This is a genomic window from Rhodococcus sp. H29-C3, assembly GCF_030063405.1.
Lineage (GTDB): Bacteria > Actinomycetota > Actinomycetes > Mycobacteriales > Mycobacteriaceae > Rhodococcoides.
This window is the reverse complement of sequence record NZ_JASITC010000012.1, coordinates 1-57,671: the sequence shown is the minus strand read 5'-3', so window position 1 is coordinate 57,671 and position 57,671 is coordinate 1. Positions and strand designations below refer to the sequence as shown.

49 protein-coding genes and 1 pseudogene (1 of these 50 running past the window's edge) are annotated in these 57,671 nt (G+C 59.5%); 18 read left to right on the top strand and 32 right to left on the bottom strand.

The annotated features are described in order from the left end of the window. Positions 1 to 3,918, bottom strand: the start of a protein-coding gene (locus QMK32_RS20435; RefSeq protein ID WP_283477088.1) for a non-ribosomal peptide synthetase. 5,967 nt of this gene lie to the left of the window's left edge; 3,918 of the gene's 9,885 nt are visible here — the first part of the coding sequence; its start codon is at positions 3,916 to 3,918; its stop codon lies beyond the left edge, outside the window. A gap of 255 nt (positions 3,919 to 4,173) precedes the next feature. Then, the gene (locus tag QMK32_RS20430) at positions 4,174 to 4,758 is read right to left on the bottom strand and encodes a sugar transferase (RefSeq protein ID WP_283477087.1); all 585 of its coding nucleotides are present in this window, start codon (positions 4,756 to 4,758) and stop codon (positions 4,174 to 4,176) included. A 280-nt stretch (positions 4,759 to 5,038) separates the two neighbouring features. On the opposite strand from QMK32_RS20430, the gene QMK32_RS20425 reads away from it, so the two are divergent. Next, positions 5,039 to 6,811, top strand: a complete 1,773-nt coding sequence (locus QMK32_RS20425; RefSeq protein ID WP_283477086.1) for a DUF4012 domain-containing protein — start codon at positions 5,039 to 5,041, stop codon at positions 6,809 to 6,811. 89 nt (positions 6,812 to 6,900) lie between these two features. Here QMK32_RS20425 and QMK32_RS20420 read toward each other — a convergent pair whose 3' ends face one another. After that, on the bottom strand, positions 6,901 to 7,950 hold the full coding sequence (locus QMK32_RS20420) for a TIGR03857 family LLM class F420-dependent oxidoreductase (protein ID WP_283477085.1): 1,050 nt from the start codon (positions 7,948 to 7,950) through the stop codon (positions 6,901 to 6,903). A 317-nt stretch (positions 7,951 to 8,267) separates the two neighbouring features. Here QMK32_RS20420 and QMK32_RS20415 point away from each other — a divergent pair, with 317 nt between their 5' ends. The 4 genes from QMK32_RS20415 to QMK32_RS20400 all read left to right on the top strand — a co-directional run bounded on the left by QMK32_RS20415 (position 8,268) and on the right by QMK32_RS20400 (position 12,402). Beyond that, positions 8,268 to 9,362 (top strand): phosphotransferase family protein, encoded by a 1,095-nt coding sequence (locus QMK32_RS20415; protein ID WP_283477084.1) that lies wholly within the window; start codon positions 8,268 to 8,270, stop codon positions 9,360 to 9,362. Positions 9,363 to 9,449: 87 nt separating this feature from the next. Beyond that, entirely contained in the window at positions 9,450 to 10,778 is a 1,329-nt protein-coding gene (locus QMK32_RS20410; RefSeq protein ID WP_283477083.1) for a flavin-containing monooxygenase, read from the top strand. Then, complete coding sequence (locus QMK32_RS20405) at positions 10,775 to 11,398, top strand: TetR/AcrR family transcriptional regulator (protein ID WP_283477082.1); 624 nt, start codon at positions 10,775 to 10,777, stop codon at positions 11,396 to 11,398. Before QMK32_RS20410 ends, QMK32_RS20405 begins: the two co-directional genes overlap by 4 nt. Positions 11,399 to 11,448: 50 nt before the next feature. Further along, on the top strand, positions 11,449 to 12,402 hold the full coding sequence (locus QMK32_RS20400; protein WP_283477081.1) for an alpha/beta hydrolase: 954 nt from the start codon (positions 11,449 to 11,451) through the stop codon (positions 12,400 to 12,402). Positions 12,403 to 12,442: 40 nt separating this feature from the next. On the opposite strand, the gene QMK32_RS20395 is transcribed toward QMK32_RS20400, so the two are convergent. The 4 genes from QMK32_RS20395 to QMK32_RS20380 form a co-directional block, all read right to left on the bottom strand. Beyond that, positions 12,443 to 13,336 (bottom strand): SDR family NAD(P)-dependent oxidoreductase, encoded by an 894-nt coding sequence (locus tag QMK32_RS20395; protein ID WP_283477080.1) that lies wholly within the window; start codon positions 13,334 to 13,336, stop codon positions 12,443 to 12,445. Further along, positions 13,333 to 14,082 carry an SDR family NAD(P)-dependent oxidoreductase gene (locus QMK32_RS20390; protein WP_283477079.1) on the bottom strand — a complete coding sequence of 250 codons (750 nt, stop codon included), beginning with the start codon at positions 14,080 to 14,082 and terminating at the stop codon, positions 13,333 to 13,335. The genes QMK32_RS20395 and QMK32_RS20390 overlap by 4 nt, the downstream gene beginning before the upstream one ends. A 221-nt stretch (positions 14,083 to 14,303) precedes the next feature. Next, the gene (locus QMK32_RS20385; protein ID WP_283477151.1) at positions 14,304 to 15,452 is read right to left on the bottom strand and encodes an acetyl-CoA C-acetyltransferase; all 1,149 of its coding nucleotides are present in this window, start codon (positions 15,450 to 15,452) and stop codon (positions 14,304 to 14,306) included. Positions 15,453 to 15,558: 106 nt separating this feature from the next. Beyond that, positions 15,559 to 16,935: an MFS transporter gene (locus QMK32_RS20380; protein ID WP_283477150.1), complete on the bottom strand. Its 1,377-nt coding sequence runs from the start codon at positions 16,933 to 16,935 to the stop codon at positions 15,559 to 15,561. Between the two features lie 666 nt (positions 16,936 to 17,601). On the opposite strand from QMK32_RS20380, the gene QMK32_RS20375 reads away from it, so the two are divergent. Together QMK32_RS20375 and QMK32_RS20370 are read left to right on the top strand one after the other, a co-directional pair. Then, a complete protein-coding gene (locus tag QMK32_RS20375; RefSeq protein ID WP_283477078.1) occupies positions 17,602 to 18,234 on the top strand; it encodes a TetR/AcrR family transcriptional regulator in 633 nt (210 codons plus the stop codon). Positions 18,235 to 18,308: 74 nt separating this feature from the next. Beyond that, a complete protein-coding gene (locus tag QMK32_RS20370) occupies positions 18,309 to 19,166 on the top strand; it encodes a phytanoyl-CoA dioxygenase family protein (protein WP_283477149.1) in 858 nt (285 codons plus the stop codon). Positions 19,167 to 19,188: 22 nt separating this feature from the next. Here the strand turns inward: QMK32_RS20370 and QMK32_RS20365 are convergent, their stop codons facing one another. From QMK32_RS20365 to QMK32_RS20345, 5 genes are read right to left on the bottom strand one after another with little or no spacing between them, the layout of a single operon-like run. Continuing rightward, positions 19,189 to 20,796 (bottom strand): ABC transporter substrate-binding protein, encoded by a 1,608-nt coding sequence (locus QMK32_RS20365; protein WP_283477076.1) that lies wholly within the window; start codon positions 20,794 to 20,796, stop codon positions 19,189 to 19,191. A 56-nt stretch (positions 20,797 to 20,852) separates the two neighbouring features. Continuing rightward, on the bottom strand, positions 20,853 to 22,205 hold the full coding sequence (locus QMK32_RS20360) for a DUF1254 domain-containing protein (RefSeq protein ID WP_283477075.1): 1,353 nt from the start codon (positions 22,203 to 22,205) through the stop codon (positions 20,853 to 20,855). Between the two features lie 56 nt (positions 22,206 to 22,261). After that, a complete protein-coding gene (locus tag QMK32_RS20355) occupies positions 22,262 to 23,638 on the bottom strand; it encodes an aldehyde dehydrogenase family protein (protein ID WP_283477073.1) in 1,377 nt (458 codons plus the stop codon). Then, positions 23,635 to 24,444, bottom strand: a complete 810-nt coding sequence (locus tag QMK32_RS20350) for an SDR family oxidoreductase (protein WP_283477071.1) — start codon at positions 24,442 to 24,444, stop codon at positions 23,635 to 23,637. Before QMK32_RS20350 ends, QMK32_RS20355 begins: the two co-directional genes overlap by 4 nt. Then, positions 24,441 to 25,679, bottom strand: a complete 1,239-nt coding sequence (locus QMK32_RS20345) for a cytochrome P450 (RefSeq protein ID WP_283477069.1) — start codon at positions 25,677 to 25,679, stop codon at positions 24,441 to 24,443. Before QMK32_RS20345 ends, QMK32_RS20350 begins: the two co-directional genes overlap by 4 nt. A 136-nt stretch (positions 25,680 to 25,815) precedes the next feature. Between QMK32_RS20345 and QMK32_RS20340 the strand changes: the two genes are divergently transcribed. From QMK32_RS20340 to QMK32_RS20330, 3 genes are all read left to right on the top strand, one after another. Further along, positions 25,816 to 26,502 carry a TetR/AcrR family transcriptional regulator gene (locus QMK32_RS20340; protein WP_283477067.1) on the top strand — a complete coding sequence of 229 codons (687 nt, stop codon included), beginning with the start codon at positions 25,816 to 25,818 and terminating at the stop codon, positions 26,500 to 26,502. Positions 26,503 to 26,843: 341 nt separating this feature from the next. Further along, the gene (locus QMK32_RS20335) at positions 26,844 to 27,035 is read left to right on the top strand and encodes a hypothetical protein (RefSeq protein ID WP_283477065.1); all 192 of its coding nucleotides are present in this window, start codon (positions 26,844 to 26,846) and stop codon (positions 27,033 to 27,035) included. A 143-nt stretch (positions 27,036 to 27,178) separates the two neighbouring features. Next, on the top strand, positions 27,179 to 27,382 hold the full coding sequence (locus QMK32_RS20330; protein ID WP_136170151.1) for a hypothetical protein: 204 nt from the start codon (positions 27,179 to 27,181) through the stop codon (positions 27,380 to 27,382). A gap of 83 nt (positions 27,383 to 27,465) precedes the next feature. Here QMK32_RS20330 and QMK32_RS20325 read toward each other — a convergent pair whose 3' ends face one another. Together QMK32_RS20325 and QMK32_RS20320 are read right to left on the bottom strand one after the other, a co-directional pair. After that, positions 27,466 to 28,326, bottom strand: coding sequence for an ArsR/SmtB family transcription factor (locus tag QMK32_RS20325; RefSeq protein WP_283477064.1), 861 nt, complete (start codon positions 28,324 to 28,326; stop codon positions 27,466 to 27,468). 66 nt (positions 28,327 to 28,392) lie between these two features. Continuing rightward, positions 28,393 to 29,046: a hypothetical protein gene (locus QMK32_RS20320; protein WP_283477063.1), complete on the bottom strand. Its 654-nt coding sequence runs from the start codon at positions 29,044 to 29,046 to the stop codon at positions 28,393 to 28,395. A 121-nt stretch (positions 29,047 to 29,167) separates the two neighbouring features. Here QMK32_RS20320 and QMK32_RS20315 point away from each other — a divergent pair, with 121 nt between their 5' ends. Further along, positions 29,168 to 29,479: an ankyrin repeat domain-containing protein gene (locus QMK32_RS20315; protein ID WP_283477062.1), complete on the top strand. Its 312-nt coding sequence runs from the start codon at positions 29,168 to 29,170 to the stop codon at positions 29,477 to 29,479. Positions 29,480 to 29,727: 248 nt separating this feature from the next. Here the strand turns inward: QMK32_RS20315 and QMK32_RS20310 are convergent, their stop codons facing one another. The 3 genes from QMK32_RS20310 to gmd all read right to left on the bottom strand — a co-directional run bounded on the left by QMK32_RS20310 (position 29,728) and on the right by gmd (position 32,905). After that, entirely contained in the window at positions 29,728 to 30,465 is a 738-nt protein-coding gene (locus tag QMK32_RS20310) for an SGNH/GDSL hydrolase family protein (RefSeq protein ID WP_283477061.1), read from the bottom strand. Between the two features lie 443 nt (positions 30,466 to 30,908). Beyond that, positions 30,909 to 31,880, bottom strand: a complete 972-nt coding sequence (locus QMK32_RS20305; protein ID WP_283477148.1) for a GDP-L-fucose synthase family protein — start codon at positions 31,878 to 31,880, stop codon at positions 30,909 to 30,911. A gap of 2 nt (positions 31,881 to 31,882) precedes the next feature. Beyond that, a complete protein-coding gene (gmd, locus tag QMK32_RS20300; RefSeq protein WP_283477060.1) occupies positions 31,883 to 32,905 on the bottom strand; it encodes a GDP-mannose 4,6-dehydratase in 1,023 nt (340 codons plus the stop codon). Positions 32,906 to 33,148: 243 nt separating this feature from the next. Between gmd and QMK32_RS20295 the strand changes: the two genes are divergently transcribed. Next, positions 33,149 to 33,961, top strand: coding sequence for a WecB/TagA/CpsF family glycosyltransferase (locus QMK32_RS20295; protein ID WP_349307586.1), 813 nt, complete (start codon positions 33,149 to 33,151; stop codon positions 33,959 to 33,961). 38 nt (positions 33,962 to 33,999) lie between these two features. On the opposite strand, the gene QMK32_RS20290 is transcribed toward QMK32_RS20295, so the two are convergent. From QMK32_RS20290 to QMK32_RS20260, 7 genes are all read right to left on the bottom strand, one after another. Beyond that, a complete protein-coding gene (locus QMK32_RS20290) occupies positions 34,000 to 35,277 on the bottom strand; it encodes a polysaccharide pyruvyl transferase family protein (RefSeq protein ID WP_283477059.1) in 1,278 nt (425 codons plus the stop codon). A gap of 63 nt (positions 35,278 to 35,340) precedes the next feature. Beyond that, complete coding sequence (locus tag QMK32_RS20285) at positions 35,341 to 36,828, bottom strand: oligosaccharide flippase family protein (RefSeq protein WP_283477057.1); 1,488 nt, start codon at positions 36,826 to 36,828, stop codon at positions 35,341 to 35,343. A gap of 58 nt (positions 36,829 to 36,886) precedes the next feature. Then, entirely contained in the window at positions 36,887 to 38,050 is a 1,164-nt protein-coding gene (locus QMK32_RS20280; protein ID WP_283477056.1) for a glycosyltransferase family 4 protein, read from the bottom strand. A gap of 235 nt (positions 38,051 to 38,285) precedes the next feature. After that, positions 38,286 to 39,068, bottom strand: a complete 783-nt coding sequence (locus QMK32_RS20275) for a glycosyltransferase family 4 protein (protein WP_283477055.1) — start codon at positions 39,066 to 39,068, stop codon at positions 38,286 to 38,288. Positions 39,069 to 39,358: 290 nt separating this feature from the next. After that, positions 39,359 to 40,459: an O-antigen ligase family protein gene (locus QMK32_RS20270; RefSeq protein WP_283477054.1), complete on the bottom strand. Its 1,101-nt coding sequence runs from the start codon at positions 40,457 to 40,459 to the stop codon at positions 39,359 to 39,361. Between the two features lie 363 nt (positions 40,460 to 40,822). Continuing rightward, complete coding sequence (locus QMK32_RS20265; protein WP_283477053.1) at positions 40,823 to 42,328, bottom strand: sugar transferase; 1,506 nt, start codon at positions 42,326 to 42,328, stop codon at positions 40,823 to 40,825. A 612-nt stretch (positions 42,329 to 42,940) separates the two neighbouring features. Next, complete coding sequence (locus QMK32_RS20260; RefSeq protein WP_283477052.1) at positions 42,941 to 44,260, bottom strand: UDP-glucose dehydrogenase family protein; 1,320 nt, start codon at positions 44,258 to 44,260, stop codon at positions 42,941 to 42,943. A 1,238-nt stretch (positions 44,261 to 45,498) separates the two neighbouring features. On the opposite strand from QMK32_RS20260, the gene QMK32_RS20255 reads away from it, so the two are divergent. After that, the gene (locus tag QMK32_RS20255) at positions 45,499 to 45,786 is read left to right on the top strand and encodes a hypothetical protein (protein WP_283477050.1); all 288 of its coding nucleotides are present in this window, start codon (positions 45,499 to 45,501) and stop codon (positions 45,784 to 45,786) included. A gap of 254 nt (positions 45,787 to 46,040) precedes the next feature. On the opposite strand, the gene QMK32_RS20250 is transcribed toward QMK32_RS20255, so the two are convergent. The 3 genes from QMK32_RS20250 to QMK32_RS20240 all read right to left on the bottom strand — a co-directional run bounded on the left by QMK32_RS20250 (position 46,041) and on the right by QMK32_RS20240 (position 48,914). Next, complete coding sequence (locus QMK32_RS20250; protein ID WP_283477048.1) at positions 46,041 to 46,601, bottom strand: hypothetical protein; 561 nt, start codon at positions 46,599 to 46,601, stop codon at positions 46,041 to 46,043. Continuing rightward, positions 46,555 to 47,385 carry a hypothetical protein gene (locus QMK32_RS20245; protein ID WP_283477047.1) on the bottom strand — a complete coding sequence of 277 codons (831 nt, stop codon included), beginning with the start codon at positions 47,383 to 47,385 and terminating at the stop codon, positions 46,555 to 46,557. The genes QMK32_RS20250 and QMK32_RS20245 overlap by 47 nt, the downstream gene beginning before the upstream one ends. Before the next feature lie 137 nt (positions 47,386 to 47,522). Beyond that, positions 47,523 to 48,914: an EAL domain-containing protein gene (locus tag QMK32_RS20240; RefSeq protein ID WP_283477045.1), complete on the bottom strand. Its 1,392-nt coding sequence runs from the start codon at positions 48,912 to 48,914 to the stop codon at positions 47,523 to 47,525. A 747-nt stretch (positions 48,915 to 49,661) separates the two neighbouring features. On the opposite strand from QMK32_RS20240, the gene QMK32_RS20235 reads away from it, so the two are divergent. After that, complete coding sequence (locus QMK32_RS20235) at positions 49,662 to 51,014, top strand: ice-binding family protein (RefSeq protein WP_283477044.1); 1,353 nt, start codon at positions 49,662 to 49,664, stop codon at positions 51,012 to 51,014. A gap of 62 nt (positions 51,015 to 51,076) precedes the next feature. Continuing rightward, positions 51,077 to 51,736: a class F sortase gene (locus tag QMK32_RS20230; RefSeq protein WP_283477043.1), complete on the top strand. Its 660-nt coding sequence runs from the start codon at positions 51,077 to 51,079 to the stop codon at positions 51,734 to 51,736. A gap of 137 nt (positions 51,737 to 51,873) precedes the next feature. Here QMK32_RS20230 and QMK32_RS20225 read toward each other — a convergent pair whose 3' ends face one another. Continuing rightward, entirely contained in the window at positions 51,874 to 52,290 is a 417-nt protein-coding gene (locus QMK32_RS20225; RefSeq protein ID WP_283477042.1) for a DUF1707 SHOCT-like domain-containing protein, read from the bottom strand. Positions 52,291 to 52,361: 71 nt separating this feature from the next. Between QMK32_RS20225 and QMK32_RS20220 the strand changes: the two genes are divergently transcribed. After that, a complete protein-coding gene (locus QMK32_RS20220; protein WP_283477040.1) occupies positions 52,362 to 52,982 on the top strand; it encodes a TetR/AcrR family transcriptional regulator in 621 nt (206 codons plus the stop codon). Between the two features lie 14 nt (positions 52,983 to 52,996). Here QMK32_RS20220 and QMK32_RS20215 read toward each other — a convergent pair whose 3' ends face one another. Genes QMK32_RS20215 through QMK32_RS20205 form a run of 3 tightly spaced genes read right to left on the bottom strand, consistent with a single transcriptional unit; the run spans position 52,997 to position 54,968 of the window. Beyond that, positions 52,997 to 53,509, bottom strand: coding sequence for a cysteine hydrolase family protein (locus QMK32_RS20215; RefSeq protein WP_283477039.1), 513 nt, complete (start codon positions 53,507 to 53,509; stop codon positions 52,997 to 52,999). A gap of 1 nt (position 53,510) precedes the next feature. Then, positions 53,511 to 54,503: an aldo/keto reductase gene (locus QMK32_RS20210; RefSeq protein ID WP_283477038.1), complete on the bottom strand. Its 993-nt coding sequence runs from the start codon at positions 54,501 to 54,503 to the stop codon at positions 53,511 to 53,513. A 12-nt stretch (positions 54,504 to 54,515) separates the two neighbouring features. Further along, entirely contained in the window at positions 54,516 to 54,968 is a 453-nt protein-coding gene (locus tag QMK32_RS20205; RefSeq protein WP_283477036.1) for a MerR family transcriptional regulator, read from the bottom strand. Between the two features lie 607 nt (positions 54,969 to 55,575). Here QMK32_RS20205 and QMK32_RS20200 point away from each other — a divergent pair. Beyond that, on the top strand, positions 55,576 to 56,154 hold the full coding sequence (locus QMK32_RS20200) for a hypothetical protein (protein WP_283477034.1): 579 nt from the start codon (positions 55,576 to 55,578) through the stop codon (positions 56,152 to 56,154). A gap of 146 nt (positions 56,155 to 56,300) precedes the next feature. Here the strand turns inward: QMK32_RS20200 and QMK32_RS20195 are convergent, their stop codons facing one another. After that, positions 56,301 to 56,489, bottom strand: coding sequence for a hypothetical protein (locus QMK32_RS20195; RefSeq protein WP_283477033.1), 189 nt, complete (start codon positions 56,487 to 56,489; stop codon positions 56,301 to 56,303). Between the two features lie 535 nt (positions 56,490 to 57,024). Here QMK32_RS20195 and QMK32_RS20190 point away from each other — a divergent pair. After that, positions 57,025 to 57,540, top strand: a pseudogene (locus QMK32_RS20190) (transposase); the annotation flags it as partial. Positions 57,541 to 57,671 lie beyond the last annotated feature (131 nt).

Sequence of the window (57,671 nt, the reverse complement as noted above, 5' to 3'; positions counted from 1 at the left end):
CGAGGGTGAACCCAGGACGGTACGGTCGCAATCGCTGAAGCGACTCAGAGTCAGTGCAAGTGCGGCATGGACGACCATGAACGTCGTCGCATTCTCACCGAGCGCGAGAGAACGAATCTGTGCGTGCACTTCGGTGCCGATGGAGAGGGGGACGCCTGCTGTCTGCATCGACTGCGCGGCCGGGCGCGGGCGATCGGTCGGCAGTTCCGCACTGGGCCGATCCAGCGCATCGAGTGCGATTGTCCAATAACGCAATTGATCCTCGGCGGCGGAGTCGACCACAGCTCTGTTCCACACCGCGTACTGGCTGTACTGGGCTTGCAGGCGTGACCACGTGGGAGCATGCCCGGCGGAGCGTGCGGCGTAGGCGACGGTGAAATCGCGGACGAGAGGATCGATCGACCACCCGTCGACCGAGATGTGATGCATGACGATGACGACCACCGTCGCCTCGGACAAACCCTCATGCGAGGAGACGGCGAGCAGCGACGCGCGGATGGGGACCTCGGCAGCGACGTCGAAACCCTTCGATGCCAGCTCGGCGATCGCGCCGTCGAGTTCGCCGGGTCCTACTTCGCTGGTGAGAATCTCGGGCAGAACTCCGGCTGTGGGCAGCACTACCTGGCGTGGGCCGTTGCCGTCGTCGGGGAAGTAGGTGCGCAGCGACTCGTGCCGTTCGAGCACGTCCCGCAGTGCAGCGACGACGAGGCTCGAGTCTCCACCCGAAGGCAACCGCACGGCCACCGGCATGTTGTATGCGGGCGATGCCGAATCGAACTGGTTGAGGAACCACATGCGCTGCTGCGAGTACGACAGCGACACCCGCTCGGGGAGCACGGTGTCGAGCAGATCGAGCGAATCCCGCTGATCGACAGCCGAATCGATGGCAACCGCGATCGCAGCGACCGTCGGGGCGTCGAACAGGACGGGCAGCGTGACCGCGGAGCCGAGCCTGGCCACCACTCGCGTCGCGCTCAGCGAATCGCCACCGAGCTCGAAGAACGAGTGCGTGCGGCCGACGATCGGTACGTCCAGCACCTCGGCGAACACGGCGGTGACAGCACGTTCGGTATCGGTCTGCGGGGCAACGTATTCGGTGACCGTGGTCGGCGCCGGGTCGGGTAGTGCCCGGCGGTCGAGCTTGCCGCTCACCGAGAGGGGTAGCGCATCGAGTTCGACGATGCGGTCCGGAACCATCCACGCCGGAAGCACGCCGCGCAGGTGCGCACTCAAGTCTGCGGTCTCACCGACGACGTACGCGACGAGGTGGTCGTCACGAACGTCGACGGCAACGGCGTCGACACCCGCCAGTTGCAGTGCTACCGATTCGATTTCCCCGAGTTCGACCCGTCGGCCGTGTAGCTGGAGCTGCTGATCGGCGCGGCCCAGGTAGTCGAGTGACGTGCCGAAGATCGACCATCGCACCAGATCGCCTGTGCGATAGAGCCTTCGACCGGGCGCAGCCGGATCTGCTACGAAACGGCTCGCGGTGACGCCGGGTTGCCCGTCGTATCCGCGCGCGAGAGAGTCACCACCGAGATAGAGTTCGCCGATTCCGCCGTACGGGACGGGCCGCAACCGGTTGTCGAGTACGAGCGCGCGGACGCCGGGAAGCGGGCCACCGATGGTGATCCGTTTTCCGACGCCCATGGGTGCGGAAAGCGTGGCGAGGACGGTTGCCTCGGTCGGGCCGTAAGCGTCGAGCATGTCGGGGCCGGCGTCGGCGAACCGGTCGCGGAGTGCGGGCGGGCATACTTCACCGCCCACGTCGAATACCTCGAGGCCTTTGACGTCCAGCGGTTCGAGCGTCGCGAGGACGGTCGGGGAGGTAATGAGGTGCGTGATGCGTTCCTCGGCCAGGAGGTCGGCGAGCGCGGGGCCCGCGTACACGTCGGCGGGCGCGATGACGAGCGTGGCACCGGCAGCGAACGCCGCCAGGATTTCCTGGATGGACGCATCGAACACCGGTGAGGCCAGGTGCAGTACCCGCGAGTCCGATGAGACCGAGTACCGATCCACGACCGCTGATGCCAGCTGCGCGAGCCCGCGGTGACCGACGCTGACGGCCTTGGGCTTTCCGGTCGAACCGGAGGTGTGGATGGCGTACACCTCGTTGTCGAGGTGAACCCGTCGAGCTTGAAAGGGTAGGGGTTCGGCGTCGAGAAGGTCTTCGATGGCCAGCCACTCGACTGTGTCGGGGAGCGTGCCGAGCAGTGCGCGTTCGGTGATGCCGACCCGCACTCCGGTGCTACTGAGCATGGAGGTCAACCGGTCGGTCGGATCGTGCGGATCGACGGGCACGAACGATGCGCCCGCTACCGATACGGACCACAGGGCCAGCACGGAGTGCATCGAGCGGTCCAGCGCGATCGCGATCCGAGTCTCTGGCGAGGCAAGGAAAGGCGCAAGCTGACCCGCGATATGGCGTGCACGAGAGACGAATTCGACGCCCGCGAGTTCCTGCCCGGCGCAGCGGACAACGGCAGAGTCCCGCAGCAACTCGGGCAGCAGAGCAGGTGGTGGACCCTGCGAATCCACCGCGAGCAGAGCTTCCTCTTCGGCGGGCGAGAGCACTTTCAGGTCCGCGAGCGGCAACCCGTCCGGTGCCGCGAGAACGGTACGCAGCAGACCGAGGAACCGCTGATGGTGCGTGCTCAGTTCCTCGGTGCTGTAGATCGCGGGGTTACCGAGGAAGTCGACGCGGGTACTGGCGCCGGCGACCCCCGGGTAAACATTGACCATCATGTCGTCGATCGGACCGCTGGAGAGCACACGGTATTCGCCGATGACGTCGCCGAGCCGAATTGTGCTGTCGTACATCATGATGTTCACGGTCGGGCCGAAAGCTCCGCGGCCGGCGGAGGTACTGCCCTCGAACCCGCCGTCGGTTTCACGCTGCATGTCCTCGACGCGGAACCGCTGATGCCGCAGCGCACCGGTGAGCTCGACCTGGATGCGACGCAGTAGTTCCTCGATGGTGACGTCCGGGTCGACACCGATCCGCAGCGGCACGATATTGGACATCATTCCGGAGGAGTCACGCAGTTTGGTGGTCGCACGGCCCGAGACGGGGAGGCTGAGCATGACGTCGTCGGTGCCGGTCATCCGCGCGAGGTACAGCGCGAACGTCGCGAGCACGACGGGGACGTCGGAGGAGTTGTAGCGCTGGGCCAGCGCGGCCATTGCGTCGGTGAGCTCGTCGTCGAGCACTGCGCCGACGCTGATCGATACGGCACTGGGCACCGCCGCACCGGAATGCGGGGTGCCGGCAAGACGTGGCGCATCGGCGTGACCGTCGAGTCGGCCGACCCAGTATTCGCGGTCGGCTTCATAGCGCGTGGAACCGACGTAGGCGGTTTCGTAGTCGTAGATCGCCCGGACACCGACGGCGCGGGTCTTGGGTACGTCGGCGCCGGTCAGCAGGGCCGTGTATGCCGCGGCGGTGCGCTCCTGAACCGAAATTGCACCCAAGCCGTCCATGACGACGTGGTGAGCTCGGCTGTACCAGAAGTAGTGTGCTTCGCCGACCTGCATGATCTCCGAGGCGATCAGTTGATCGCGGACCAAGTCGACGGGCTTTCTGTATTGCTCGTCCATGTAGTGGTGGGCGTAGCCGACGGGGTCGCTCTCGTCACGAAGGTCGCGATAGATCATCGCGTAGGGAACGTTGAGGTCGAACCACTGGTATGGCTGGCCGTCGTTCTCACCCAAACGCACGCCAGGCGATTCGAGCTCGCGGCACGCGATGTCGGTTGCCCGGATCAACGTGGCGGGGTCGATCTCGCCACGGATCTCGACGAACTGCGCGATGGTGAACGGAACTCCCGGCGCCAGCTTCTGCGCGAAGTAGATGTTGAGCTGAGCGGGCGACAGCGGGAACCAGTCGATCCCGCTGGGGGCACCTTCCACTGACGACACTTCTGCTACCCCTCCTCACGGTCCTCTGCGCCGGCGGCACAATCTTCACTCCGGAAGAACGTTGCGGAAGCAACGTCGATCAGTAGCGCCCAATTACAAACTAGTGGACCGGAGGTATTTGCTCCACTTATCCAATGCGACTTCCGAGATATTAACCGTTGTGGACGCAGTGCATTTCGGCGAAAACTAGGTGACTCGTATTGAAAAGCGCCATTCCGCTTGTTTCTGGTTACTTCCCTGAATATTTTCAGCCATTCAGGGGCCGTACCGTACTGCGGCAACTGTCCGGTACAGGATGCGGATGTCGCGGGCGAGCGACCACGAGTCCACATAGCGGCGATCGAGCATCGCCGCTTCCGGTCCGGAGATGTCCGCGCGGGGCGCCAACACCCAAAGCCCGGTAATCCCCGGACGGCAGTCAACCGGCACTTCCCCCTCGTGAATGTCGGGTCGATCCGCGGCGGGTCGCGGTCCGACCAAGCTCATGTCGCCACGGAGAACATTGATCAGCTCGGGCAGATGGTCCATCCCGAGCCTCGTCAGGAGTACGCCGAGCCGCTGCTCAGGGGATGCCCTGAAGCTCAGGAGCCGAAAATTGACGCCCCGGCGACCGATGCGCGTCGAGGACGCGAACGTCGGCTCACCCTCGGCCCCACTGGTCAGAATCACGCATCCGAGGAATACCGGCGCCAGGACTATCAGAATTGTTGCGGCCAGAACCCTGTCGAATATGACCTTGGTCGCAGATTGCACCGGATCGAGCCGCGCGGGACCCGCCGATCCGCCCTGCTGTGGTATCGGGGAATCCGAACCGCACCCTCCCGAACTACCGCGGATCACTCTCCCGACTCCCCTCTCCGAACGAGACGATCTTCCCCGAGACCGACGAACTTTTATCGTCGGTAACCATCATTACGTTACGATCTCGGCGCCGACAAGTCCCTTCATTTACACAATCGTATTAATTGCCGACACCGTCGATCATTCAATCGAATTACCCACTACCTCAATACCCACTGCCGACGTCGACGCACTAGTCTTCCCACGGGCGTGAATATCTTCTTTTCGCAATACCTCGCCCTTCACTCGAACCATCCCTAGCATCAGGAGCCCCGTCGACATGACCTCTGGCACCGAGACCCGCCCGCCGTCGCGCAAGAACAAGCGCCCCGTCCTGTTGGGTGTCGGCATCGTTCTGGTCATCGTTCTCGCCTTCCTCGCGTGGCTGGCATACGAGGCCGTGACGGCGAAGTCCAATTTGGAGACAACGCGGGACGCCGCGAACTCCGCCAAGAACGCGCTGCTCGACGGCGATGTGCCGGGAGCGCAGGCCGCTGCCGCCGAGGCGAGCGAGTCCGCGGACAAAGCCCAGAGCGCGGCGTCGTCGCTGCCGTTCACGATCGTTGCAGCAATCCCAGTGCTCGGCAGTCCCCTCGAGACGATCGTCGAGATCACCGATGTCGTCCGAGGCCTCGCTGTCGACGTTCTCGAACCTGCGGCGCAGGCGAGTGCAAGCATCTCCCCCGACAACGTCATCGAGGGAGGCGGCCGAGTGAACTTGCAGTCGCTCACCGACGCCGAGCCGATCCTCGCGGAGACATCCGCCGCGGCACAGGACCTCTACGCGCAGGCTCAGGCAATCGAGGCACCCGCTTATCTCGGTGTGGTCGACGACGCCCGTGTGCAGCTCGAGAATCAGACCCACGACCTGTCGGGGTTGCTGACCAACACCTACACGGCGAGCCGGATCGTGCCTTCGATGATGGGTGCCGACGGTCCCCGCTCCTACTTCCTTGCCTTCCAGACCAACGCCGAGGCACGCGGCACGGGCGGTCTACTCGGTGGATTTGGAATTGTGCGCGCCGACAACGGAACTGCCCGTGTCGATACCCTCGGCAGCAATCGCGAGTTGGAGTTCGCGGAGCAGCCGATCGACCTCGGCCCCGAGTACACCGCACTGTGGGGACCACGTAACACCACGACCGACTTCCGCAATTCCAATGCGAGCCCGCACTTTCCGTACGCCGGCCAGATCTGGACTTCGATGTGGGCCGAGCAGACCGGTGAAAAGCTCGACGGCGCCATCGCTACCGACCCAGTCGCACTCGGCTACATCCTCGACGCGACCGGCCCGGTCACGCTCGCCGACGGCGAAGTCATTTCCGGTGACAACGTGGTCGAGGTGACGTTGTCCACTGCATACGCCCGGTTCGGCGAAGATCAGCTCGCCCGCAAGAACTACCTGCAGGAAATCTCGCAGGCTGTCGTATCGAAGATGACGACCGGTGTCGCTCCGACCCGCAAGTTGCTCGACGCGGTCGGCCGGGCAGGCAGCGAGGGACGCATCTCGGTGTGGAGCGCAGATCCCGCCGAGCAGGAAATACTGGCGGGGACGAAGGTCGGCCATACACTCCCGGACGATCCTGCACCGTACGCCAACGTGATCGTCAACAACGCAGGCGGAAACAAACTCGACTACTACCTGACCCGCGATATCTCGTACACCGCGGAATCGTGCACCGGACCGACCCGTAAGTCGACGGTGACCGCGACACTGACCAACACCGTGAACTCGGACGGACTGACCCAGTACGTGGCCAGCACTTTCCAGCCCGGTGTCCCGTACGGTACCAACGAGTCGATTGCCTACCTGTACGGAACGCAGGGCGCCAAGATCACCGGTATGAAGGTCGACGGCGTCAACGCCTTCTCGGTCCAGAAGGGTACCGAGCTGGGTCGACCCGTCCAGGCTGCGTACGTCACGATCCCGCCCGGTGAATCCTCGACTGTCACTTGGGAACTGGAGGAGCCTTCCGTTTCCGGTGAAGCTACGGTTCCGGTCCAGCCGCTAGTGGACACTCCTACTATCAGCATCGATCTTCCCCAATGCTGATAGTAGGAGCACTGACGGCCCCGGATCTGTAGATTGCGCGGGCTATGCCGGCCGATGGTTCACCCCATCGAGCCGGCATAGCTCGTTCATCAGCTGGTTTCGCGATAGACCTCCACGATCGGCGCGAGCTCCTGCGGAGTTGCGCCATGCAGGATCACCGCATCTGCGCCGTAGTCGAACTCCTCGCGTATACGGTCGACGCACTGTTCTGCTGTACCGGTCGCAGATGGTTCCAGCCACTCCTCGGGCAACAACGTCGCGATGTGTTCCAGCTGATCCTTCGTGGCTTTGCTGTCGATGCCCCCGGCGATCGAGGTCACCACCGAGTCGGCACGGAAACGTTGCAGTACAGCCGGATCCCAGTTGTTGGTCTTCACCATGAGATCTCCGTAGCCCTGCAGGTAGGTCGCCAACCGAGCAACGGTCTTCTTCACACGTAATTCCTCGGGTAGGTGATCACCGACCGTCGCCAAGCACGACCACACCCTGACACTGTCCGGATCTCGGCCGGCCTGCTCCGCTGCCGTCTTCACCGTCTTCACCGCACGTTGAAGTGTCTCGGGAGTGAAGTAGGTATGCAGAACGACGTCGTCGAATTCTCGGCCGCCCAACTTCAGGGTGTTGGGGCCGAAAGCGACTATCGCCAAGCGGATGTCTTCATCGAAATCGGAATCCAGGAACAGTACCGGCCATTTACCTAGCGGCCCATCATGATTGACGATGACTTCACCGTGCCACAGCCTTCGGGTGATCTGGGCCCAATCCTCCATCATCGCCGTGGTCACTGACAGCACCCCGAACGCGCCGCCCATCGCTGCTATGCCGCGTCCGATCCCGAGCGTGAACCTCCCACCCGAGAGTCGGTGCAGAGTCGTCGCCCACGACGCCGTGACGAGTGGGTGCCGTGTGTTGTGATTGGTCGCTGCGGTGCCGATGCACATTCGGTTGGTGACCGCGCACGCAGCGCCGGACAGTGACGACGCTTCCTTCACATTCCAGCGTTCGGAGATCCAGGCGGTCCCGAAGCCCATTTCCTCGCCGAGTCGGGCCTCGTCCATCAACGTTGCGGGCCCGTCGCTCCCGGCACCCGCCAGTAAGTAGTAGCCCAGTTCATCCAGGACTCGTGCGCTCGACGCCATACTCGATTCTCCGATTCTTGCATCAGGCGACGCGGACCATCCACAGGATTCTTGCCGCTCGACCAATGGATTTGACGGTCGTCAATTAAGCTAGTTGCCCTAGGTCTCGTATGCAATACCCTTCCGGCCCCGAACTTCTTGTCCGACTCTTCCGGACGTGCACCGTCAGACAACAAAGACACCCTTGCCTATTGGCCGATGCTCATCTAACTTAATTGACGAGCGTCAAATGTCACATCAAACCCCATGCGCCGGTTGCGATTCACGCCAGTGCGCCCAGTAGACACCAAGAGCCAGTTCCGTGGAAGGGACCCACAGTGAGCACACCCGTATCGATCCCCCGCTTTCCAGACGAGGTAACCAGCACCTGGCTCACTGGCGTGCTCGCCCCAAGGGATGAGGAAATCCGGGTAAGCGATGTCATCGTCGATCCCATCGGCACAGGTCAGACCGGTGCTACGTACCGAATCTCGGCAACCTATTCAGCCAACCCCGCCGGATTGCCGACCACGTTCGTCATCAAGTTGCCCGTAGTGGACGACGAAAGCCGCGCACGGGTAGCTCTCGGCTACCGAAGCGAATGCGCCTTCTACGCGTCGGTGGCCGACAAGGTGCAGATCCCCGTGCCTCGGTCCTTTCACTGCGAAATTACCGACGATTCGTTGAACTATGCACTCCTGCTGGCAGATCAAGCGCCCAAAGAGCAGGGAGATCAGATCGCGGGCTGTAGCGAACGGGAAGCGAAGCTTGCCGGTGCTGCAATCGCCGGCCTGCATGGCCCGACGTGGAATGCTCCGGAATGGCTTACATTCGATGGGCTTGCCATGACATCGCTCGACGCTGCCGGCGCGAAAGGACTGGGCGACGTCTGTGTCATGAGTGCGGGCCTCACCGCCGAGAAGCTGGCGGCACGACTCAGCAGTGCGGACGTCGAAACCCTCACCGCGGCAATGAGCCTGGTGACCCCATGGCTGCTGGCAGACTTCGGACGCTTCAGTTTGCTTCATGGTGACTACCGTCTCGACAACATACTTTTTCACCCCGCCAACGATGAGATTTCAGTTGTGGATTGGCAGACCCTGAGTGTCGGGCTACCCGCGCGGGATCTCGCCTATTTCATGGGCACCAGCGTTCGAACCGAGCTGCGCAGGTCCATCGAGCGCAACGTCGTCGATACTTATCACGCCGCGCTGAGCGGGTACGAGATTCCCGGATTCGAGCTCGAAAGTTGCTGGCAAGATTACAGATTCGGAATGATTCAAGCATTGCTGATGCCCTCGCTCGGATGCGCCTTCGCAGTCGACTCCTCTCGTGGTGACGACATGTTCGTGTCCATGATCGAGCGCGGTTGCCAGGCAATCCGAGATCTCGACACTCTGAAGTTGGTAGCAGAGAAAAGCGTCGACAATTGATGCCCTAGGGCGACTCAAATTCTTGACGTCCGTCAAATTAGCACCTAAAGTGACCGTTGTCACCCCCTTGAAGTAAGCGAGTCGATCATGACCACAAAGTTCGATAAGCCCACCACTGCGATCATCGGCGCAGGGATCTCCGGACTCACCGCAAGCAAGATGCTCGACGACTACGGCGTTCCGCACACCTGCTTCGAAATGTCCGATCGTATCGGTGGCAACTGGGCCTTCGGTAACCCGAACGGCATGTCGAGCGCCTACAAGTCTTTGCATATCGACACCTCCAAATACCAACTGTCGTTCCGGGACTTTCCGATGCCCGAGAGCTACCCGGACTTCCCACACCACACGCTGGTCAAGGAGTATCTGGAGGACTATGCCGAGGCCTTCGACCTGAAGAAGAACATCGAGTTCTCCAACGGCGTCCGCAGTGCGCGTCGCAAGCCTGGCGGCGGATGGGAACTGGACCTGCAGGACGGTTCGACTCGTGAGTTCGACTTTCTGGTGGTCGGCAATGGTCACCACTGGGACGCTCGGTTGCCGGAGTTCGACGGTGAGTTCACCGGGGAGAGCTTTCACTCGCACCACTACGTCGACCCAGAACAGCCATTGCACCTGCGCGGCAAGCGAATTCTGGTGGTCGGCATCGGCAATTCGGCTGCTGACATCGCCGTCGAACTATCCAGCCGCACCCTCGACAACGAGGTCGTGATCTCCACTCGCTCGAGTGCGTGGATCGTGCCCAAGTACATCAGGGGAAAGCCCGCGGACATGGGCTTCAAGACCTCGCCGCACATTCCGCTGAAGTGGCAACGCAAGGTCATCTCCAAGGTGGCGCCCATGCAGAATGGATATCCCTCGGACATGGGGTTGCCGGAGCCGAACCATAAATTCATGGAGGCACACCCCACCCAGTCGGTGGAATTGCCGCTGCGTCTGGGATCGGGCGATCTGACCGCCAAGGGCAATCTGAAGCGTCTGGACGGCAAGACCGTGCATTTCGAGGACGGCACCAGCGCTGACTTCGACGTGATCATCTACGCCACCGGCTACAACATCACGTTCCCGTTCTTCGACCCGGAGTTCTTCTCGGCCAAGGCCAACCACATCAGCTTGTACAAGCGGATGTTCTCCCCCGGCATCGACGACCTTGCGTTCATCGGATTCGCGCAGTCCACCCCGACGCTGTTCCCGTTCGTGGAGGCCCAGACCCGAATTCTCGGCGCCTACCTGGTCGGCCAGTACTCGCTCCCTTCGGTCGCAGACATGAAGCGGGTCATTGCGCAGGACGAGGCTCTGTACCTTGGGCACATGGTTCCAACCGCGCGTCACACTCAGCAATTGGACTACTTCGTCTATGAGCACCAATTGCGGACGAAGGAACTGCCGATCGGCCGGGCCCGGGTTCCTCGATGAACGCTCGGATCGCTGCTCAAAGGAGCCTGTCGAAAGGAGACGCGCGCCGAAGTGCGCTGCTGACGGCGCTCGATGATTCCCTGCGGGAGGTGGACAGTGTCGAGTCGATCAACGTCGCCGACCTGTCCCGTCGCGCCGGGGTCACACGCTCTGCGTTCTACTTCTACTTCGAGAACAAGGCGGCTGCGGTCGGCGCCCTGATGGAAGTCATCTACGAGGAAGCGGCCGAGGCCGGAGCCTGGTTGACCGACGTCGCTCGCGACCCGAACGAGCGCATCAGTAAGAGCATCTCGCACCTGTTCACTGTGACCGAGCGGCACGAGCATCTCTACCGCGCCGTGCTGGAGGCCCGAGCCACCAACCCGTCCATCCGCAAGATGTGGGAGGCCGACCGGGTCTCGTTCGAAGAGTCCGTAGCCGCCATGATCGAAGCCGAACGCGCTGCCGGCCGGGCACCGGACGGAGTCGACGCACGAACGTTGGCTGCGGTTCTGCTCGACGTCAACGACCGCAACATGGAGCGTCGAGTGATCGGCTCGTGCCCCGACCATGACCTCCATGTCGAGGTGGTCACCAGCATCTGGGTGCGCTCCATCTACGGCACCTATCCCCTTTCCTGAACCGCGAACCCGTGCACATTCACTCCCGTTCAACACCTTTGGAGCCAGGCATGAATGAGAACGACACCACCATGACCGAAACCTTGCCCGCCGCAGCAACGAGTGTCGTCGGCTTCACGGTGGCGGGTACACGCTGCGAGGGCACCCACTTCTCGGCTCGCAGCGACGCGTTGGCATCGGCGGCCGGTCGCCCGGTCGTCGTGTTGGCCCATGGCTTGGGTGGCACCCGAGATTCAGGTCTCGACGGCTTTGCCGAGGCGTTCGCCGCAACCGGGCTGGACGCCTTCACCTTCGACTACCGCGGTTTCGGCACCAGCGGCGGCGACGAGCGCCAGACCGTGTCCTTGGCCGGTCAAGTCGAGGATTGGATGGCGGCGGTCGACGCTGCCGCGCAGCTCCCCGGCGTCGATCCGCAGCGGATCGTCCTATGGGGCGTCTCACTGGCTGGCGGCCACGTACTCCAGGTGGCCGCCGACCGTGGCGACATTGCGGCTGTCATCTCTGTGGTGCCGATGGTCGACGGTGTGGCGGCCATGCGGCACGCCCTTGCCGCGCACGGCCCATTGAACCTGCTCAAGGCCACTGGGAAGGGGATAGCTGCGCGCGTGCGGGCCAACGCCGGCAAACCCACGATGCTGCCTGTCGTCGGCAAGCCGGGGCAGCCCGGCGCGCTCACGCTGCCCGGTGCTTACGAGGATTACCACTCGATCGCAGGTCCGTCGTGGCGCAACGAAGTACGCGCCGACGTCGGGCTGGAACTCGGCACCAGGGCACCAGCACAGGCCGCCTCGAAGATCAAGGTCCCGCTGCTGGTCCAGATCGCCGATTTCGACCAATCAGCGCCGCCCCGCGCGGCGGCACTGGCAGCCTTCGCGGGCCGCGCCGAGGTCCGGCATTACCCGGGCGACCACTTCGATCTTTTCCCGGGCAAGCCTTTCCACGGACCTGCCGTCGAACATGCGGTGCTTTTCTTGAAGCGCCACCTGACCCCTAGAGCGAACTGAGACGTTGCGGCACAGTGCAATCCGCTGATGTCATCGGCGGTCAGCGAGCGGCCGTCTTCTCCGCCTTGTGGGCTCGCTGAGCCTGCCACTTGCGCTGTCGAGCCACGAATAAGATCGACGAGCGCTGCATCAGTCCCGGCGCGAGCCGGTTGAACCGCCATGCCAGGCGAGCCGATCGCGGCGCGACCAGGATCGCCATATTCCCGGTGACGGCCGCCAGCACCTCATCGGCGAGCTTCGCCGGCGAGTACGGGGTCTTGATGCGCTGACCCTTGAGGTAGTAGTCACGGCCCACGAAGTCGTCTATCGAACCCTTGTCCAAGATCGGGGTATCGACCGCCCCCGGACAGATAACGGTGACACCCACGCCTTTGGCCGCCGCCTCGGTACGCAGCGCGAGCGAGAGTCCGACCACTGCGTGCTTCGTGGCGACGTAGCTGGTGATCAGACCGGCTGCCATCAGGCCACCAGCCGAGGCCGTGTTGACGATGTGACCATGGCCCTGGGCGATCATCTTCGGATAGGCCGCATGGATGCCATGCACCACGCCACGCAGGTTCACGTCGATGATCTGATTCCACTGGGCCAGGGTGAGGTGCTCGGCCTCGCCGCCGAAGTTGATGCCGGCGTTGTTGAAGATCAGGTCGATCCGACCGTGCTCGGCGACCACCCGGTCCACGGCTGCCAGCACCTGCTCGGGGTCGGTGACGTCAAGCGCCTCGGCACGAGCCCGCGGCCCCAGTGCCGCAGCAGTGCGTCGCGCAGCCACCTGGTCGAGGTCGGTACAGACGACATACGCGCCAGCCTTGACCAGCGCTGCGGCCAACGCGGCCCCGATGCCGGACCCTGCCCCGGTCACCAGCGCGGCGCGCCCTACAAAACGGCCTCGGTAGGGATCGGCGCCGTCCGCGCCCGCAGACCCAGTGCGGCTCATCCGAAGGCCTTCTCGATGAGACCCAGCAGGTCAGGGTAGCGCTTCAAGTGCGCACCGCCATTGACCTGCATGTCCTCGCCGGTTGTCCACGCCGCACCGTCGGACAGCAGGTACTCACACGCGGCCGCGATCTCCAGTCCCGTCCCTGAGCGTCCCAGCGGCGTGTTCTCGACGTAGTCCTCACGCACACCGGGGATCTCCATGGCCGGCGAGGTCAACGGCGTGACAACGAGACCGGGAGAGACCGTGTTTACCCGGATCTGCCGCGGAGCCAACTCCAGAGCCGTCACCTTCGAGAGCATCAGGAGCCCGGCCTTGGCTGTGCAGTAAGCCGCCAGCCCCGATCCGGGTTGGGTCCCGTTGAGCGAGGCCAGGGTGACCAACGATCCGCCCTCGGCAACGCGGCTTCCGGCGTGCTTGAGCACATGGAATGCGCCGACCAAGGAGATGTCCAGGATTCGCCGAAACTCGGCCGAGTCGTGGTTGACCACGGGCGACAGAGTGCTCGTGCCGGCACAGTTCACCACGCCGGTGAACGAGCCGCGTTCATCAATGATTTTCTCGAATAGGCCCTGCACCGTTGCCTCGTCGGCGACGTCCACCGGGAGTATCGACTCACTGCTCACCAGATCGGCGCCAATGACGTGGTGGCCATGTAAACGCAGGTGCTCGGCGATCGCGGCACCGAGACCGGAGGCGGCACCGATCACCACCGTGGTCTTGGCCGTCTCGGATGAGGGGGACATGCGTACTCCTGACAGGTATCGAAACTTGTTGACGTGTGTCAACTTAGCTTCCAGAGTGACCGCTGTCACCCCCTTGAAGTAAGCGAGTCGATCCAGTGCTTTTCTTGAAGCGCCATTTGTCCCCGGATCCGGGCAAATGAGGATGTCAGGTCCTCGTCGAATTGTTTTGCAACGCTAGATCGTGTACGCGTACCAATCGCCTATTCGTCGAATCGCCTGTCTCACAGTCTTTCTATGATTGTCACGTTGGCTTGACCGCCGCCCTCACACATGGTCTGGAGGCCGTAGCGTCCGCCGGTGCGTTCCAATTCGTGGAGAAGGGTGGTCATCAAGCGTGCGCCGGTCGCGCCGAGTGGATGCCCCAGCGCGATCGCACCACCATTGACATTGACTTTCGACAGATCGGCCCCAGTTTCTTTCTGCCATGCGAGAACGACCGAGGCGAAGGCTTCATTTATTTCGATGAGGTCGATGTCATCGAGTGTCAGGCCAGTAAGTCGCAAAGCGTGTTCAGTGGCAGGAATCGGCGCTGTCAACATCATTACCGGGTCCGCACCGCGACCGGACATGTGATGGATACGAGCACGTGGCGTAAGTCCGTACCGGTTGACCGCCGACTCGCTCGCAACGAGTAGCGCTGCAGAAGCGTCGGAGAGCTGGCTCGAGACCGCCGCCGTTATCAGGCCTCCCTCGACAACAGGGGGAAGCGAGCGAATTTTCTCCCAGTTCGGTGTGCGCGGACCCTCATCTGCCGTCACCTCTCCGACCGGCACAATTTCTCGCGCGAATCTACCCTCGTCTCGTGCGCGGATGGCACGCGTGTGGCTTTCCACGGCGTAGGCCTCCATCTGAGGTCGCGTGATGTTCCATTTTTCCGCAATCATCTCAGCGGCACGGATTTGTCCAATCGGATCAGTGCCGTACCGCTGGACCCAACCTGTCGATCCCAGGAAGGGATCGTCGAAGCCGTATTGTTGTCCAGCCCGCATCGCTGCACCGATCGGAATGGCACTCATGTTCTGAACTCCGCCGGCGACAACGAGTTCTGCGGTCCCGGAGAGAACCGCAGCCGCCGCGAAATGGAGGGCCTGTTGGGAGGAGCCGCACTGACGGTCCACGGTGACGGCCAGAACATGTTCAGGGAGCCCAGCCGCGAGCCAAGCGGTCCTCGCGACATTGCCTGCTTGTGGTCCCACTGCATCGGCACATCCGAATATCACGTTGTCCACGGCGCCTGGGTCGATCCCCGTTCTCGACATCAGCTCCTCGAGAACATGTGCTCCAAGATCTGCCGAATGACAGCCCTGAAGCCCACCGAGCCGCCTTCCCACCGGTGTCCGGACGGCGTCGACCAAATATGCAGTACCGATTCCTTGCATCTCGTAGCACCTCTGTTCTTCTCGAAAGCGATTCGTCAAGCCCGCGCTTCTACCGCTGTCGATCGACGCAATCCGTCGGTCTCACTACCGTGTGAGGTCACTGTGCGCTGATGTCCACGCTGGGGTGGGCGGGGCTAGGTTCGACGTCGATCGTGGTGAGGTCGCGCCCTCGGGTCTCCTTGATCATGGTCAGTGCCCCGATCGATATGCCCGCGGTGACGACGATGATCAGGCTCAGCGGGACGCTGGAGCCGCCGAAGCCGGCGAGCAGGACGCTGGCGATCAGTGGGGTGAAGCCTGCGCCGATGAGGCTGGCGCCCTGGTATCCGAGGGAAGCGCCCGTGTAGCGGACGGTGGTCCCGAACATCTCCGACAGCAGCGGGACCAGGGGTGCGAACATCATGTTCTGGAAGATTTGCGCGATGACCAGGCCACCCGCCATCAATGCGATGGAGCCGGTGTTGATCAGCATGTAGAGCGGGAACGCAAAGATGATTGCGCCTGTAGCGCCGATGAACACGACCGTACGACGGCCGATTCGGTCGGACAGCGTGGATGCAAGTGGGATGGCGACAAGCGCGACCACGGACAGGAGTATGAGTACCCGGATCACTTCCGACTTGTCGTAGCCGATGCCCGTCGCATACGCGATGATGTGTGAGGTCATGAGCGCGGTGAGCGCGAAGGGAGCAATACCCGCAGCACATGCCAGCAGTACGGGGCGAGGACTGCGGATCAGTCGGCTCAGTGGGGTGCGTTCGGGCTTTTCGGTTTCGGCGCGTTCGGCTGCTTCTTGGAACACTGGGCTTTCCGTGACCCGCGATCGGACGTAGAGGCCTACGACGACGAGCAGTGCACTGAACAGGAACGGGATACGCCAGCCCCACGATTGCAGGCTCTCGTCCGGCAGTAGAGTCACCAAGGCGACGGCGACCGTCGACATCAAGAACCCCAGCGGTGACCCCAAATTCATGATGCCGGCCCATTTTCCGCGATTCTCGGCATCGGCATGTTCGACGACCATCAGTGCGGCACCGCCCCATTCGCCGCCGACTGCTACACCTTGCAAGATTCGCAGGACGATGAGCAGAATCGGGGCCGTGACGCCGATCGCGGCGTAGCTGGGCAACAGTCCGATGAGGAAGCTCGCAACGCCCATGAGTGCCATCGTGACGATGAGGATGTGCTTGCGGCCGAACCGATCACCGAAGTGCCCGAACAGGATTCCGCCCAGCGGACGCGCAAGGTAACCCACGGCCAGGGTGCCGAAAGCAGCGATGGTGGAGACCGCTTGAGATTCCCCCGGGAAGAACACGTCACCGAACACGAGGGCGGCCATCGTGCTGTACAGCAGGAAATCGTAGTACTCGAGTGCTGTACCCAACAGAGACGACAGTGCAACCTTGCGTAGCTGCGTCTTCGACGTGTCGTTCGGACGATCATGAACGCGCCCGGCAACCTCATTGCTATCCATCAAGATCTACTCCTTTTGCAGGCCCATAGGGCCAAGACTTGCCTCTGGACGCCGCGAAATTGCAACCTCTGACCGGCCGGTAGCCGACACCGAGGAGTGATCTTCGTGGCGTCCATATAGCCAGCGCGTATTGAACAAAAACATAAAACCAAGCATTCGCTTGGTGGGAACGATAGCGATATGGCGGCGGTCACGTCAAGCGCTCACTCGGTCCAGGACAGAAGGCTGCAAATAGTCGAAATGCACAGATATAACCAGTTGAAAGGCCCGTAACGATTACATCCGCCAGTCCGACCGTCAGAAGTCTTCGATCGCCATCGGTTAAGAACAAGCGTTTGATACGTACGTTTACTGAAAGCACTTTGCCCTCTGTTGCTTGGTAGAACAGACACACACCCGTCCACCACTGGTGGGCCGCGTTACCCGCCAGGAGAAGCAGATGGAGGCCAACGAACGCACGACAATCCCCAACCACATCGAAGTTGTCGACGCACTCCCCCGCAACACCTCCGGCAAGGTCGATAAGCTGCAACTGCGGCGACGTGGATGACCCCACTGTGCCGCCCGATCAGGCCACAGTGGCCTACGCAGCAAGACCCGACCAACTGGCAGCACGGCAGCGATCATGGCCAGTCTTTCGGGGTACTCGACAGGTAACGGGGGATCATGCCGACGAATGCCACAGTCAATGCCGAGCAGCGGAAACAGCAGGTGCTGCACACGGCAACGAAGCTGTTCGCAGAGAACGGCTTGGCAGGTACTTCGATGCGCATGCTCGCAAGCAGCATCGGCATCCTTCCGAGCAGCCTCTACCAATACGTGCCCTCCAAGGAGTCGCTTCTGGAGGAGATCGTCATCGGCCACTTACGTGCGATGAATACCGAATTTCATCGGGTTGTCGACCGGTCACTGTCTCCGGAGCTCGAACTCGGTGAGCTGATTCGTAGGTCTCTGACGCTGATCGACGAGGATCCGCACTCGCCGCAGATTTGCCGCAACGAAGAAAGCACCATCCGACAACTCGGCGGTCACGACGAGATCCGCGCACTCGCGGTGAGCAACCACAAACTATGGATCGCTTCGCTCGAACGCGGAATCAGTGAAGGCGTCTACCGGCGATCGATCGCCCCGAACGTTGCATACGAATTGATCAAAGATGGCCTGTGGCTCACCGGACGATGGTTCCGCCCCACCGCCGAGTACACACTGGCCGACCTCTCGGTCGAATGCGTCGAGTTCTACCTGAACGCACTGATGCCGAAACAGAGCCCAATCGGGTCCACTGCCGGAAATCCCTGAGCCGATTACTGCACCGGCCCAAGAATTCTGGTGCACGCTACTTGAACGTCTCGTACATATAAGGAGTGCCGATCATGACGCAGCCGCCCCGCCTTCACGCCTCGGAGTCGATGCAGTCAATCACCGATGCTCTGCAAGAGCACGGCGTCGTGATTGTCGAAGACCTGCTGGACCAGGACCTCCTCACCCGTTTCAATGCCGAACTCGACTGTCACCTGAGTGAGAGAGCGCAGGGTGCGGAGCGTGGGTTCGTCAATGCCGTGGTGGCGGACTTTTTCGGCGAACACACTGAGCACCTGGCTGGGCTGGCGGCAAAGTCCACGGTTTTTGCCACCGAGGTGCTCACCCACCCGATTTATCGTGGAGTGTGCGACGCGGTGTTGCTACCGAACTGCGCGGCCTATCAGCTCAATCTCGGCCAGGTGCTCAATCGCGGCCCCGGAGGGACTGCCCAATATCTCCACCGCGACGAAGCCGTCTGGGTCCATGTACCCAAGCCGCGGCCGACCCTTCAGTTGGCGTCCGTGGTGGCGCTGCGGGACTTCACTGCGGAGAACGGTGCCACCCGGGTTATCCCGGGCAGTCACTTGTGGGATCCGCAGCGCCAACCGACCGACGCCGAGGCGATTCCTGCGGTGATGAAGGCGGGCTCGGGGATCATCTATCTTGGCTCGACCATCCATGCCGCCGGCGCGAACACCACCGCCGATCAGTGGCGTCGCGGGTTGCACATCAGCTACTGCGTGGGGTGGCTGCGAACCGAGGAGAACCAGGTCCTGTCGATACCGATGGAGCAGGTGCGCGCCTTGCCGCGCGAGTCGCAGAATCTTTTGGGATTCGGCGTGCATGATGCGGTCGCGCAGCGCGGCGGCTACCTCGGCACGGTCGATCTTTCCGATCCGGTCGAACTGATCGCCGCGGGAAAGCTCTGAGTGCCCACCCAGTCGCTGATTCTCAGGAGAGCCAGACTTCGTCGAGAAGCATGATGTCGGCGAAACTGTGGGATGCGCCCTGAACTTCAGGCTGCCAGACCACCAGATTGTCCTGCGCTGCCAGCGGCAGAGTAGGTACCGTTTCGGTGGCCAGCGACTCGATATCGTCGATGGCTGATTGGATTTCCTCCTGTGTACCTGCCTTTTGCAGTGTGCCCAGCAACTCGTCCATTTCTGGATTCGAGTACCCGGAAGCGTTCCCCGTCGAGCCGCTGTGGAAGACCGAGTAAAGCTTGAGGAATGGGGCCGAATCGCGGATGCTGAGGGCGGACTGGCCCAGGTCGTAATTCTTCTCGACGTTGATCACTCGGATGATGTCGCTGGTGGAATTCAAGAACTCGACCTCTGCGTCGAATCCGACGGCATTGAGCATCGCCTGGATCGCGAGTGCCCGGGCCTGCGCCTCTGGTGCCTGGCGCGTTGTGAACGTGATCTTGCCGTCGTAGCCGTCTGCTTTGGCTTCTTCCAGTAGCGAACGAGCACCTTCGGGGTCGTACTTCGAGGCCGGGGCGCCTGTATTCCAGCGTGACGCCTCCGAGAACAGCGCGACGCTCGGACGGCCGATCCCGTCCTGAGTCCGCTCATCGAATGCGACCGGGTCGACGGCTTTGATCAGTGCCTGCCGCACCCTCAGGTCCGACCCAGGGCGGCCTTCGGCGTTGTTGATCAACACGTCGTTGCCGGCATTCATCACATTCAGATAGCCGGGGTTACCAGCTCCGACGACGTCAGCGACGATGCCGGCCTCGACGGTGAAAAACATCTCCAGCTGGCCGGTGTTGAACATGTCCAACTGTTGTTGGCCGCCTGCCGAGGGGAGGAAACGTACGCCGTCGAGTTTCGCGTCACCACCCCAATAGCCCTCGCGTCGTTCGAGCTGAATCTGCTCGTTCGGCTTGTTCGATTCCAGCACGAAGGGTCCGGCCCCGATCGGGGTGAAATTCTCCGCTTGATCGGACTGCGCGGCCACTATCATGCCCGGGCCCATGGCCAACATATTCGGGAATGTGGCCCAGGGACTGGACAGTTCGAAGATCACGGTCGAGTCGTCGGGTGCCGATATCGACGAGACAGCGTTCTTCCACAGCTGAGAGTCGGGACCACGATTGGCGACGTACCGATCGATGCTCCACCGAACCGCTTCGGCGTCAAGGCTTTCGCCGTTGCTGAAGGTCACCCCGTCCCGCAAGGTCAACGTCCACGTCTTACCGTCTTCGCTAGCGGTGAGGTCCTCGGCGAGTTGGGGTTCGAACTCGCCGCCTTGACCGTCGAAGCGCACGAGCACGTCGTAGATTGCTGCCATCTCGGTGCCACCTGTCGAACCGGTCGCCATGGTGCGTGCGGGGTCCAGGGTTGCGGGCAGTGCCAGCGAGCCGAACGACAAGGTGCCACCGCTTACGGGTTCGCCGGCATCGGCCGAGCTTCCGACCGGCCCGCTCACGCCGGCCATCGCGTCGCTTGTAGCTGCTTCTTCACTCGACGCGCATGAACTCAACAAGAGTGCGGTCGCTGCCGCGAGCACGATGGCACTGCTCAGTCGAGGCGTAGTAGATAGCGTGCGTTCCGTCACCGGTCCTCCAGTATTCAGGTGTGGCAGCTGGTGTCCGCGCCACAAGATTTTTCGGTTCACTGCGATACCGTTTGCGGCTCGGTGCTGGGAACTACCGTCACCTTGGGCGGCAACCAGTCATGAGTGTTGACGCTGACGTGTGGGAAGTAGATGCGCAGGGTGATTCCGAAATTCTCGGGGCGGACGGGCAGCCAGTTGCGCTCACGACCGTCCCCCGGATTTGTACCGCTGATCCAAAGATCCAGTGAGCCATCATCGTTCAGCGTCAGGTCCTGGCTGTCATCGATTGCATAGCGATCGAGTTCATTGTCGAACAACTGCCCGGACGCGGAGTAAGCGGTGAGGGACCACCAGCCCCAGTCACCGTACGGCGGCAACTGGCCGGGCTCGAAATGAAGATTGTAGGTCTTTGTCCCGGTGAGCGGCTCTCCGCCCGAGTCCACCTGCGTCGACGGATAGGCCGTGACGTCAACGGGATTGGCGAATCCGCCGTGCGCAATTCTGGCACGGTACAGGTATTTGGTGCCGAAATTTCCGATGGACTCGTCCAGATAGATCCAACCATCGATCGCGGTGACTCGGCGGCTCTCGTTGACTTTGCTACCGCCCATGAAGCCAGGCAGCTGACCGGCCCGTTCCTGGACTGATTCCGGAAGAGATGCCAGATCGAATGTCAATCCGGCGCCGATGCCCAGTGCGGCGAATCGGTCCAAGGCCGGCTGATCTTCTGGGGCACCCGGGTTGCCGGCTGCCAGCCTGTTGAAGCGATCGAAGTATTCGCTAGCCTCCATCTTCTGAAGATGTTGGACGGGAACATAATCGAGATCCGGTGTGTAACTCCCGCGTGGGTAGGTGTGCTCTTCACCATGCTGCGACAGTGGATACAGGTCCATCGAGTCTTGGATTTTGCGCGGCTCCTCCAGGTCCTCGGGCCCGTAGCACCGTACGCGCAGGAGTAGCCAGACGAAGTCGGTCGATACCGGGACAGGGATGACATCATCGGGCAGCACCCCGTCGAATCGTGGACCGATCAACGCATAGGTGACTGCGTCGTTTCCACCGACGCCCCCGGTGCCGAGCACCGCCGGGTTGTTCGAGTAACCATCGAACGGCTGAATCGAGCAGTACCGGTCAGTCTCCGGCTTGAACAGCAGGTACGGCTCTTCTCCCAGGTCAAGGTAGGCCTGGGAGTACAACGTGTCCACGTTGGGCCGGGTGAGACTGTGGAGGGCAGGTGTCGCCAAATCTCTGGAGTGGAACAACTGATTGAGTGGCGCACGATCTGCGGTGGGGGTCTCGGTATTGGTGACCATTGCGCGAATGGTCTCCATCAGCACCAAGGGGTAGGCGTATACATACGCATCTTCGAGATCCTGGGCAGCGTCGCTGGACATATTTTCAACAGCCATGAAGAGTGCTCCATTTCGAGGTAAGAATGACTAGACGTTCGATAGCGGTCGTTCGATCAATTGATGACACGGGTGATGAGGAAGTCGTCGATGCCGGCACGGCCGCCCTCGCGGCCGAAGCCGCTGGCCTTGACCCCGCCGAACGGGACGTTCACGTCGAGGGCGTTGTGCTTGTTGATCCACACGGTGCCGGCCTCGATTCCCTCGGCCACCTGCCGGGCCCGGTCGGTGTCGGCGGACCATACCGACGCACCGAGACCGAACTCCTGGCTGTCGATACGCGTGAGGACTTCGTCCAGGTTGTCGTAGGCGATAATCGGCAGCACTGGACCGAATTGCTCGAGCCTGACTACATCGGCATCGTCACCGAGGTCCGTCAACACAGTGGGTGCCAGGAAGTGGCCGGGCAGTTCACTTTTCGCAGCGGACGGACCACCCGTGACCACGCGCGCTCCGCCCGCGATTGCGTCCGCGATCAGCTTCTCGACGAAGTCGCGCTGTGCCGGGTTGTGGAGAGGACCCATTGTGGTGCCGGATTCCAGGCCGTTGCCGACGACGCGCTGGCGGACGTGTGAAGCGAGCGCTTCGGTGAAATCACTGTGCTGTGCGCGCGGAACGTAGACGCGCTTGGGTGCGATGCACATCTGGCCCGCATTCATGAACGCCCCTGCAGCCAGTCGCTCTGCTGCCTGAGCAATGTCGGCATCCGCGAGCAGGATCGCGGGGTCGTTGCCTCCGAGTTCGAGCGTCAGCGGCGTGAGGGCTTCCGCGGACTGACGAATGATCTCCCGGCCGATCTGCGTCGATCCGGTGAACGAAACCTTGCGCACCCTGCGGTCCGTCACCAATGCCTGCCCGACGCTGGGCCCGCCGGCCACCAACCCGATCACACCCGAGGGAAGGACGGAGGACAGAATCTCGACGAACTCGGTGACCACCCTCGATACTGTCTCCGCCGGCTTGACGATGACGGTGTTTCCGGCAATCAACGCCGGTGCAATCTTGGCTGCTGCCAGGTAGATAGGAAAGTTCCAGGGCACGATCGCGGCGATAACGCCGTACGGAGCGTGCACCACGGTGGCGTGGTGCCCACCGAGCACCTGCTGGGTCCGGCTGGTCTCCCACTCCACATCCGCGGCCGCGCGGAAAGCCTCGGCGGCGATCCAGATCTCCTGCTTGGCCTCGGCCAGCGGTTTCCCCTGCTCGCGGGTAAGCAACTCGGCCAACGCGTCGGCGTGTGCGTGGATTTGCTCGGTGATGAGTCGAGCCAGGTCCTGCCGGGCGGGAAGGCTGCGTCGCCACGTGGGCAGGGCGGCGGTTGCCGCGGCGATTGTTTTCTCGATCTCGACCGGGGTCGAGATGGTGGTCTCAGCCACGACCTCGAGGGTGGCCGGGTTGACCGAGGTCAAGACGGATCCGATTTCCTGTGTCATGTGTTGCCTCCCAAGGGGTTCATCAGGGTGAAGATCTGCGCGCCGTAGCCGCCGTCGACGGGTAGGTCCACGCCGTTGATCCAGCTGGCGGACGCTGAGGACAGAAACACGATGGCGTCCGCTATCTCGCCTGGATCCGCGTGGCGGCCGGACCAGTCTCGGGCCCCGGCGATCGCGTCGGCACCCATTGCCTCGGTGAAATCCGCCAGCAGTGGGGTTTGCACCGTTCCCGGCGAGACCGTGTTGGCCCGTAGCCCGGTGGCACGGTTCGCGGTGGCGGTAGCGAGCATATTCACCACCGCGGCTTCCTTCGATATTTGGTAGCAGGCGTCCTGGATGTTCGGGTGGGAGTCGAACATGGCGTATGCCTGATCCCAATCCTCCTGTGCCAGAAATGCTTTGGCGCGTGCATAGTTGGTTCGCCAGGCGAAGCCGGCCTGGGATGCCGTGGTGACCACGGCGGCCGACTCGCGAAACTTGGGTAGCAGTAACCGCGTCAGATCCCGCGGTGCCAGTGCGTTGACCGCGAGCACCTGCCGCCACGGGCGGGTTGCAGCCACTCCTGCGTTGTTGAGCAGGATGTCGATTGGCTCGTCGATGGCATCGGCGACCTCGCGCACACCGTCCCGTGTCGACAGGTCGGCCTGGATGAAAGTGGTAACGCCGGGCATCGTGGCCGCATCCGCGTCGGCGATATCGACGCCGATCACTCGGACCCCCGACGCGGCCAACTTTGCTGCGGTGGCGGCACCAATTCCTGTTGCGCAGCCGGTGACTACTGCCGTGCGCTCGTGTGTCGCAGTCATTTCGGCTGTACCGGGCATTTCCCGTAGCTCACCGGTAGCGATTTCACACTGTTGATGAACGAGGAGTTGAGCCGGTTCGGGGGCCCGATCACGCTGATATCCGGCATCTGTTCGGCGATAGCGTCGTAGATCAACTCGATCTCCATCCGGGCGAGGTTTGCACCGATGCAGTAGTGGGCGCCGGTGCCACCGAAACCCAGGTGCGGATTCGGGTCGCGGCCGATATCGAAGGTGTGGGGATTGTCGAACACGGTCTCGTCGTAGTTGGCCGAGGCATAGAGCATCAGTAGGCGATCACCCTTGCCGATGGACTGCCCGCCCAACTCGGTATCCCGGGTGGCGGTGCGCTGGAAGGAAAACACGGGGCTGGACCACCGAATGATCTCGTCGATGGCAGTCTTGGGCCGTTCGCGGCGGAACGTCTCCCACTGCTCGGGGTTGTCTTGAAAAGCCATCATGCCGTGGGTGATGGCGTTTCGGGTGGTCTCGCTGCCGGCGACCATCAGCAGCACCACGAAGTAGCCGAACTCCAAGTCGGTGAGCGCACCGTCCTCGTCCTGCGCGCGGACCAGGGCGGTCGCGATGTCCTCTGCCGGGCATTCCCGCCGGTCCGCCGCCAGGCCCATCGAGTACTGCATGACCTGGCCGATCGCGGCGACGGGATCGCCGATGATGTCCGGATCATCGCGGCCGGTCATGATGTTGGACCATTCGAAGACCTTGTGGCGCTGCTCCTGAGGAATTCCGATGAGTTCTGTGATCGCTTGCAGCGGAAGCTCGGCCGCGATATCTGCGACGAACTCTCCAGTGCCATCAGCTAGTGCGTCGGCAACGATCTTGTTGGCGCGGGCGGACAACGCATCGCGCAGCTTGGCGATAGCTCGGGGCGTGAAGCCTCGAGAGATGATCTTCCGTAGCGCGGTGTGCTCCGGCGCATCCATGTTCAACATGATTCCGCGATTGGCATCGATGGCTGCGCGTGGGACGTGGTCGGAGTAGCGAGCGATGGCGGTGTTCTCCCACGAGGAGTACAGGTCACTGTCCCGGGATACCTCTTGAACCAGGGCGTGAGTGGAGACAACCCAGTAGCCCTCGTCCTCGAAGCCGCCGATCCCACTGGGCTGCTCGTTCCACCACACCGGATGGTTCTTCCTCAACTCAGCGAAAAGCTCGTGGGGAATCCCGTTGTTGTACAGCGTGGGATCGGTGACGTCGATCCCCTTCGGCAGGTTCATATCGAATCCTCACGGGCAGATTGGTAGACCGGCCAGTGCGCACCAGGCACCGACCCGAACTAATCCCAAAACGTTAACGAGTTTCGTTAACTAGGTGATGTACGTCATAGTAACGGAGTTCGTTAGGCTGTCAACCATGAGCATTCATCCACTGAGTGTCGAGCCTGATTCGGCGCGTGAGCGACTGATGCGGGCGGGCGAGACTCTGTTTGCGGACAATCGTCCGAATGGTGTGCGTCTGCGCGAGCTGAACACGCTCGCGGGCGTGCGGAACGACTCCGCGGTGCACTACTACTTCGGCTCCCGCGAAGGGCTGCTCGAGCAGATCGTGGCTGCGCACATGGCGGATGTCCGGCAACGGGTGGACGAGTGCACCCAGCAGCTGTGCAGCGGCGATCAGTCCTCGCCCGCCGCCGTGCGGGACGCGATCGCAGCCCTCTCCATCCCCTACGCGGAGAAGCTCAGCTCGGAACGGGGGCGCCGGTTCATCCAGATCATGGCCCGCGTATACGAAGAGCCAGGCAGTATGCCGGAATTCCGCTACATCCCGTCGAGCGCCAGCGCCATGAACCAGATCCGCCGCAGCCTTCCCAACGTCCCCCCAGATGTGCTCGACGAACGTGTTCGGCTGATCACCAAATTTGTCATTGCCGCATTCGCTGCGCGCACCAGAATGCCGGCGGACGCCCCAGGAAGGCTCGACCTGAACTCCTTCATCGTCAACCTGCTCGATATGGCCACCGCCGCATACTTCGCCGTAGTGCCAGAACCGGGACACTGGCCAGAGAACTGGCCGCGGGTGCACGCCGAGACGCTGGATTGACGGTTGCTACACGCGCCAGAGCCCCGATCCGGCAGGATGGGGACTCGGTCTCGAAATGTCAGTCTCGGAATATCAGCGGCAAGAGGGGTGAATGCAGATGAAGCGCATCCTGAACGTGCTGATCTTCCTCGGCTTCTTCGCGGTTGTCTTCATCGTCTTGCTCGCGGTGATCAATTCATCCCGGGACACCACATCGCCCGCCCTCGCCGATGAATCGTTCGTGATCCAGGGCCAGCCGACGACGTGCAGCTCGTTGTTCGGGCAGCCGTGCGACTTCGACCTTCAAACCGAGTACAACATGTGGGGGGAACGGACTCGAATCCTTCGTCGACTCGGGCGTATTGGGGCCCTACGCCGCCGATATCGGGTTCGTGGATTCCGCGAAACTGAGTTTGCAGGCGTGCGGAGTTGCCCGCACCGCAGGAAAAACCGTCCTGGAATTCGAAGACCTGGCCCAACGCGATCACCCTGACGCCACCAGTGCGCAACTGTTCCCGTTCTGGAACCAGACTCGGCAGGAGCTGTGCCCGTAGCACTGCAGGTGATCGTGGTTGCGGCATCGATCGTTTCATCCGACAGACCACTCCCCCAGCCTCCCTTGTCGTTTGGACCGTACCGGCGGGACCGAGGTGGTTCAATCTTGTAACGTGCAGTGATTCCGCGCGATAGCACCAGCATGAACAAGTTGAGAGTTGCCACAGTGGCGGTTTCGGTGCCGTTGATCTTGTTCGTCACTTCGGGTGTAGCCAATGCAAGTCCCGGCAGTGGTCCGGTTACGCCTGAGTGGGTGCCGAACTGGCTGTACCCGGTCTACTACGCGGTCTGGGGATTCTTCTATCAACTCCAGAACGGCATCAATCCGTTCAATCCGGGCACCTAACGATTACAAGGTCTCACCTGATCACGGCAGCAAAAGAGCCGATCTCAGTGTGAGTCTCGAGCGCCAGTGGACGCTGCGCTCCATCAACCCTCGGACCACCGGCGCCTCGCGTCGGTGGTCTCGTCGTTGAGCGTGGCGGTGAGTTTCGAGTCGTTCTGCATCTGACTGAGGTCGTTCGCAAATGGCGTACCAGTTTCCAAGTAGGACTTGAGGTTTGTCAGCACGGTCGGCCAGCCTTGCGCGATACCGTCGAGCATCTCCCTACTGGCAAAGTTCGTGTGGCTGACGGTCAACTTCACGGAGTCTTTGACCGACTCGATCTGATACTTCACCACCGAGCCTGCCTCTTCGAGTGCCTGTGCTGCGGGTTGGAAGGTGAACACCAGGCGATTCGGTGGATTGGACTCCAGGACTTTGCCCCAGATATCGTAATGGCCTGTCCGGCCGTCGAATCGGTGTGTCCACGAAGCTCCGACCTCCCAGCCGGAGACGTTGGCCATCCCGCCCCAGTAGATTGCGGTGATGTCGGCGTCGGTGAGTGCCTCCCACACCTGCTCCGCCGAAGCTCGGATGTAGGTGACGTACACGTAGTCGGGGAACTGTTCGGCTTCCTTCATGGCGTTGCCCTCTGCTCGTTGTTTGACAACGTCTAGGACGTCGAGGTGTGGGAGGTCGAAATCACGGATCCACCGGCGTTCGATGTCGTGAATCGGCTCGGGATTCAAGAAGTGTCGACGTTCACGCCCCTTGCGGACGACAACGACCAGGTTGGCCGCGACAAGTAGATCGAGGTGCTTGGTCACGGACTGGCGAGCCGTCGAGATGCCCTCGCAGAGCTCTCCGAGCGTTTGCGCATGCTCACGTCGCAGAGCGTCCAGAAGTGCACGCCGAGTGGGACCGGCGAGTGCCTTGAAGACGGCGTTGACATCAGGTTGCGGGAGCACCAAACCAATGTGCAACCAAACGGCTGCATATGCCAAGAGATATTTACCCGGCAGCTCGGACCGGCTTTATGCAGGCAGTTTCTGCAGTGTCAGCTTCGCTTGCTTTCGCACTTCACTGTCCAGATCGCCGAGGTACCGCTCGACCTTCGGCTTCAAGCCGTCGGGCAGGGACTTGAACTGACGCAGGTACTTGATGTCGAGGGCTCGCACACTCGGGTCCTCGATTTCCCCGACGACGATCTCGAGACCATCAGGTCTCCCCTGCTTTATCAACCATTCCAAGATCGCCGCCCGCCCCGAACTCAACGCCCGATCCGTAGCGAGAGCTGCCATCCAGTCGTAATCCGAAGGCACAGCGAGATGCAGCAATGCATTACTCACCGCATGGCTGTTGATCGGTGGCAGCGGCAGGTCGAGGTAGAACTGGTCGAACTGGTCGAACAGCACCGGCACAGCTTCGGTCCCGACGGCATCGACGGTAGTGAGGGCGCGAGACAATCCCTCGCGCAGGTTGGCGAGAACCTTCGGCTCGGTTGCTTTGCTGCGCAATTCGACGTGGCGCAGCCAGTCGATGAGCAACGGAATCAGGTCGGGGTACCGCTGGCCGGTGTTCACCAGATCGGTGAGCGTGCGGAACGGCAGCTTCGCCTTCTTGCTGACGCGCGTGATCTCGGCGGTGAGGAGTTCGTGTGCACGTCGGTGCTCCGGTGAAGGCGCCATGGTTGTTCGAAGCCGTTCTCTCGGTGGCTCGCCAGGGAAGAATGGACGAGACAAGACTCGACGACAGTCTGAAACTCTTTGACATCGAAGACAGCCACTGGCGAATACCGAGAGACCGCCAATGACAGATCGTGACGGCAGAGTCCCGCTGCGCTACGCCGCCAAAGACAACGCCTGCAGGAAGGATGACGCGGGACTCGCTGCTGGAGCGGACGCGAATGCTGCGGACAACCCAGGGTTCACGCCGTTGCACTTTGCGCCCAGCAGGGCTCAGTGGCGTCAGCTCGCCCACGGTGCACGGGTCGACACGGAATATGCTTACGGGAACTCGCCGTTGCGGGTGACTCTCCTGAACCCGTCGGGTCCTCCAGAGATTCTCGAACTGTTGCTCGCCCATGGCTCAGATGTCCATCAGAAGAACACGTCTGGCTGACCCGTGATCGACCTCGCCCGCGTTCTGGAGAACAATCCTATGCACCAGGTATTCGTGGAGTTGCTAGGTGCAGGTGCGCTAATCCTCGACGGACTACCTCACCCAGACTAGTGTGCATCCCAGTATGCCCACAACCCCATCTACTGCACGACACAGTGATCGACCGGACTCACAATCGCCATTCTAAAACGCGGGGGTCCGGCTACCGTCGACCTGTTCGCAACACGCGGCCCGTCTGCCGAATTGAGTTAATAGTTGCGGACACCGATCGTTTGCAATGCTTCTAGCACCCTATCTGCCACGTAGGCATGTCCATCGGAGTTTAGAAGCGATCCGCCGGGGTCGCCATAATACTGTTGGCTGTTTTCGTTCGTAAACCACTTTGCTCCCAGCGGATTGATAAACGGCACCTGAGCGTCCAGGGCTGCCTGCGCGATCGGCGTAGAGACACGCTTCAATAAGTCACCGCCAGGCATTGGTCGCGACGGGCCCATGACCACAATCTGTACCCCAGGCCACGTATCACGAGCGACCCTGATCGTCTCCGTAACTCTGTCTCCAAGAAATTCGGGGGCCGCCAGATGGTCGCTCTGACCCCCCTGAATAAACAGAATATTTGGCGCGAAACCACTCGCTCCAGCACGCCTACCAATGCGGCTTATGTAGTCGTTCCGCTCCAAACCGTCTGGCCCGCCACCCCAGGTGAATCCCGTCCCGCCAACTCCATCGATCTCGGTGGGCCAGCCCAGTTGATCAGAGACTAACGAGGCGAAACCTTCTGATCGAGGGTGGGCGTTGATTCCTTGCGTGTATGCGTCACCTATAAAAAGCAAACGGGGATCCTCGGGGACAGTAACTGTTGGACGATACGGATCATTCGGCGCGACGTATGGTTTTGATGCCGATGCTCGCACGTCGCTGGTCCGCTGGTTGTCATACAAGAAGGCGGCTAAAACCGCGATGACTGTTAGAACCACGACGCTCATTACTAGGAGCAGCTTGTCTCGAGATCCGAAAAATTGCCGGGGAACGCGTCCACGTTTAGCCATACTTGGCATTGTGCCTTACAGTCGCAACCGCCGCTCGCTTGCATAAGCAGGAGCGCTGTTTTGCCCAAACCTGCACATCCATATCGGCATCGACCCAACGCGAACACAAGTACCTGACTTATGCGGGTCCGCGACACCCTTCGACTAATACGGTTGCCTCACCCGCGAACCAGAACTATCGAGTGGTTCTGAACGCCCAACAGCCGATCCTGGGGCCGCCGCTTGCGCTCGAAAAGTTTGGAGCTAGTTCCGAATGGCGACCCCAATAGACAACGACCATCACTCGCGAAGCACTCCAGGTACCTGAGACGACGATTAAACGATCCCACTTATTCGCAGAATTCTACAAAGATTTCTGAAAGCCAAACAAGCCTCGGGAATCACTCTCTCAGATCATCCCCATTCTCCCTATACCACTTGACCGTCGACGCTATGCCCTCCCTCAATCCGATCTTTGGTTCCCAACCGGAACCCCTGAGCGTGGAGACATCCAGCAATTTCCTCAGTGTGCCATCAGGTTTTGACGTATCCCATTCGATATTGCCGGTGTATCCAACTTCTTCGGCCACCAACTCCGCAATATCTTCAATCGTCTGATCTTCGCCCGTACCTACGTTTACTTGCTGCGGTCCGTCATAGTTCTCAAGAAGGTGAACACATGCAGCAGCCATATCGTCAACGTGCAAGAACTCACGTCTGGGTTGCCCCGATCCCCAGTTTGTAACCGTCGATGAACCATCACGCTTGGCGCTGTCGAAGCGTCGTATCAGCGCGGGGAGCACATGAGACCCTGCTCGTGAGAAATTGTCTCCAGGGCCATATAGATTCGTCGGCATAGCCGAAATCCACGGCAGCCCGTACTGTTTGCGGACAGCCTGAACATGAACAATTCCAGCAATCTTCGCGATCGCATATGCATCATTTGTGGGTTCAAGATGCCCCGTCAACAAGTAATCCTCTTTGATCGGCTGCGGGGCCAACTTTGGATAAATACACGAGGATCCCAAGAATAATAGTCGCTCAACACCGTGCTCCAATGCTGCGTCCAGAACATTAACTTGGATTTGAAGATTTGATGATATGAAATCGACAGGATACGTACTATTGGCGAGGATTCCGCCGACCTTGGCAGCGGCGAGAACTACGTTCTTCGGTTTTGTATCAGCAAAAAAACGGTGGACTGCATCTCGATCAAGCAAGTTCAGCTCACCAGACGTCCGACCAACCAAATTTGAAAACCCGCGCGCCTCTAACTCTCGCCAGATCGCCGACCCAACCAACCCGCGGTGGCCTGCCACGTAGAACGGGGCACGCCGATCCAGTGGGCCCTTCCATGCACACGACTCAGACATCTTCACACCCAATCCTTCAATATCGGACGATCAATCCACGGGCGCCCCTCGTGCTCAAGTGCCTGAATATCTGCGTCAACCATTATTCGCGCGAGTTCTGGAGTATGCACGGCTGCCTTCCAACCAAGAGACCGTTCAGCCTTACTGGCATCCCCGATCAGGGCATCAACCTCAGTAGGGCGAAGATAGCGATCGTCAAAGCGTACGTGCTTCTCCCAATCTAGACCCGCATGCTCGAAAGCGATTGTTAAAAAGTCTTTGACCGAAAAGTTCCCACCCGTGGCCAACACATAGTCATCTGGTTCGTCTGCTTGCAGCATGCGCCACATCCCCTCCACATACTCTGGCGCATAACCCCAATCACGGATTGCGTCCAGGTTCCCCATATAGAGTGTCTGCTCTAGCCCAGCCTTAATTCGAGCAACCGCACGCGTGATTTTCCGAGTCACGAAGGTCTCTCCCCGACGCGGCGACTCATGATTGAACAAGATCCCGTTGACAGCGAAAATCCCGTAGGCCTCGCGGTAATTACGCGTGACCCAATACGCGTAAACCTTCGCTGCACCGTAAGGTGACCGTGGGTAGAACAGTGTATTTTCGTTTTGAGGCGGCGAACTTGCACCGAACATCTCAGAACTAGAAGCCTGATAGAACCGACATTGCAGTCCAGTCAACCGCACGGCCTCAAGCAGACGGATCGATCCGATTCCAGTCGTATCTCCGGTATGTTCCGGCTCATCAAAACTTACCCGCACATGCGATTGAGCTGCCAAATTGTAGACTTCATCCGGGCGGATCTGGGCCAGCAATGTAACCAGCCGCGCTCCATCGCTCAAATCGCCGTAATGGAGAAATAGTTTGGCCTTGGGGTCATGCGGGTCTACGTACAGGTGCTCGATCCTTGAGGTATTGAAGGTTGACGAACGGCGGATCAGACCGTGCACTTCATATCCTTTGGCCAGCAGCAGTTCCGCTAGATAGGAACCATCCTGCCCAGTTATCCCGGTCACAAGCGCACGCTTCATATTCTCTCCGCTTCCATATCTCAAACACTCGACTTCAGTATGCTATCCGGTGAATGTCAACTCCGCGACCGAGTCGAAACCGTCAACAAACCTATATTTTCAAATCAACTAACCCTAACGGCCACTTTCGCATACAAGAGCAGTAACACGGACTGATAACTTCCGCAGACGTGAACGGCCTCCTGTTTCCCTTTGGTTAGCGTACAGTCATCACATCTAATAAAATCGACACAAGCGGTGTAGATGAAGCAGTCACACTCACCCACTATTTTTGGAGCTTATTCGATGCAACCTACATATCCTGATCAAATGCGAGTTCGAGTCGGAAAAATACCCTTCCTTGCCTTATCTCTGGCAGAGGCGGTCGATCGAGTGATCGACGCAGGCCGACGAGCAGAGCCTATTTCCATCCGACTATCGAACGCGTACTGTGTTGCGCTCGCCTCGCGAGACGCTGAGTATTCGCACATGATGAACCGGAGTGGTCTGAACTTTCCTGATGGTGCTCCAATAGTGTGGTTCATGAAGGTGCGGTCCGGCCATGGCAAGGCAAGTCGCGTGAGGGGTCCCTCTCTTTTTAAAGAGACTCTAAAAGCATCACAGTCCACGGAAATTCAGCACTTCTTACTCGGCACGACTACCGAAACACTAGACAAACTCACAGATTCAATTAATATGAATTACCCTGGCGTAAAAATCGCAGGAACGTTTTCACCTCCTTTCGCACCAGTCAATAACGCGATGATCAAAGAATGCTTAGTTGCGATTGAAGCTACTCGCGCCAACATAATTTGGGTTGCACTCGGCACTCCTAAACAAGACTTCCTAGCGAACGAACTAAGTATGAAATCTGGTCGACCGTGCATAGCAGTGGGAGCCGCTTTCGACTTCGTCGCCGGCACCGTGAAAGAAGCTCCTCCACTCATTCAGAATTCCGGCTTCGAGTGGGCCTATAGATTCGCTATGGAACCCCGAAGGCTCTGGAGACGATACTTAATTGGAAACATGCACTTCTTATACTCAGCATTATTCCAGTCTGGAAGCAGAAACGTTTAACTACGCAAATCTACGCCATTTTTGGCAGAGCATTCCTCCTACTTACCTTTCCAAAACAAGGCGGTGTCCAGAAGTCTTCTACTAGCCCGCGCTCTTCTTCTTTCGAGGACTCGATGCGTCTGAACGCGCATCGCAAAGTCTGCTTCGCTGACTTCGCCTCCCAACGCCGCGTAAGCGTTGATCACCGAACCCTCTGCTTCTTTCGCCATCCCCAGAGAACGGGCCACTTCCTCAGCCCCTAGGGCACGACTCATCTCGATGGCTCCGCCCACTGCCGCATCAATGTCTTGAACTCGCACCTCTGTTGGCATTGGGTCTCCCCAACTTCGCGCATAGCGACCAACCTTCACCAGTTCTAGTCCTACCCGGGGGCGGCCAAACGACGACGATATAATCCATCCATGTAGCGACGTACCAATCCACACTCCGCACCCAGCTATTGATTTTGCTTTATCAATCGGAGAAAGATCTTCCGGAAGTAAGAGCCTTCCCGAGGAATCCATCTTATGGAAGGCATCCGAAACACGTTGATATAGTTCAAGCGAGTCATGACCAGTCGCATAGCCAGCTGCAAACAACTGGATCGTCATCCCTTTCAGAGATTGCGAAGAATTTAGTGCTTCTGCAAATCTATGCGGTCCGATCTGTGCGAGACTGCGTGACTTTACCTGCACCAATGCAACGTCGGGCCTGAGGTTGGGTACAAACTCACTGTCCAGAGCCAACGTGTGTACGACGTCTGGTGCCAAAACATGGCTGATACCTGCGGATTCAAGCACACTGCTAGACTCGTTGTCCCGAACGGACAGATAAGACGATTCCCTTACCGCATTCCACGCCTCATCCCGTCGACTCCCCATGAGCTTTCCCAATCCACTCAAGCCTACCGAGTTTATTGACAAGCTCAGCCTAAGAGAATCCTCCGACCCAGACATTCGCGGAAGATAGGGCGACGAATAGGCGGAACTGCCAAGTTCATCTTCAATCCTATAACGTCTCTTACGTAACGGCTCACTCTCCCACAGTCGATAGTCCTCTGATGAAGACGACATTCGGTAGGCGTCCGACGCCGAGGTACCGCCCACTTCGCCTCCAACTACGAGGATTCCCTGTAGTTCTCGACGGACAAGCGCATCCGCGTACCGTTCAACTTCTACGGTTTGCTTGATGTCTGCACCCATGGCGCGGCGGTAAGGCGCTAAGGCAACACTGTCACGCTTTCCCAAATAACGGTATGCCCGTTCAAGAAATAGCACATCACCAAAGTTGTCCCGCTCATATGCACCAATCAAACCAATTTTCCTACATGACGACATGCTTTCCCCATTCGATAGATTTGATATTCAGCAGGATGAACTTTGAGCAAGTGAAAGATGTGACTAAACTGGGCTTTTTCTGAGAGCCAGGCGAAACAGACTATAGATTCTCAGGAAGTCTTGTCGAACTATGGGAACGGTCAGCACAAGCATTGATCCAAGTAGCACAGAGGACAAGATCGTTGCGCTAAGAACTCCAATGTTCGAGAGTCCCAGCGCGCGTGAGAAACTGTCGACCAACAAGCCAAATAGACCAACCGGAATCACCAGAAAAAAAAGGCCTCGTGCCGCATCCTGCAATATGGATTTGAACGGTAACCCAACGGCACGAGATAATACCCAAGTTGACAGCGGCCATGCCATTAACCATGCCGCCGAGTTAGCCCATGCGACGCCAACGACTCCCCAAGGGATTCCACATAGGGAGATTGCAAGAACTGCAGGTTGAAGAAACATATTCAGCTTTAACGATGCAGCAGTCTGTCCAACCCCAATGAAAACCCACTGAGTCGTTTGAGCTAAGGCTCGTACTGCGGCACCAACTGAGAGTGCCTGGAGTGCGGTACCGGCCTGGGACCACTCCCGTCCGAGCAATAGTTCGACAAGAGTGGGTGAAGCTGCTGCCAAAATTGCGAACAACGAGCCAGTCATGTAGACGACACACAATTGACCGGCCCGATAAAAAGATGAGATACTTTCTATATTTCCTTTTAGCCTTGCCAGTATCGGAACAACTACCCGTTGCAATTGATCGACAGTCAAACTTACCGGCACTACCGCGATTTGCTGCGCGCGATCAAAATTTCCGAGCGAAGTAGGGCTAAACTGAAGTCCCATTAATGGCACAAGAGCAGAACGTGATCCATCTCGAAGTACATTTATTCCAAATATGCGGAGTCCGACAATTAGTATCCCTCGGACCTGAGTGTTCCAGTCTCCCAATTTTTTAGGGACCCAACGAGCGGACACTCCCACTACTAGAAGTTGGACTACGACGACAGTTAAGCCTTGAGAGATAATCGCCCAAAGTGCATAGCCGAGATATGCCAGCGCTATCGATAATATGGTCGATGCCACCTGAGCTGCGACATCGGCGGACGCCAACACGCCGAAACGTAATTCGCGCACTAGCCTAAGTCGAAACTGGGACTGAATACCACTGATAAGCGGAACAAGCGCGATCCACTTTAAAATATAGCCCAAATCCGAACTTGAGTATATATTTGCTACAAAATCTGCCGTTGAGGCGATTGCAATGCAAAGAATTATTCCGAGGACCGTATTTATCCAAAATAATGTCGACTGTGCGGCGTTTGAAAGCTTCGGCGCCTGGGCGGTCGCCATGGGGAGGCCAAGGAAGATAATGGCGCTTGCAAAAGTCGAAATTGCAACTGCGATCGCGGCTAGACCGAACAACGAAGGTTCCAGTAGCCTTGCGAGTACGACCAAGCCTGCTAGCCGAAACACTACAGATAGTGCTTGTGCCGCGACCGTTACAACACTACCGCGAATACCGGATCTTGCGAGTTCACCACTCTGTGCCTTAGTCATAGATCGGCACACAGAGGATAGTCGAACGTCCGCTCTGGAACTCTTACATCAAATATGCTCATCTCGCGCTATTCGCTACACTTTCGTATATTGCAAGCAGATTCTGGGCTAAAGCCGATTCCGAAAACTTGGAAATCCAAAGATTTCTCGCAGAGGCTGAATAGATTCGCAGAACATCTTCATCCAGTTCGAGCAGAGCATTTAAAGCTGTGGTCCAAGCTCCAGTATCTGATTCGCTCACTATAGCTGCATATCCGATACCCTGAACAACCTCGGGAAGCCCACCGCGGTCCGCTACTAAGGGCAGAGTGCCGACGCTGAGTGCCTCAGCGGCAACTCGACCGAACGGCTCCTCCCACCGTGATGGAGCTAGCAAGACTTTAGATGATTCGATCACATTCATTGTTTCATCCCGCGTGCAACCCCCGAAGTAGACAACTCGCCCGGGGTATTTCGCCGCGACATCGGCGACCATAGCTGACTCCGATCCGGTCCCAACAAATGCAATTCTTATATCGGAGCCTTGCGCAATTTCTATTGCAGTCGACACCCCCTTTTCTTTAGCTAAACGACCGACATAGCAAGCATCAAACTCGCGCACTGTTGGATCGCTCGGCATGCTGTCGGCGCAACCCGACACTGCATTGTAAACAGTATGAGTAGGCACGCCAAAGATTAGGTCGGGAGCTATCCGCGATCGAAGGGAATCACTGACCGTGATGTATGCACCGGGGGGATAGGCCAGTTCAGCGGATGATTCACGGGCACGAAGTACAGTTGCGCCGGCCGAAGAAGATTTACTCGCCTTGTAACAACTATGAAGGACACCTTGAAGGCTAAATGGACTACCAGAGCATAAGGTACACGTCTGGCCCGCTCGTTCAAAGGTTCCAGCGATACATCCCTTCCGATAATTCCGAATAGTCCGCACCCACGGCAATCGGTGTTTTCTTAGAACATCGATTGCGGTAGCACCAAAGCGCGGGAAGAGGTTTTCAGCATGAACGACATCCGGATTGAACTCAAGAATTTTCTGCGTTAGCGCGTCGACGATCGACCGACTTTCGATTAGCATTCGGACTCTCTTAGCAGACCCTGCAACCTCAAGATCATCGTTCGTCAAGACTAATGAGTCAACTGTCGCACCAGCTTCGCGAAGCGCTTTGATTTCGGTGGCCACCGACTGCCGTTCGCCACCTGCTTCAATGTAGTCGTTGAACAAGACTAGGATTCTCACAGAACTCTACCAATCATTCCACGCGTCGCGAGTTTTATTTCCGGTCGAATTCCACTTGGCAGTGTCCACGTTGAACGGGCTTCGAGACGGTGTGGGCCTGAACGCCGTTTAGATCGGGACCCTCCATACTCTGGAAATCCGTAAGTTCTAATTCGATACGACATATACGCACTTGCGATCGTGTAAACACTAATCATATCTCCGAATTGTAGCGAGTTCATCAGAGGCCAGCCTTCGATCGTAACGCGTTTTCGCATGCCCCCGCGAATGTCTTGGCTACGGCATCAAGTTCAAACAATTTTATAGCCTGCTGCCGCATGCGTTGTCCACATAGATTTCTGAACTCCGGATCCGACAGGTCTTTGAGAATGTCGATGAGTCCCGCAGTGTCTTCGGGCTCGAACACTAAGCCGTGCTCACCTACCGCCCACGGCATTGGATCGACGTTACTAACCACTACCGCTCGGCCAGCGAGCATCGCGTCTACCAGCTTGACTGGTAGCTGTCCGATTGCGTTCTTGGACAAGCGTGATGGGAGAACGACTATATCCGAATTTGCAACGAGTTCGAGCCCTTCACTTAGTGTAGAGTTTCCGATCCATTCTTCCCAGGGACGAGCATCGCCAGGCTGCTTCTCCGTAACAACTAGCCGGTAGCCTCGGCTGCTCAGGTACTCCACAGCCGCCCGTAGAATATCGACGCCCTTATGATGCCGGACCGTCCCAACGAAAACGATTCTTGGGTTCGACGACGCATGTTCGGCGCCGAAGCCCGGATCCGCGCGCGCGTGGGGGACCAATGTTCCTCCGTACCGCTTTTGCAGAGTTGGATTGCTAACCAGAATGGCTTCGCCATCAGGGACGGCTAATTTCATGGTCTGAACCCATAAACGGAAGTGCTTGATTCGCCATAGGAAAGCTCGCCACAGAGGAGTGAGGCTCAGTCGTGCCTCTAAGTCTGGGTCGTCGATATCCAAAAGTAAGGGAAATTCTGCTAATTTCATAGCGGACACACATAGTCCGTACGATCCTTCTAGCGGTTTAATCGCGACGGTGATTTCGTAGTCCTGTGCGGTTTTCGCGAGATGTTCAACACGCGATCGTCGATTCTTAAGAGTTACGCTTTCAACAACCTTCTCAAACTCCGTCCCTCTTAGCGGACTCCAAAGACTTGAGCCTTGATATGAAATTACCTTCACATTCCAATCAAGGTGCCTGACGAGTAGCCATATCGCGTAAGTTCTACCGATTGAGTTGTCTTCAATGTCGGGGGTAACTAGAAGAATAGATTTTGTCATTCGTACTTTACACCAGCCTTATTTTTGCGGGTTTTAGTTTCAGGACCGGTTCCGCAAATGTTGATTCGTTCGTTGGGCCCACTTGCCAAGGCAAGCGACACGCCGAAGGTAAACGCCATATATCCGAATGGCGACTCGAGTATTACTCCACCTAAAGCACTCAATACTAGTCCAGTGGCGAGAGATACTCCGACGAGTGAGTACTGACGCGGTGTACGAAGTACGAGTAAAAAGCCAACTAGAAGCACGCAGCCGATCAGGCAGATTAGCGCGATCCCAATTAGACCGAGAAATGCGTACCAAGTTACAAGAAAGTTGTGAGCGGCTCTAACTTGCGAGTCACCAGAAAGATAGCGAACCGCTCCGCTGTCCCCAATAGGATTGGTTCCAAATCCGAGTCCGTGCAGTCGGCCGTATCCCCCGGCCGAATCCACATAGTCTGTTACTAACCGCCAAGCGCTGATTCGGGCGTTCCAGGTGTTCTGGCCTGACGCGTACTCGTCCCCGCCATTTGGTAGGAGCTTCTGTAGACCCAGGGCCCACTTGGGTGGATTATCTCTAACCATGACAAACACTGGCAGCAGGACGGCAAATGAAGCCGCAGCCAGACTGAGCCTTAGAGGCCCTTTAGCGTTGTCTTGAAATGGCCTCATTCTCAAAATATAGATCACAATCACGACCAGACCTGCAATTAGGCCTGCGCGGCTACCACTTAGAAACATTGAAGCAAAGTTGGCGATTATCAGTACCGCGGCAAGGGGCTTGTTTAACCGCTTGTCAGTTGCAATCAGAACTACCGCCAAACCGCAGATTAAGAGGTCGAAATCATGCCTCGGTGTAAAGGCAGGAACACCGCCAAATATCGGAATTTTGGTTGGCTTCAGTAAATCAAACATAACTGGTGCAATCCAGATCGTATGCACAATTACTGCGTTTCTCAGCCACCTCATTACTGTGGCAATACCAATATCTTCTATTGCACGAATCATCACTGGCGCCAAAGCGACGTACACAAACGGCATTGCGTCGCGAATGGTGAGTACCGTCATCCCGGTACCGAAGGTTATACCTACTAGGACGCATGCGACGGCAAGCATGGAAGAGAGCATAGCCAATCGGTATGGCAAGCCGGAAGATCTCTCACCAGTCTGTCGCGACATTCTGTGGCTCGGTGCAAGCAGAAATAGTGCTATTCCCATTCCGACTGCGATGTCCGGGATATAAAAGGGTCCAGCGGGTAGCTTCAAATAGCTTCCCCATCGCCCTAGCGCTATCACGATCAGCGGCCCGAGCAAAATTAGCCCTGGTCCGCGCATGAACACACTATCGATATGCCGCGCAGATGTTAGCTGTGTAGTCAAGATCAGATCCTGCTTCGCTGATTCTGTAGTATTTTTCTGCGTTGTTTGCCGCACCGATCCTGCAAAGGCTCTGGCGATACCGTTTTCCCCCAACTGGCCTCAGTAAGCTCCATCACTTCCAGCCACAGCCTTAACCGTCTTCGCAATGATCAACAGGTCCCCAACCATCGACCAATTCTCGACATAAGAGAGATCCAGCCGCACAGTTTCTTCCCATGACAGATCTGATCGCCCACTGACCTGCCAGAGTCCAGTGATACCAGGCTTCACTAGCAGTCGGCGGCGAACTTCGCCGTCATAGGATTCCACTTCGCGACGCAGCGGCGGCCGAGGGCCAACTACGCTCATCTCACGACGAAGGACGTTCAAGAACTGTGGCAGTTCGTCGATGCTGAACTTCCGCATGAACCTACCGACCGTCGTGACCCGCGGATCTTCGCGCATCTTGAACAGCACGCCACCAGAACTCTCGTTCTGGGCGAGCAGAGAATCTACCTGCGTGTCAGCGTTCTGGACCATACTGCGGAACTTGATCATCGGAAACGGCTTGCCGTCGAGACCCATGCGCTCGGACCTGTAAAACACCGGCCCACGGCTGGTCACCTTCACTGCAACAGCTGTAGCCAGCAAGATCGGCGAAATCAGCACGAGCACCACGGTGGCAAATATGAAGTCAAAGGCAGTCTTACTGAAGCGTGTGGCACCGTTGTACTGAGGCTTTTCCACGTGAATCAGAGGGAAACCTGCGACCGGGCGCATCACTAGGCGTGGGCCGGCTACATCTACGACGCCGGGAGCTACCACGAGGTCTACATTCTTCTTCTCAAGATCCCACACCATCTTGCGGATGCCCTTGGTGCCAAGATGCTCGGTGGCAGTCACAGCGACGGTGTCCGCACCGGATGCCTCGATCGCTTCGACAACACTGTGCTCGTCACCAAGCACCGGAATCTCGTAACCATCGACGATGGCGGAATCGCGCTTGGGTTCGAAGCCTGGCAGGCACATCCCGACCACGCTGTAACCGGCCGCGGGTGATCGCTCGAACTGCTTGGCCATCGAGACTGCTGCTGTTCGGCTACCAACTATCAGCACGGCAGTCTGGTACTTCCCTTTGCTGCGCTTGGCTGCAACACCCTTGCGCCACACCCAGCGACTGACTAGTAGACCCAGCAAGCCGACCGGCAACGCGATGGCGAGATAGAGGCGGGCAATGTCGATCTTGAAGAGCAGCGAGAGAATCGCGATGACACCGAAGAGCCGAAATGTAGCCGAGACGATCCGCCGGTACTCCTCGGCACCATTGCCAATCACTCTGGTCGAGCGGGTACGGAAGATTGCGAGGAATGCAATCCAGAGTCCGGCTACAGCCACGGAGACTCCTGTGTAGCTCAGCATCGCAGTCGTCTCGGTCTGAAGTTCGCCGAAACGGATGAGCTGCGCCAGCGCTACGGCCATCACAACCACGATGATGTCGGTTACCCGGAGTCTGTCGATGTACTGGTGCTCCCACACCCGGCGAGAAGTTAACCGGCGCTCCCGCCACGCTTGTTTGCCCGGCGATGCTGCCTGCGAAGCCTGCCGCACTGATCCCAGCGTTGCCATCGACTTTCCCTCCTAACGGTACTTCGACAGCCATGGGGGCGACTGTCAACGATTGCCTGCGAACTCCGACGATTCATATCCACATTGGCTTGAAGACACTTACTGCAGCCCGACTGTTCGAGCTTTTAAATTTTCGCACGTTGCCCGACAATCGACTCTTCGAGTGAGCCAGATCACAGTTTACTTACGTGCCCTAAATGGTGTACCACACCGAGCATGTAGACCGCGAGCATAGCGCGTACAGAAATCAGCCCACACTACTCATCGAACGAGCGCGAGGTCCTGTTACACCCACACACACCATCGGCTCTATCCATCAATCTTGCAGCCTGACAAGCATTTTCCTGAATGTGGCTACAGCAACACATAGCCACCCGATCCGTCGAAGTCGCGACAAAATTGAGCGACGACCGCGGTCCCCTCGATAAAGTTTCATAACTGGAAACATTGACAATGCGGTTGAATAGCCAGATTAGCGGTCATTCTGACGGTTTCCATGCAATCGAAAACAGTCTCGACGCCAATTCATACGATTGAATGACGCAAGTTGTTTTCGCCTTCCACAGACATTGTCGCGACTGTTAAATCACTATAAACAATGTCAGCTTTCCTTTACGGACGCCCGAGCCCGCGGTAGGTCCAGCCAGCGTTGCGCCACTGCACCGGGTCGAGGCAGTTTCGGCCGTCGATCAAGGTTTTTACCCGAACCACGCTGTCGAGGTCCTTGGGAGTCAACGCCTTGAACTCTTTCCATTCCGTCAGCACCAGCACTACATCCGCGCCTTCGCACGCTTCGAGCGCCGAGGTGCTGTAGCCGAGTGTGGGAAACAAAGCGCGTGAGTTGTCCATCGCCTTCGGGTCGTACACGTTGACCGCAGCACCCTGCAGTTGGATCTGACCAGCGACGTTGAGGGCCGGGGAATCACGCACGTCGTCAGAATCAGGCTTGAAAGCGGCCCCGAGTACTGCAACCCTCGCCCCAAGCAGGGACCCGCAGGCTTCTCTGGCCAACTCCACCATGCGGGTGCGTCGGCGCATGTTGATGTTGTCGACCTCGCGCAGGAACGTCAACGCCTGGTCAGCGCCTAACTCACCGGCCCTGGCCATGAAAGCGCGGATGTCCTTGGGTAGACACCCACCACCGAAACCGATGCCGGCATTTAGGAACTTACGACCGATGCGATCGTCATGGCCAATGGCATCAGCGAGCACTGTCACGTCGGCCCCTGCAGCTTCGCAGACCTCGGCGATCGCGTTGATAAACGAGATCTTGGTAGCAAGGAAGGCATTGGCCGATGCCTTGACCAGCTCGGCCGTCGCCAGGTCGGTGACAAGGAAGGGGATCTGCTCTTCGAGCAGCTGCGCGTACACCTCGCGCGCCAATTCCTCAGCGCGGCCGGGCCGCGTCTTGTCCACGCCCAACACCAGACGATCGGGATGCAAGGTGTCCTTGACGGCGTAGCCCTCACGGAGGAACTCCGGGTTCCACGCCACCTCGACCTCATCGCCCGCCGGCGCAAGTTCACGGGCTCGCGTCGCGAGTCTGGCAGCTGTCCCGACCGGGACCGTCGACTTACCGAAGATGACAGCAGGCTTGGTGAGCAGGGGTGCGAGCTGCTCGATGACTGCGTCGACATAGATCATGTCGGCGGCGAACTCACCCTTCTTCTGCGGTGTACCGACACCGAGGAAGTGGACTTCGGCGAACTCTGCAGCCTCTTCATAGGAAGAAGTGAACTTCAGACGGCCCGCCGCGATGTTGCGCTGGAGGACCTCTTCGAGCCCTGGCTCATAAAAAGGCACCTCGCCGGCCTCGAGCTTGGCGAGCTTGGCTGGATCGACGTCGACTCCGAGGACCTCATGCCCCAACTCCGCCATGCACGCCGCATGGGTCGCACCGAGATAGCCGGTTCCGAACACGGTAATTCGCATGGTGAAGTCTTCCTATTTCAGAGGCCGAATGTGAATCGCGATCTGTGTGAAAGCGAAGCCGAGCGCATGCCGTCAATGACTGGTCATTGCTCTCACCCATACTAAGGGCCCGGTGTGACAAAGTGCGCGCCGGAACGACCACTGCAAATTGGCGGGCACGATGCAACCGACACCTCGTGTTACAGCGAGATCACCAGCGGGGCAACGGGTCAGAATCAGTGAAGCAACCGGGCGTCCCACAGGTTTCACCCGTAGTTCAATTGAATGAATTCGGTTCCAATTTCGGCTTCAGCATTTACATGTAACAAAAATCACACATTCGTACATCGTTTTCTCAATACCATAGTTCGCCTGGCGACCACTCACTACAGTGCGATCGCGGGTTTGACGTCCACCCGAGGAACCCCGGGGTCGCCTCACAAATCGATGAACGAAAGGCAATCTGCCATACATTCGTTCAATTCGACTGAAACAATCCATCTACCCATCGAATCCCCTGTTCATTATCAGTGGCGGAGAAGTTGTGACGAGTAGACGCAAAGCGAGAGACCGGACTTGCTCCGACACTGCCCCCCTCACATGATCGGCGAGGGATTCAGCCGATCTTCGAGGCGGGGGTACAGGCCGTCCACCTGCCCCCCACATATCGGTGCCAAGGCAGCGGTCGGCCCGGTCACGACATCACAGAGGCTTGGGGTATCGGTGATCTGACTAGCGGCCAACTGATCACATTGCATTGCTATGCAGGTCGGGTGAACTCCACCCGACCTGCCAAACCATTCGAGGGCTCAGCTCAGCGCAGACTCATTGCAATCAGGCCGGCCGCTACGATCCCGCCACCGGCGAGCCCGATGTACAGATCGATCATGCGGGGCCTGAGGAAGACGCTGCGTCTACGGACTTTGTACATAAGAAGTCATCATGCCGGTGCTTAAGCCTTGAACCAAGTCGTTCAACCGACTTATTCTCCTGAAACTGTACGAACGTTACTTTTCTGGAGCCCGCAAGCCGCGCTGGTTCCCCACACTCCCCCCGGTAGATCCCCTTCCGGGTGATGAGTCGCTGGAGGACGACTTTGGAAGCCCCTGCGGACACTCGGACACCTCGACCGGTCGGCGGGAATCTTCTTCGCCCTCTCCAATATCGAAATTGAGCAGACAGCGACTTTCAGTGCGTACTTGAAATCTAAACAATCCAAAGGTGCATTTCATGGACATTTCGTAGGCCGGGAGATTGTCATGACGGATCTGCACATCGACACGACTGCGGTACAGCAGCGATCCAGTGCCCAGAGCTCAGTAACCGACTTCGTTATCCACTCTCGACGTGTCGTGCCCCTGCTCGCTGGTGTGCTCGTGTTGGCCGTACTGGTTTTGGCGACGGGCTCGGTATTGTCCTTGTCTCCGGTCGAATGGGTGGCGTTGACTGCCGTGGCACCGTTGACCGTGGTTCTTGTTCGCCAGATCCAAGCCGCATGCGTAGACCACTTCGCCAACCGTCGACCGCCGTCTGCGTCCACCGACTAGATTCTCCAGCGGACCGCGCCCCCGGACCCACGACGCTCATCTCCCGAGCGCCGAGGCCCGCTCCGTCCTGCCACAAACTGGGATACCGAGTGTTGATTGCATCCATGCCTCCGTCCGCCACGGGATCGGAGACCAAGATGTACCCGATGTGACTCGCTGCGGGGTCATTGAGAACCTCGAAGAAATCGAAGTCGCTGGTGATCACGAATTGGTCCGGCCGGTTCGACGATAGCCAGATTCCCCAACTCTGGAAGCTATCCGAAAGGACCGATCCCGCCGGCAGATTCTGCCGATCCAGCCACTCGGCGATCGCCCGGTCGTCCTGGAACAGTTGAAAGTAGTACTCCTGGTCCATCGGATGCGTCGAAGGCGACACGACCGACTGGAAGCCGAACTGCACACTCTGATTCCCCACTGCCGGGTTCAACATCGATATCCAGGTGAGGGGAATGGACGTCACCGCGACGACGAGCATGGCCACACCCGGGCAGATGCCGAGCCCATCCCGACGCACCCCGCGCATGCTCCGTTACCGGTGACCACCACGTCAGCACCGTGATGACCACAAGCGAAATGACGAAGATATAGAACCTGAACCGCCCGAAGGTGGTACCCGTGATCTGAGCAGCGGCCTGAAAGATGATCACCGCGCCGAACAGGGCAGTCGGGACGAAGGAGCCGAGGCGTCGATGTCGTTGTGCGACAACAGCTGCAATAGCCAACACCACGAGCAGCAACGGCTGCATGCCGAAGATTCGAGCGAGAACCTCAGCACCGGCCGCCGCCAGGTCTACACCGCTTCCGCCCTGATTCACCGCAGCCACCGATACCTGCGAAGAGTTTCCGTAGGGGGAAGTGATCTGCGAAATTGCCTCTCCGGTCAAGACCCACCCGGCGACTGCCCAGACCACAAACGCTGCCGCCGCGGGCAATCCCACGATCACCCCGTCGTGCAGAGCTGTCCCCAGAGCCCCCTTGTTTCCGGCGGTACCCCGATAACGCAACCCGGTCACCAGAAACACACCCACCACTGCTGCTGCCGCCACGCTGAGCGCGTCGTAACGCACCAGATAGCTCGCCTCCGATCGCGAAACCCGCCCACGCCAAATCGAGCACGTCGTGAGTAGTCATCCACAACAGCAGCCGTCGAACGGCAACGACGACGAAGAAGATGAACGCTGCCTCGCTCAACCGCCATACCCGAGGCACTTCCCGGTCCAACGCAATACGCCGAACGGCCACCACCGCGAGCGCCATGAACACCGCACTCTGCACCACCCCGGCCAAACCCAGCGTCTTCATCTCCGGCCACACCGGAGTCAGCAACAGCAACGGAATCTCGACGACGCTCGGAAGCGGATTCCACACGAACCCGATAGCACCCAGATGCGGGTCACGGCTCAAAATCGTGTAGCCCGCATTGGCCACTCGAGACGGGCCGTCGCCGTCGATCAGGTTGTATGTCGATGCCAGCAGGTAGCCGACGACGCCGTAGAGCACCGCACACGGGAGGAACCGCGCATAGGTCCAGACACGCTGATACCGAGCAGGTTCGGCGATGATCGGGGTCTCGGATCGCCGAACGTCCGTCACCGTCACTACCGGGACGCCGCTCGTTTACGACGTCGATCCATCCACAACCCGGCCACCATCACCGCCGCAGCGACGACGTCGCCGGACAGCGGCGCCGATATCCCCGCCGATCCCGAAGAGGATTCGTGCCCGCCCGGTGCCGCTCAGCCACCACCCACGTATGCGTCGTCGGGGCGGCTCTCGGCGCTTCGACCACTGGCAGTGTGGTAGCCGGTCCGCGCGCGCAGATCGCAGCTCAAGAAATCCGCAACAGATGCCGCAACGGTGGGGCGAGCCCACCAATAGCCTTGTCCTCGAACCGATCCCAACGCTGCAATCGCGCGAGCCTGCTCCACTGTCTCGACGCCTTCCACCGTGAGTGACATGCCCAAATCCACCGACAGGGAATGCAATGCTCGCATCATCGCGTCGCCGGCGGTGGTCCCCAGACGATCGGTGACAGCTTTGTCGACCTTGAACCCGGTCAGTGGCAATTGCAGCAAACGCTCCAAACCCGACCACCCGGCACCGACGTCATCGAGGACGACGCCGAAGCCGATACGACGCAACTCCCCGACGAAGTGCGCGCTGGCCGAGTTCACCGTGAAGGCGACCGACTCGGTGATCTCGAGGACTACCGACCCAGGGTCGACGCCGGCTGCCCGCACCACCGACGTGAGGCGATCCACGCAATTCGGGTGCGCAAAATGCGCACCGGACAGGTTGACGTGCAAAATCAACCCTGGATCGGCTGGCAGCCAAGCCCTCAGGTCCACCGCACCAGCGCTGAGTACGGCGAGATCGAGGTCGATGATCAACTCGCTCGTCTCGGCAACTGCGATGAAACTGGCGGGGCCCAGAACACCACGGCTGGGATGATTCCAGCGGGCCAACGCTTCGACGGCGACAACGGACCCAGTGTCGAGGTCGACGATGGGTTGGTACCACGGTGCGACTTCATCGGCGGCCAAGGCCGCCGCCAGTTCGACGGCGTCGGTAGGACCGACAACCGGCGGGGTGCGGTTTCGGTGGGAATCGAGGTGCTCCTCGACCATCACCGCCAGCAGGGGCAGCAGTTCCCGCTGCGAGTCGGTGATCGGATGCGGTGCAGTGTCGAAGACGCACAATGCTCCGATCGGCAGCCCCTCGCGTCCGGTCAGCGCGATACCGACGTACGCGGCGAGCCCGGACTCGACCAAGAGTTCCTGCGGTGATCCGGGCCCCAGGTCGACAGAAGAGCCGTGCACAGTCGCGTTGCGTGCACCCACCTGACTATTTGGAGAGTATGCGTCGGCGATCTCCACGATGCGGGTCGATTCGACGGTATTGGCGCAGACAGTTCGACTACGAGGCACCACGTTGCGGGCGTGGGCGGGTGAGCCGAATTGGGCGAGGGTGTATTGGGTGTCGCCGTCGATAATGTTGATCAAAGAGATCGGGAAACCGAGGGAGAGGGCCACGAGCTGTGCGGCCGCATCCAATGCTGGCGAGAGGGCCGAGAAGTCGAGGTAGGTCCTAGCCGACTCGGACTGGCGATTGGTGACGGATCGGAGCATTGACCCTCCTTCTGCCATGCACGGTGGCTGATTGCGTAGTCCGAACAGAGCCGATGCCGGGTGCCGAACACCCGGCACAAACAAAGGACCGCGTTCGAGAATAAACGCGCGACCGGTCGTTTCGCACGATGTCGCGGAATGTCTTCTACATATGGTCGGCATTCCACGCCCGTTCCAACCTGACCTTTGTCGACGTTGAAGCGCACTTCACGACGCCCGCGTAGTTGAAACTTGCATTCGAAGATGTTGCTGGCTCGAACTTCGGATCGTGATGTTTCGGTATGCACCAGGTTAAGCGAGCAACGCAAACCACCATTTGGCTGAATTATTCAATTGAAACAAACCTTCTGTTTGAAGTGCATTTCGTGTTGAATCCTGGGCAATGCGCGCTAATGTCACATACGCCACACGTCGGATCTCACGCGGCAATCTTTTCACTGGCAAAGCGTATAGCTGCACAATTTTTTTCTTTCAGGCACGTTTCGGACTCGATCAGGGTCGGACTCGTGCCGCTGCAGGTCAGCACACGCGGAACCGCGACTATCATCACCTCAAACAGACGGGGTGGCGAACCGTCGCCGGCCGCGGAGGCTCATTTAACGCACATATCCGGCAGCGTCGGGGGACGCCGGTGTGCGACTACAAACGTCGCCGCCCAAAAGGACCACACATATGCCACAACCACATATGCCACAACCAAAATCTGCACCGAGCTCGCATTCCCCGAGACGAATCCGATTTCTCGCCATGCCGTCGGTCGGCATTCTCGCATTGGGCACCGCTGCACTACTGGTACTCCCCAATGCAACGGCAGGTGCAGCCACCGCGCCGGTCGGCTTGGGAACTGCGGAAAGCTATGCGGTGCTAGCCGGCACTACGGTCACCAACACAGGCCCATCAATCGTCTCGGGTGATCTCGGAGTCAGCCCCGGCACCGCCGTCACCGGATTCCCCCCAGGCCTGGTCAACAACGGCGTAATTCACTCTGCGGACGCCGAAGCACTGCAAGCACAGGCGGACCTGACCACCGCCTACAACGACGCTGCAGGGCGGACACCACCAACGTTGGTCTCGACCGACCTCGGTGGACAAACCCTCGCTCCCGGGGTGTACAAAGCGGACTCTGCGCTCGGACTGACCGGGACTGTAACCCTTGACGCCCAATCAGATCCGGCCGCCGTCTTCATCTTTCAAGCAGGTTCGACGTTGATCACCGCGCCGAACAGCACGATCAACCTCATCGGCGGCGCTAACCCCTGCAACGTGTTCTGGCAGGTCAGCAGCTCCGCCATACTGGGCACCACCACCACGTTCGTCGGTACCATCATGGCGCTCACCTCGATCACCCTGCAAACCGGAGCCACGGTTGCCGGCCGAGTCCTGGCACGCAATGGTCAAGTCGCGCTGGACACCAACGTCATCACACGTCCGACGTGTTCCACGCCGCCGACTACAACCACCGCGCCACCGACCACAACCACCACCGTGCCGCCCACAACTACGACCACCGTGCCGCCCACCACCACAACAACGACACCCCCGATCACGACCACCACAACGACACCCCCGATCACCACCACCACAACCACCACACCTCCGGTGGTCATCGACATCCCTACAATTCCCGGCCTACCTTCGATTCCCGGTGTCCCACCGGTGATCACGATTCCGCCGATCCCCGGAGCACCGAATGTGCCGGGTGTACCGAATGTGCCAGGCGTACCCAACGTGCCAGGCGTACCCAACGTGCCAGGAGCCCCCAATGCTCCGGGCGTACCCAATGCTCCCGGCGCACCCAATGCTCCCGGCGTTCCGAACGCACCGGGGACACCCCACGCGCCAGGAACACCTGGTGCACCGCAAGCTCCAGCCCCTAACAATGGCCCCAACAGTGGACCCATCGGTGGTCCGAGCACCAATGCACCCGGTGGCCAGATCACGCAGATTCCCAACGGTGGAGTCGATACCGGTGACGGCAGTACCGCGCAACAGAGTGATACGCGTCGATCGGCACCGATGTGGACGGCAGCGGCGGTACTCGTCGGTGGAGCCGGACTGATAGTCGCTCGGCGCCAGAACCGAAACATCAACGGCAGCTGATGTTCTCCCACCACCACTCGGAATACAACGATCGTCCCACCGCGCCTCGACATCGGAGCGCGGTGGGAGGGCTCGTCACTACAATTGCACTCGCGATAGCGCTTATCACCGGATGCGGCGCGTCGACAGATACCGATACGTCGATGGTCAACCAGCCGCTATCGTTGGCCGACTCCCCCAGTTCAGCTTCGTCAGCCACATCTCAACCAGCCGCACCTCAACTCGAACCTTCGGAAGATGCGCAGGCCATCGATACGACGGTTGCTGTCGCGCCGCTCTCGGCGTCGACGCCGGTGCGGATCGAGATTCCGGCAATCGGTGTCGATTCCGACCTCATCGGATTGGGGTTGCAAGCCGACGGCACCATGGAGGTGCCGTCGGGTGGATTCCCTGGCGGCTGGTACAACGGTTCACCTACCCCGGGTGAAATGGGCCCCTCCATCGTCGCCGGGCACGTGGATTGGGGCGGCGACCCTGGGATCTTCTATCGTCTACGCGAACTGAACAGCGGGGACAGTGTCATCGTCAGCCGTCAGGATGACAGCGTGCTGACCTTCACCGTCTCGGACATCGAGCAGTATCCCAAAGCCGAGTTTCCGACGGCATCGGTGTACGGCGATATCGATTATGCCGGTCTCAGATTGATCACTTGCGGCGGTGCGTTCGACAGTGATGCCGCGAGTTACGACGACAACATCGTCGTGTACGCAGCTCTCACTTGAACCCAGCAGAAGAGACAAATTCGTCACCGGCGGGATCTTCACTATGCGGCAGCGAAGGCATCGCTGCCGCATAGTGGTTCGCGGACAACGCCATCGGATCGGAGGACCGCGCCTGGAGGCGTGGTTACGCGCCCTGTTCAGCTACTTTCGTGGTCCTCGCTCGGCCAGAACACACACGCGATGAGCACGAGCGCCCAAATTCCAATCGGAAGTCCCGGCCAGAACTTGATCGCAGATCCCTCCATCAGGCTTTGCACTCCCCAGATACCTACCATCAGCACCGAACCGCCGAGCCAGTACTGCCACTCTCTGAGCCACTCGCGTAGATCATCCCGTGTACGTTTTTCGCTCGCGGTGGTGACTGGTAGCACAGGAGGCAGGTCGACCAGCGTGGCGGCAACCTGGTCTATCGATTGAGCACTGTTTACGTCTTCGATCCGATCGTTGTACTCCTCGCCGCTCAAAGCACCTCGGGCCAGTGCATCCGTGAGGTGGAGAGTTGCATCGAGGCGCTCTGCGTCGGTGGCTCGACGAGTTGGCAGGTAGTCGGACATGTTTCGGACTCCATTCGATCGACACTGACAACCTCCAGCATAGAATACGTTTGTATTCTATGCTGGGCGTTGTGCCCCCGACCTACGACCCCAGCGAGCGACGACGACATGTCGGAAACATGCTGCTGGAATTGATCGCCGACGAAGGTCTCGCCGGAACAAACATCCGCGCAGTCGCTGAACTTGCCGGCTGCTCCGTCGGGGCAATCCAGAAGTACTTCCGCACCAAGGACGACATGCTCGAATTCGCACTACAACTCGTGGGCGAACGAGTGGAAGCAAGGCTCCAGTCGGTCGATCGCACCGGCACCCTCGTCGACGTCGTGCGGAATTGGTTACTCGCCACGCTCCCACTCGACGCCGAAAGAAGAGCCGAAGCCCGAATTTGGGCGGAGTTTTCAGTCCGAGCGATCGGACATCGCCCCTACTCCGAAGCCGCCATTGCAGTCGACAACGACATCCGTGCAGCACTCACCGAGTATCTCGAGGAGGGGCGCCGACAAGGCGCCGTTTCTGCAGACATCGAAACTTCAACTGTGGCAGATGCATTGATCGCAACCAGTGACGGTCTTGCGCTGACGATGCTCTACGACGAGGGCAGAGAAATGGAAGCGTTGGCCGCATTGGACGTGGTCATCAACCGGCTCCTCCCACTTCCCGGACCCACACTGCACACCCGCAGGACTGGATGACAGCGCGATATCGGTCATGGATTCGCTCCGACTTGCTCGTCGATGAAGATTCCCGCCTTGGACATCGAGTCCAAGGCGGTGTGATGTGCGCTGGCAGTTGTTCCCGCGCATCCAGTTGCCCCCACTGTCACTCGGTAACCCAGTTGAAGGGCGGTACGGGCAGCGAGATCGACACCGAAATCGGTGACGAAACCTGTCACTACAATGTCGCTGATCTTCCTCAGCCGTAGTTGAACATCCAGATCGAGATTGCTCCAGATGTCGCGGTCGAACTTGGTTGCAACTAGGTCACCGGCTTGCGGTTCCATCGAGAAGTGAAAACGAGCACCTTCACCTTTTGGGTCCGATCGCATCGGATCGTCGGCATCGCGGCTCAGATAACGTGTACAAACTACAAGCGCGCCCTCGCGTCGAAATCTTTCCCGAATTCGTTTTGCCCGAAGGACCGCATCGAGGTCATGTCCAAGCTCGATGACCCACGGTTGAAAGTCGATTTCGAGTAACGCTGTCGAATTCACCTGTTTCATCTCAGTAGCGTGGGCCGACAGCAGCAGGTGCACCGTCGAGGATCCCGAGATCCTCTGCAGTAAGAGTGAGCTGCGCAGCAAGGAGATTGGCGTCGAGGTGAGTCGCCTTCGTCGTCCCCGGGATCGGGATGACGTGCTGCCCCTGCGCCAATACCCATGCCAACGCGATAGCTGCCGGCGTCGTGGCGTGGCGATCGGCGACTGACGCGAGGGCGTCGACGATCGCTTGATTTTGTTGCGCCGCCGAACCGGTGAACCTGGGAAGGGTGGTCCTGAAATCGCTCGACGGCAGGGCCGCAGTATCGAGACTCCCGGTCAGGAACCCGCGCCCCAGCGGTGAGAAAGCAACGAACACTGCGCCTCGGTCACGGGTCCAGTCGACGATGTTCCCGACAGCGGCGCCATCAGGAGTATTGCCCTGCCCCAATGCGTCTCGGGTCCATACCGATAATTCGGACTGAACAGCTGCCACCGGGTGGATACTGTGCGCCGCCTCGGCTTGCTCGACGGTGACTTCACTCAAACCCAACGCTCGAACCTTGCCTGCAGCAACAAGATCGGACAGTGCTCCCCACGATTCCTCGATCGGCACCTGATCATCGACGCGGTGCAGGTAGTAAAGATCGATACTGTCGATTCCAAGGCGCCGCAGACTGTCATCGCACGCCTTCCGAAGGTGATCCGGGCGGCCGTTACGTGTCAGTGTCGGCTTCCCACTGTCCATGGAACCGATCAAGCCCGCCTTCGTCGCGATGACGACGTCGGCGTCAGCCACAGCGTCGCCGACAATTTTTTCGTTCTCTCCGGCGGCGTAAGCGTCACTGGTATCGAAGAAATCGATACCCGCCGCGAGTGCGTGAGCAAGAATCTCCGAGCCCTTGCGAGCCGAATCCGCGTCGTCGCGCGCATAGGCCCAGTTGATGCCCATGCAACCGAGTCCGATGGCACTGACGTCGCGGTCGAGGGCAGGGATTCTACGAGTTGGAATTGACATGTGCGTTCCCACTTACTGGTCGTTGTCTGCTGGATTGGGGACTGCGGCTCCCTCGCAGTCCAGCCCCTCCGAGATGAGGAGTTCGTAGTGTGAAATCTTCGACTCCAAAGCGTTGCTGGCATCGGTGAGGTGCCGTTGACGCTCCGCGATACGCGCGCGGTGCGCGGAGAGAATAGCGATCCGCTGACGATGCGTCGCCGGACCGCCGTCGATGAGCTTCACGAAATCGCGCATATCAGCAGTCGGCATACCCGTCGACCGAAGGCGAACAAGCAAATTCAGCAAGGAAACCATCCTTGGCGTGAAAACGCGTCGACCATTTGCCGATCGGGGAATGTCAGGAGTCAACCCCTCTCGCTCATACCACCGAAGCGTGTCCTGGGTCAGCCCCGAGCATTCCGCCATCTCGGCAATTCCGATGCCCTCAGGTCGGCCGATCGATGTTTGCCGTGCTGGTGCACTCATGAATGCGACAGTACGTCTTGGAGTGCACTCCAAGTCAACCTTCGATTCCGCGCTCCCCGTCCACCCATACTCCGGGCACAGGTTCAGTCATCGACGACAGCTAGTCCCCGCCTCCTGAGACCATCCGAACGATCACGCATAGTGCGCTGTCGGCGCGGTCACGACTAACTGAGATTGAGACATCGGCGGGCTACCGGGCACGAAAACACGACGACAGTGGCGATCAGTTCAGCGCAGACTCATCGCAAGCAGGCCGGCCGCAACGATCCCACCACCGGCGAGCCCGATGTACAGATCGATCATGCGGGGCTCGAGGAAGACGCTGCGTCTACGCACTTTGTACATAAGAAGGCATCATGCCGGTGATTCAGTATTGAACCAAGTCATTCGACCGACTTATTCTCCCAAAACTGTACCAACGTTACTTTTCGGGCAGCGGGAGGCCGCCGTGGGCTCTCCGCACTCCCCCGTAAATCCCCTGCCGAGTGATGCGCCGCTGAAGTACGAACAAACCAGCCCGCTTTCACGCTTTGACGTGTCCACGGCAACAGAATGCCTCTCATGGACGCTAGCCTGTCCGTGTCTATCAACCATCGGGAGGCAGCACGTGCACGCATCCGGCAGGGTCAGTCCGATACTCATCACGGCATTGTTGCTCGCCTCAGCAGTTGGCTGCAGTACAGGACCGGAGGAGAGTCAGGCCCAGGTGGACCGGCGCCCAGCTCCCACCACCCCGCATAGTGACGGCCAGGGCAGCTACATCCAGTTCGAATCAGGTTGGTTCGGAGCCGCAAATCTTCCGGCCGGCACCGAAACACATTGCACCACCAATTCCGACGGATCCTCCCGCGCCTTTCTAGCTGCCACCAGCGACTTCGCCATGTTCGATGAAGGCAGCGCCCGACCAGGCGAGGACTTCTCGCTCGAACTCCTGTTCGGCCCCACACACATCACAAACGAGGCAGGACAAAAGACGGACTACATGTCGCTGCAGTACGTCGACCGCGAGGGCATCCACCATGACTTGACTGCCTTGGACCAGCTCGACATTCAAGTGGTCGACACCGACATTGTCGGCGCGGGATTCTCGGCAACAACACGCTCGATCAAACCCGACTCGACCACCGATGTCACCGTCACAGGCTTCGTCAAATGCTCCTCAGTCACCGACGGCCCAGTGTTCTGATGATGCACACTCCGACACAGACACCCGCGGCCACGTACTGGCCATGCACTGTTCGCCTGGGCCCGGTTAGCAGCTTCACCAATGACAACCGCCGATGGCGTCTCGAACTGGCGCCTCACTAACAGCGGGCCACCGGACGGCCGCGGTCAGCGCGAAGCGCTTCTGAGGTCGTCACGGACATACCAAGCAACCCAAAACAACGGAAAGCATGGAACGGCCAGCACCGCCAAGGCCCATTTACCCGTACGACGGTATTCACCGAGGCCGGTGAGAACCGCCAGAAACGCAACCAACACCACAGGCGTTGCGAGAACAAACAATGCAGCAGTCGTCATGTGGCGCTCCTGTCTGCACGGGGCGTCGTTGGCGCCGCTTTCGGTGGTAGATCCGCTCGATCCATGTCACGATTGCCAGCCGTAGTTTCCTCAGCTGGTGTCGTCGAAATCCAGGATACTTCCGCCGCCCAGCGAAGTGTGGAAATTCCGGGGCCCGACGCTGCACAACCCAGTGCCATGCAGGCAATGCGGGACGCCATAGCGAATCAGAGGCCTTTCGGAGACGAAGCTACGCGCCCAGATCTGCCTGCTCCGGATTCACTGCCCACGGATCTGAATGGCCCCCGGTGGCCCCACCAGTGGAGGGAACCACTGATTCGCCGACGCCGACGCCGGTTACGGCAGTGCCGCGTGAGGCGACATCCCAAGCGTCGCAACTGGGAGCAGGGACGAGTACGGCTGTGCCATCACCGACCAACTGAGCGACCCCGATAGCAGCAAGTGAAACAAGGCCCGTCGACGGGACTGTCTGAATAACGGTGGATCCGGTCCTTGGTTCGACACGCTGAGCTGAGCTTGGCGGGAAGGATCGACAATGACCGAAACACTGGATCCCATGGCAACGACCGAGGTGGATCAGAAGAAGTTGGCCGAGCAGCTCTTGGCTCAGGCCAAGGAGCAGGGCGTAGAGTTGATGGGCCCGAACGGCCTCCTCAATCAGCTCACCAAGAACGTCCTCGAGACGGCGTTGGATGCGGAGATGACCGAACACCTCGGCTACGAGAAACACGACGCCGCCGGCCGCGGCAGCGGAAACTCCCGAAACGGCACCCGCTCGAAGACGGTGCTGACCGAGATCGGGCCGGTGGAAATCGAGGTACCACGCGACATCGATTCCTCGTTCGCACCGCAGATCGTCAAGAAGCGGCAACGCCGTCTGACAGGTATTGACGAGATCGTATTATCCTTGACTGCAAAGGGTTTGACGACTGGTGAGGTGTCCGCGCACTTTCAGGACATCTATGGCGCGACGGTCTCGAAGGACACCATCTCGCGCATCACAGACAAGGTCGTCGGCGAGATGACGGAATGGCAGAACCGGCCACTCGAACGCGGGCGGATTCCACTAGTCGTGGCGAATCATCGGGTAATCATGCAGGGGCCACCATCGTCGCACAGCCTGGTTCGGCGTGAGGTCGTTCAGACATAACCTCGGACGGTCGTTGAGCTCGGCGGCGACTT

Coding starts and splice junctions, on each gene's coding strand:
- QMK32_RS20425 (WP_283477086.1), top strand. CDS start 5,039: ATGACCTCTGGCACCGAGACCCGCCCGCCGTCGCGCAAGAACAAGCGC.
- QMK32_RS20420 (WP_283477085.1), bottom strand. CDS start 7,950: ATGGCGTCGAGCGCACGAGTCCTGGATGAACTGGGCTACTACTTACTG.
- QMK32_RS20410 (WP_283477083.1), top strand. CDS start 9,450: ATGACCACAAAGTTCGATAAGCCCACCACTGCGATCATCGGCGCAGGG.
- QMK32_RS20405 (WP_283477082.1), top strand. CDS start 10,775: ATGAACGCTCGGATCGCTGCTCAAAGGAGCCTGTCGAAAGGAGACGCG.
- QMK32_RS20400 (WP_283477081.1), top strand. CDS start 11,449: ATGAATGAGAACGACACCACCATGACCGAAACCTTGCCCGCCGCAGCA.
- QMK32_RS20395 (WP_283477080.1), bottom strand. CDS start 13,336: ATGAGCCGCACTGGGTCTGCGGGCGCGGACGGCGCCGATCCCTACCGA.
- QMK32_RS20390 (WP_283477079.1), bottom strand. CDS start 14,082: ATGTCCCCCTCATCCGAGACGGCCAAGACCACGGTGGTGATCGGTGCC.
- QMK32_RS20380 (WP_283477150.1), bottom strand. CDS start 16,935: ATGGATAGCAATGAGGTTGCCGGGCGCGTTCATGATCGTCCGAACGAC.
- QMK32_RS20375 (WP_283477078.1), top strand. CDS start 17,602: ATGCCGACGAATGCCACAGTCAATGCCGAGCAGCGGAAACAGCAGGTG.
- QMK32_RS20370 (WP_283477149.1), top strand. CDS start 18,309: ATGACGCAGCCGCCCCGCCTTCACGCCTCGGAGTCGATGCAGTCAATC.
- QMK32_RS20360 (WP_283477075.1), bottom strand. CDS start 22,205: ATGGCTGTTGAAAATATGTCCAGCGACGCTGCCCAGGATCTCGAAGAT.
- QMK32_RS20355 (WP_283477073.1), bottom strand. CDS start 23,638: ATGACACAGGAAATCGGATCCGTCTTGACCTCGGTCAACCCGGCCACC.
- QMK32_RS20350 (WP_283477071.1), bottom strand. CDS start 24,444: ATGACTGCGACACACGAGCGCACGGCAGTAGTCACCGGCTGCGCAACA.
- QMK32_RS20345 (WP_283477069.1), bottom strand. CDS start 25,679: ATGAACCTGCCGAAGGGGATCGACGTCACCGATCCCACGCTGTACAAC.
- QMK32_RS20340 (WP_283477067.1), top strand. CDS start 25,816: ATGAGCATTCATCCACTGAGTGTCGAGCCTGATTCGGCGCGTGAGCGA.
- QMK32_RS20330 (WP_136170151.1), top strand. CDS start 27,179: ATGAACAAGTTGAGAGTTGCCACAGTGGCGGTTTCGGTGCCGTTGATC.
- QMK32_RS20320 (WP_283477063.1), bottom strand. CDS start 29,046: ATGGCGCCTTCACCGGAGCACCGACGTGCACACGAACTCCTCACCGCC.
- QMK32_RS20315 (WP_283477062.1), top strand. CDS start 29,168: ATGACAGATCGTGACGGCAGAGTCCCGCTGCGCTACGCCGCCAAAGAC.
- QMK32_RS20310 (WP_283477061.1), bottom strand. CDS start 30,465: ATGAGCGTCGTGGTTCTAACAGTCATCGCGGTTTTAGCCGCCTTCTTG.
- QMK32_RS20305 (WP_283477148.1), bottom strand. CDS start 31,880: ATGTCTGAGTCGTGTGCATGGAAGGGCCCACTGGATCGGCGTGCCCCG.
- gmd (WP_283477060.1), bottom strand. CDS start 32,905: ATGAAGCGTGCGCTTGTGACCGGGATAACTGGGCAGGATGGTTCCTAT.
- QMK32_RS20295 (WP_349307586.1), top strand. CDS start 33,149: ATGAAGCAGTCACACTCACCCACTATTTTTGGAGCTTATTCGATGCAA.
- QMK32_RS20290 (WP_283477059.1), bottom strand. CDS start 35,277: ATGTCGTCATGTAGGAAAATTGGTTTGATTGGTGCATATGAGCGGGAC.
- QMK32_RS20285 (WP_283477057.1), bottom strand. CDS start 36,828: ATGACTAAGGCACAGAGTGGTGAACTCGCAAGATCCGGTATTCGCGGT.
- QMK32_RS20275 (WP_283477055.1), bottom strand. CDS start 39,068: ATGAAATTAGCAGAATTTCCCTTACTTTTGGATATCGACGACCCAGAC.
- QMK32_RS20270 (WP_283477054.1), bottom strand. CDS start 40,459: ATGCTTGCCGTCGCATGCGTCCTAGTAGGTATAACCTTCGGTACCGGG.
- QMK32_RS20265 (WP_283477053.1), bottom strand. CDS start 42,328: ATGGCAACGCTGGGATCAGTGCGGCAGGCTTCGCAGGCAGCATCGCCG.
- QMK32_RS20260 (WP_283477052.1), bottom strand. CDS start 44,260: ATGCGAATTACCGTGTTCGGAACCGGCTATCTCGGTGCGACCCATGCG.
- QMK32_RS20255 (WP_283477050.1), top strand. CDS start 45,499: ATGACGGATCTGCACATCGACACGACTGCGGTACAGCAGCGATCCAGT.
- QMK32_RS20240 (WP_283477045.1), bottom strand. CDS start 48,914: ATGCTCCGATCCGTCACCAATCGCCAGTCCGAGTCGGCTAGGACCTAC.
- QMK32_RS20235 (WP_283477044.1), top strand. CDS start 49,662: ATGCCGTCGGTCGGCATTCTCGCATTGGGCACCGCTGCACTACTGGTA.
- QMK32_RS20225 (WP_283477042.1), bottom strand. CDS start 52,290: ATGTCCGACTACCTGCCAACTCGTCGAGCCACCGACGCAGAGCGCCTC.
- QMK32_RS20215 (WP_283477039.1), bottom strand. CDS start 53,509: ATGAAACAGGTGAATTCGACAGCGTTACTCGAAATCGACTTTCAACCG.
- QMK32_RS20210 (WP_283477038.1), bottom strand. CDS start 54,503: ATGTCAATTCCAACTCGTAGAATCCCTGCCCTCGACCGCGACGTCAGT.
- QMK32_RS20205 (WP_283477036.1), bottom strand. CDS start 54,968: ATGAGTGCACCAGCACGGCAAACATCGATCGGCCGACCTGAGGGCATC.
- QMK32_RS20195 (WP_283477033.1), bottom strand. CDS start 56,489: ATGACGACTGCTGCATTGTTTGTTCTCGCAACGCCTGTGGTGTTGGTT.